The sequence below is a fragment of the Enterococcus sp. GC34 genome (genome assembly GCF_040886645.1).
GTDB lineage: Bacteria > Bacillota > Bacilli > Lactobacillales > Enterococcaceae > Enterococcus > Enterococcus faecalis.
The window spans coordinates 1-52,019 of the sequence record NZ_JBFOEF010000015.1 but is presented as its reverse complement, the minus strand read 5'-3'; the positions used below and the strand labels follow the sequence as shown (position 1 = coordinate 52,019).

Below are 52,019 nucleotides of genomic sequence, written 5' to 3'. Positions count from 1 at the left end.
TAGCATACGGAAAGAAGTTCTGCACCTTATAAAATTTGTCAAAAAAACTGTTGCCATTCCAATCTACGACATTTCTATTATAGGCACCACCACTTTAATTTTTTTATCCTCAAAAAGAATACCCGAAATTTAAACAGCAAAAAAAGATAGCGCTTACCATTGTGTTTAAGATAAAACGTTAGCTAAGTTGGCTAGCGCTTTATTAATCTAAGCAAGCTCTAAAATTGCTTCAATACAAAATCAACTGCTCCTTTAGGATCACGTGTTAAATTGATATATTCTGCACCTTTAGTTGCAATTACTTTTATCCCTAATTTGTCTGCATCTTTACGGAGATCATCCAAATAGGAATTCACTTGAGGTGCTAGAACTATTAAATCAAAATTTTTCATCATATCATAATGAGAACCATAAGCTCCTGCTTTAGCAGAAAGATTAACACCTGTCTCTTTTGCGCCCTCTTCTAATGCATTAGCCAACATTGCACTCGTTCCGGCACCAGCACAAAGTACTAAAACGCGCTTTCCTTCACCAACCGATGCTTTTGCTTCATCAACTATAACTGCCGCAGTTGCACCAACTTCTTGGATTTCTTCGACCAATTCTTCTTTTACTTCTTCTGCAGCAATGTTTTTTAACTCTTGTTCTACTAATTCAGAATCATAGGCCTTAACAAAAGGTAAATAAATAATCGCATCGACAACAATCAATACTACCGCTAATACAATCGCCAACACACTAAACCCGGTTCCTAAAACCAAGCCAATCGGTGCGGGCGTCGCCCAAGGCAATACGGATATAAAGCTATTCATCCCCAAGACATCGACAAAAAGTTTGAATATCCATACGTTAGCGATTGGTGCTAATAAAAATGGAATTAGAAAGTACGGATTCAAAATAATAGGAGTAGCAAATAGTAACGGTTCATTTACCGCAAACGAAACTGGAATAAATGAAGCTTTACCAACTGCTTTCAATTGTTTTGATTTAGCGAACAACATGAACAGAAAAGGAACAACTAGTGTCGCTCCAGTACCACCCATCGTTCCAACAAAGTTTCCTAGACCAACTGTTAATACTTTTGAGGCTTGTGCACCGTTTTTAAATAATTCAAAGTTAGTTTCTACGTTCGCATAAATAATTGCAGCAATCGCTGGTTCAACAATCGATGGTCCATGAACACCAACAAACCAGAACATTGCCATGGCTCCCCAAATGATTGCAATACCGACATATCCATCAGCAGCACCAAATAATGGCTGCAATAATTGAATTACACCTGCTGCAAATGATGTTCCAAAAAATTGACGAACTCCCGTATCAATCAAAACGGCAATAAATACTGCAATTGAAAAGGGGATAATATCTCTAAACATCTGTGTGATTGTTCCGGGAACTTCTTTTGGCATACGGATCGTCAAATCTCTTTTAACACAGAATTTATACACATTTACAGTAACAAACGCAGAAACGAAAGCTGCTAATAATCCCTTTGTCCCTAAATAATCAGTAGCTATCCCACCATCAATTTGATCAGCTGCCATCATTACAAAACCACAAATTGACGCTAACATAACAGAAACTTCATTAATCTGCTTACCTGAATCAGATAATTGACGGTTCATTGAATTAGCTAAACATCGAGCTGTTGTAGCAGCAACCAAAAGACCAACTAATCCCATTGAATAACCATAAACTTTCCAAAGCCACGTCGAGAATGCCTCTGGTAACGTCACGTTAAATACTTCTGGAACAGCCGCAATCATAATAAAAATACTTGAAAATAGAATAGCTGGCATAGCAGTTAAAAAGCCATCGCGAATTGCCCCTAAATAAATATTACGTGAGATTTTTTCAAAAAACGGTTTTCCCTTCTCAATTTGCTTAATAATCGTATTCATTTTTCTTCTCCTCTGCTTTAGCAAATTTTTCTTTGTACAATTCAACAAAATCATTGATAAGTTCTCTTAATAGAATCGTTGTCATTAAATGGTCTTGCCCATGAATAAAAATTACGCCTACTTCCATTTCGTTCCCTGACGCTTCTTCAGCTAAACATTTCGTTTGTGAGTTATGCGCTAAGGTTAAATTTTCATCAGCATCCGCTAATAATCGTTCAACATTATCAAAATTACCTTTTCTCACTTCCTTCAACACTGTTAATAATGAACTTCTGGCATCTCCTGCATAAGCAACAATTTCAAATCCTAATAATTGCAATTCTTTCCTATCCATTTCCTTGCCCTCCTAACTATTTTTATATTATCGTTTTTGTTTCGCTAACAAATTTATACCAATATGCAGACTCTTTCGGATATCTTTTTTGTGTATCGAAATCTACATAGAATAGTCCATAACGCTTAGTGTATCCATTAACCCAAGAGAAAACATCCATTAATGACCAAATGAAATACCCCTTTACATTAACTCCCATTTTGATAGCATCGGAAATCGCATTAAAATGCTGGCGTAAATAATCGATTCGATCATCATCTAGAATAATCCCATCTTCAAAATTATCCTTATACCCTAGCCCGTTTTCAGTAATGTATATTTTATTATAATTTGGATATTCGTCTTGGATTCGTACAAGTAAATCATATAACCCTTTTGGATAAATGATCCAATCCCAATCGGTTTTCGGAAGATCCTCACGCACGATTCTCTCGCCAATCCCTTTAATGCAATAGACTTGGCTACCTTTTTCTCCGGTAGTGTTGTAGTGAAGTGTGCTTTCTCCTTTGTACTCTTTAACCCAATGGCTACCATAGTTATTGATACCAAGAAAATCATTTCGATTTGCTGCTTTTTTCATCTCTCTAAAATCATTAGAATCAATATCTGCAGATTGCCCATTTGCTGCTAAAATCTCATTAATATGTGCCATTGTTTCATCTGAGTAATACCCTAAATAAGTAGCATCTAATAAGAACTTAATTGATAACGCATCATCTAATTTCGCAGCATGCTTATCTTCTTCTTTGTCACTTGCTGGATATTTTGTCTCTAGCGAGTGAACAACACCAATTTCCCCTTTATATCCACCATCTTTAAAAATGTTTACTGTCTTTGCGTGCGCATACATCATGTTGTGTAAACAAGTTACAGTCTTCTCTATATCAAATTGAACTTCTGGAGGAAACGATCCGATCAAATATTGATTTGAAGCAACTGGATAAATCTCATTAAATGTACTCCAATAATGAACCTCAGAAAATTCATCGAAACAGAACTGTGCATAGTTTACGAAATGTTCAACATTTTCTCGATTTAAAAAATCTCCATTATCAAATAGTTCTTTAGGGGTATCAAAATGATGAAGAGTTACAAAAGGAATAATACCATGCTTATTCAATTCAGCAAATACCTTATGATAATATTCCACTCCTGTTTGGTTCACTTCCCCATAGCCTTTTGGAAAAATACGGCTCCATGCAATAGACATCCTAATACTATCAATTTTAAATTTTTTGCATAATTCAGCATCAACTGGATATTGATTATAAAAATCACTAGCTGGATCAGCAGTATAGCGTCCCTTTTCTACAAGGAAAGTATCCCACGCTACTTGCCCTTTTCCACCTTCTTTTGTAGAGCCTTCTGCTTGATAAGCTGCCGTAGCTCCTCCCATAATAAAGTCTTCTGGTAAAGTTTTATAATTCATTTTAATCTCTCCTTGAAAATTAGTTTGATCAATATGCCAATAATCCATAAATCACCTCAGCATAATTTTAACATGTATAAGTAAATTTTTTTACACAACGAAAAACCGACCTCGAATATCTATTTTATTGCGATATACAAGCACTTATATCCCTTGATGTAAAATAAATATACCATTCAAAAACCGTTTTGTAAACGTTTTTTCGTAAAATAAATTTATCTTTTTTACTAATTTAATTTACACGAAACAAGAAAACGGACTGATTCCCACTAAAATCAATCCCACCTACTAATCATTCTCCAAGTGGCTATCCATTATCGATTCAATCTTCTCTGTTAATGGATTAGGCTCTCTGCTGATATCAGAGTTTCGTTTCCTGCTAGAAAAAGTAATTTAAGTTACTAAAAGAGCAGTTTCGATTTACTTTAACAAAGAAAAGGATTATTATATCCCTAGGAGGATGAACAATGGTTACTATTAGAGATATTGCAAAAAAATCTGGTTACTCAACGTCTACTATATCAAGACTTTTTAAAGGTGATGAGTCACTCTCTATTACATCTGATACTAAAAACAAAATAATCGTTACAGCCAAATCTTTAGGATATGATCTGACAAAAATTAAGACTACTCTGTACAAGATTGCCATTCTTTTTTGGATCTCAGAGGAACAGTTAAAAAAGGATGTCTACTATCAACATGTCAAAGATGATTTGAAAAATTATAGTAAAAAAGCTAATCTAGATTTGATTTTCATCTCTAAAAACGATGGTGTAAAAAGCATTCCTGACGATATTACTGGATTTATCGCAATAGGACAATTGACAAAAAAGGAATTGTACTACTTAAATCAAAAAGGGTATAAGGGGGTAATCCGAGGAATAAACCCATTACCTGAACACTTTGATACTGTAGAACCTGATTTCCACGAAATGGCCAGACAAGCAATTAACTACTTTATTAATGAAGGTTTCACAAAAATTGGATTTATTGGAGGAAATTTCTTTAACCTAGAAACGGGTAAAGAAGAGATTGATAGCCGTGAATATGCCTTCCGATATCATTTAGAAAAGAGCGGACTACTCAATGAAAAGTATATTTTCTCCCAAGGATCATTTACTGTTGACGAAGGGTATCAATTAACTCTTAAAATGAAAGCTGAGTTAAATGAAGATATGCCCGAGGCATGTTTCATATCATCTGACACTATAGCTGCCGGCGTTCTTCAGGGCTGCCATGAATTGGGTATTAACATCCCTAAAGATATGGCAGTAATAAGTATTAATGATGACGACATCGCAAAATTCGTTGCACCACCACTTACAACTTTTAAGATAGATATCGAAGAGATAGCTAAAACCTGTGTAGATTTATTAAGTGATCAACTGGTATATTCGCGGGACATATCAAAGAAAACATTAATCGGCGCAAAATTGACCGTTAGGAAAAGTTTTATCCCTAAAGAAGAGGTGTAAAATAAGTAATTGAAACTTATCTTTAAAACTATAATTGTGTCCACATAGTAGCCGAGCAATCGGGTTTATGCCTATTATGTTTTCCATAAATAATTTGATGGTGATATTTTGACGTAAATACAATATGATTTTTTCATCGCCAAATTGTGCGCGCTAATTTTTGTTTATCATTCAGAACATTTCCTCCTTTTTATCTAAGTATGAGGTTGGATAAACGCTTCATCTTAGTATCTTGGGGGATTTTTTATCTCGTTGGGAATATATCAAGCATCAGAGCGCGCAAAAAGAACTGGTCGAAAAATCAATCTACCAGTTCAATCTCATTCACTGTGATACTATGTTTTATACAGATAACGCCATATTATAAAACAAGTTGTATTCCGCAAATGGGTTCTATTCAACTCTTAAACTATCTATAAAAGATTCAGCCAACTCCATTAGCCTCTCGTAATTTAGTTGGTGAACAGCACTTTTTTCAAAAAATTTTGAACCAATTCCTACATAAGAGGCTCCATTGTTCAAATAGTTTTGTGCATTAGTCTGATCTACCCCTCCTACAGCCATCAAAGGTAAACTTCCTAAAGGGGCTTGCACTTGATTGAAATATTCCGGTCCAAGACAGTTGGCGGGGAACACCTTAACAATATCAGCACCCATCTCAAACATTTTGAATATCTCTGTGGGCGACATGGCCCCAGGAATTGTTAGAACACCCTTTCTTTTAGCTAGTTTAAAAATTTTGTCATTAAATTTTTGCGGGCCTAACATAAACTCAGCACCCGCTTCTATTGCTTCCTCTGCTTGTTCGACAGTTACGACTGTTCCAACACCAATCGAAATTTTATCCCCAAATCTATTTTTTCCATCATGGATAATTTTTAAGTGGTCACTATTATTTGTTGTAACTTCGACTCCTATAAAATGCTTAAACTCACTTAGAACACGAATAACTAGCATTGCCTCTTCATAAGTATATCCACGCAGGATAGCGGTCGCTTTTGGGTAATTTTCCAATTCCATTAATTTATCCCTCTTTTCTTAACAATCCCCTTTTTTTCCAGCCAATAATGCACCTCGACCAGCTAAATCGTTAGCTTCAATGATTATGATAGGATGGCTAAAATTATCTAAGTCATTGAGAATGACATGTATCGCCTCTCTAAGCTCCTTTTTGCCAGTCAGTACTACTGTTTCATTGGGTTCTAAAAAATTTTCTAATAGTTGGATATCCGAAGAAAGTACGGCCCCCAACAAATAATTTGCTCGCTGATTCCGCGAAGCATTATGAGTTTGCCCCAATATGCGTACATCAAATACAGCACTGCCAATACCGTTACTCCTAGCAGAATGAAATTCTGATAACAAATATGACTCATCTAATTCATCATAGAAACGATGATGAACATCTGTAGCTATCAACGATTTCTTGGTCAATAATGAAAGTATCTCCCCTGTGGTAGCAGTTTTTGATTTAACAATCCTACCGTTCTTATCCAGTTTGATAAACTTGGTATGTGTTCCAGGCATTACAAAGATATGCTCATCAGAAATCGTCGGTTTCAGCAATGAAAATACTGCCATCGCCTCTGTTTCTTCTCCCCGCATCACATCATATTGAATCGAAGAAAGCCGTGACTTGTCTTGACATTGAGTTTTTACACCAGGAATGAACCAGATAGGCTGCGGGCAAACCTCGGGAAATGAAAATTGCTTCATCGATATTGCTAATTCTTGAATTCCTACTGGTGCATTCAAATGAGGAATCTCAACAAGTCCAAAAGCAGAAGTTATCATTCCTGAAGCGATAATCACTGTTTTCTCCGCCAAAATATTATATTTTTTGAACAATTTTTTGATTGAACACTCCAAAATTTTTTTCACCGTATCATTATTCCCCGCCAATGATGCTTTCTGAACACCTTGTGAATAGACAAAAACTTCCTGTAATTCTTCATCTCGCCACAAGCTAACTCTAGTATTTGTTGTTCCTACATCAATAGTAATAATATCTTTTATCATATATTCATCTACCACTCCGCGATACTTCCGTCTTCATGTCGCCAAACGGGGTTATGCCAATTATTAGGGATTTTTGATTTTTCAATCACCAACTCCTCATCCACGATAACACCCAATCCTGGTAACTGTGGGATTTTTACATAACCGTCTTCATACTCGAAAATTTCTGGATTCTTAATGTAGTCCATCAGATCATTGCCATCATTGTAATGGATTCCAAGACTTTGTTCTTGAATAAATGCATTTTGAACAACAGCATCTAGCTGCAGACACGCAGCTAAAGCGATCGGGCCTAGCGGACAATGGAAGGCTACAGCAACATCATACGCTTCTGCCATGTTTGCGATCTTTTTACACTCAGTAATCCCTCCAGCATGTGATAAATCCGGTTGAATAATATCAACATTGTTGCTCTCTAAAATATTTTTAAAATCCCAGCGGCTAAACATCCGTTCGCCAGTCGCAATTGGGGTCTCCACCAGTTGTGTAATCGCACTTAGTGCTTTATTGTTTTCTGACAATACCGGTTCTTCAATGAACAACAGATTAAAGCGTGCTATAGCTTTCGCTAACACTTTTGCCATCGGTTTGTGGATTCGACCATGAAAGTCAACTGCTATACCGAAATACGGACCACAAGCATCCCGGACCGCCTCAATGCGATGCACTACTTCATCGATTTTTTCATAGCTGTCTATAATCTGCATTTCTTCTGTTGCATTCATTTTAATTGCTTTGAATCCTGAATTTTTTCTTTCTAGTGCCGCTGCCCCTACATCGTGAGGACGATCACCTCCTACCCAAGAATACACTTTGATTTTATTTCGGACTGCACCACCCAGTAATTGAAAGACCGGCTGTCCCATTGTTTTCCCTTTGATATCCCAAAGCGCTTGGTCAATACCCGCAATAGCACTCATCAATATGGGACCACCTCGGTAAAAACTGCTGCGGTACATTTTTGACCAACAGCCTTCAATAGCAGATGGATCATCACCTAGCAACTGATCCATAAACTCATGAACTGCTGTTTCGACACTTGCCGCTTTTCCTTCAATAACGGGTTCGCCCCAACCGGCAATACCTTCATCCGTTTCGATTTTTAAGAATAGCCATCTAGGAGGCACCATATACGTTTTATATCCTCTGATTTGTCAAATTAAGCTAGACAATATGTCTTTATCTATGCAGCTCAAAAATACTTCCAATGGTGTTCGATAATTTAATGATTTTCTTGGAATATGGTTTCTTTTCGAGGCAACGGATTGAATAAAGGTTTCATCCGTGTCCCTAAAGTCCATTGTTTTAGGTAAGCCATCCTGCTTGAGCCCATGCACTCGGTACTGATGAGAAAAAATTGATGCCTGTTTCTCCTGAGGAATGCCAATTCCCTGATCTTTTACTTCAATAATCACGCTACCCTTTTGGTTTGAAATGGTGACAATTACCAGTTTTCCTTCACCATATTTGATTGCATTGTCAACTAAATTCGAAACCGCCCGATAAATCCAACGATCTCGTCCATGAATCAGGGTTGGTTGATCTTCAGTAAACGCAAACAAAAGATTCGGATAATTCATTTTGTAGGCATCACAAACTTCCGCACAGATCAGTGAAACGTCTACGACTTCCGTGCTAAGATCCTCTGAGTTATTGGATAATGTCAAAATATCGTCAATACTGTCGGTCATCCGATCTAAAAGCATTAAATTTCCTTGATCGGCATGTTGCCGTTCTATTTCCAGATTCGTACGCAAAATAGCGATGGCATTTTTCTGCTCGTGGGTCAGATAACTATTTAATCGTCGATAATCCTCCAAATGACCATCGAACTTATCCTTTAGCTTATTAAAAGCCGCATTTAATGCCTCGTCCTTCACAGTATTTTTAGGAACTTGATCAATAAACGTTAAATCACGCGTAATCGCTAAGATTTGATTACTGTAAATTTTGCGTAAAACCAACCAAAGAATAAACGTTAATAACATGACGGCAGAACAAATAACCAGCACCATCGCTGGTAAATATTTAAATAGTTCGTCCTGGTAAGCTTTATCTATCATCGAAATAGTCATAAATTGATTGTTGGAAGATTTCGAAGCTTCCATCTGCGTCTCTGCTTGAACCGTCTTACCCTCTTCCATAAAATAAACATCTTCACCTAAGGTAGATGCGATACTGATTCCCTCCAAATTATTTCTCAGAAAGAAGAAACTCACTAAAATCACGCCTGTCACCAACAGTGAAAAAGCCAGCATCGTTAACGTCATTTTAAAATTTAATCGCATAGCTGGTACCCCTTTGCTCGAATGGTTTTTAAGACCTCTTTTTCAGCTGCTTCAGCCAGTTTCTTTTTTAGACGAGCCAGATGCACTCGCAGAACCGACGAAAAAGGATCAAAATCTTCATCGTAGACATGTTCAGAAATTTCCTCAGACGAAACAACCGCTGGATGACGCTGAGCGATGCACAGTAAGATATCAAATTCCTTGGGTTTCAGGACCACCTCTGTCTTTTGATAGCTGACCCTTCGACCTAATGGATCAATCTTCAAAGCACCAATTGAAATCTGCGGCAGCGCACGTCCATGATAACGACGAATAACCGCGCGTATTCGTGCTTTTAATTCTAGTAACTCAAAGGGTTTGACTAAATAATCATCTGCTCCAAAATCCAAGCCTTTTGCTCGTTCTTCAATCTCATCACGTGCAGTAATAATGATAACTGGACTTTCGACTTCTTCAGCACGGAGACTTTGTAAAACAGATAATCCATCTTTTTTAGGCAGATTTAAATCTAGTAGTATCCCATCGTATGAATTGATGAAGGCCTTCTCTTCTCCTGACTCGCCATCATAAGCTACATCTACAGAAATATTCTCCTGCTCTAGCCCCTTTTTTACGGATAAAACCAGCTCACGATTGTCCTCAACCACCAGTACACGCATGTATATTCACTCCTCATACGGATTTAGTAATTACACTTATGCTTTTTAGCATAGTACACGCTCTTCTTCAAAGTCCACGTTCTTTTTGTGAAGATTTGAAGAAATTCATACATTCTGTTAAAAAACACATAATTAAGAATGATTTTACTGTTTGAAAATACCTAGAATAGAAAAAGACTGGAACCTTTCCTCCAGTCTCACTACTTTCTATTTGCTTGGTTTTCTTGTATATACTTTTCAAAGTTCGTTGGTTTATGACCAATAAGCCTCGTTAGAATACTGAAAATTGCCATCAAGTCATTAAGTACCACATGTAAGAAAATCTCTCTAAAGAAAAACCCCTTCGTTTTAACTCACTTACTATTTTAGAATTCGTTCCCCTAATAATGCAGCATGATTTTACGCTTTATGTATAAAAAAAGACTGCAAGCAATTGTGCTTCACAGTCTGATTTCTTATGATAGTGAGCTTGTTAACACTTCCACCGGTGTAGCAGTTTCTTTCAATACGGCATTTAATTCTTCAATATTTTTACGCCCTTGCGTATTCATCCACTCCATCGCTGCTTCTTTTCCATCAACGATATAGCTTTCTACACCATCTGCCCAAGTCGCACGGCCGCAAAGTACACCATTGAAGGTTGAGCCGGCATTTTTCGCGAAGCGCAGTGTTTCTTGGAACAACTCTGCTTTTACACCGGCGCTTAGGAAAATAAATGGCAGGTTAGTGGCTTCAGCCTGTTCCTTGAAGAAGTTAGCCGCTTGTGCCTTTGTGTACACGACTTCGTCTGTCCCATAGCCTTCCACATAATTCATATTGACGGGTACTTCCACCTTTAACACATCTACGCCATAACGTGGATCAGAAAATTCCTTCATCATATCGTTGACTTTATGAGGTTTCTTAATGGCGTATTCTTTCGAAGTCGCATCAGAGATGTTCGCGTCATAAGAAACAAGCTCCAAGAAGAAGGGTAAGTTTTCAGCCTGACATTCTGAGCCGATTCGTTCAATAAAGGCATGTTTTTGATTATTGATTTCTTCTGCTTCATCGACATCATAGTAAAGTAGGAACTTACAAGCATCGGCGCCTGCTTCTTTTAAACGTTTAACTGACCAGATCGATAATAAATCTGGTAAACGGCCGGGAGTTGACGCATCGTAACCAGTTTTTTCATAAGCTAACAGCAAGCCGGCATTTTTTGCTCTAACGTCAGCTGCTGGCAAGCCATATTCGGGATCTAATAAAATCGATGAGGCATATTTCGTTAATTGTGAAGAAACAATTTCTTTAAATTCAACGATTTCTGATTCTTCTGCTTCGCTGCCCTTGAATTTTGTGATCATCTTCTTCAAAGCCCCGCGTTGATCAATTGCTAAGGCCCCAATCACTCCATCTTCATTGCATAGTTGCTTGATATATTGACGTTTTTCTTCGTTCATTTCCGTATCCTCCTACACTTTCTCCACTAAGATTTGATCATATAGTTTTTGATAATTGGCTAATTGGACATAGCCAGTCGTCGCTTCCTGAGCATTCAGCATTCCTAAAACATTACCCTGTTTTAACACGGCTTCATCCGAAAGACCTTGTTGAATCGCAGCGGTCAATCCGGCAACGGTCGCATCACCAGAGCCAACTGGATTGACGACATCAATCTTTGGAATTGTCACGCAATAAAAAGTCTCGTGATGTTTGGCAAAGGCTCCGTCGCCCCCCATTGAAACCACTATCCATTCAATTTCATCAAACCTCGAATCTGACAAGGCGGCTTTTAAATCTGATAATTCTGTTGAGATTTCTCGTCCTAGCAGACCAGCCAGCTCTTCGGTATTGGGTTTTATTAGCTTAGGCTTTACACTGCCTCGCAACACTTCCCTTAATGCTGTACCTGAACAATCTAAAACGACAGGCTTTGGCTGACAAACTTGCAGCATTTGTCGATAAAAATCAGCAGGCAATCCTTCTGGCAAGCTTCCTGAAAAAGAAATGATTTCGGCTTTAACAGCTAATTTTTCGAAATGTTGCAAGAACGCCCTTGCTTCTTGTTCAGTAATAACAGGTCCGTTTTCTAGGATTTCCGTCTGTTTTCCGTCATGTAAAACAGCGATGCAATTACGTGTCTCTCCGCTGATAGGTAAAAAGTCATGAGCAATCTCATTTTGAGTCAGGTCCTTTTTAATCTCTTCACCTAAAAAACCGCCGATTAAACCACTAGCAATCACCTCCGTATCTAATTGTTTCAAGATACGTGTCACATTTAGGCCCTTACCGCCAGCTGTTTTGCGAACATTTCTTACTCGATTGACTGTGTCGAGCTTGAAGGTTTCTAATGGATAAGAAATATCAATCGATGGATTCATCGTTATTGTTAAAATCATTTGTCCACCCGCTTAATCGTGGTATTCGCCACGATCCCATTTCTCGATAAATTCATCGAAGAAATGCGGATCAGACTGCTTGTCACTGGCTTTTTCGACGTGATCGATTTTGGCGATCAATTTTTTGTTTTCTTCAGTTTCTTGATAATCGGCATTGATGAAGGCCTCTAATATGTCACAGATCAAAAATTCTCCCGTAATCCGAGCGCCAAAGCCGATCACATTGGCATTTAGTTGTTCCTTCGCATAGATAGCAGTCGTCATATCGCGAACCAGCGCACTGCGGATACCAGGTACTTTATTGACAGCGTTGTTAATCCCAACACCTGTTCCACACAAACAAACTCCTAGATCTGCTTCTCCGCTAGTCACGGCCTCTCCGACTTTTTTTCCGTAGATCGGATAATGGGTTCTGGTAAAGTCATAGGTCCCCATATCCAACACTTCATGTCCTTTTGATTTTAAGAAATCTGATACTGCCATTTTTGTATCTGTGACGATGTGGTCACAGCCAATTGCGATTTTCATTTCATTCATCCTTCCTAATTACGCCATTTTATTTAACATGTCGACACGTACTTGATGACGACCGCCATCATAATTTGCTTGTAGAAATTCCTTAACAATATTCAATGCCAACTCATCGCCAACAATTTTTGATCCAAGTGTGATCATCCGAGAATTATTATGTTCACGGGTCATATACGCACTGCGCTCATCCGAAACTTCTGCTGCTACCATTCCTTTAACCTTTGTTGCCGTGATAAAGCTGCCAGCGCCGTAGCCATCAACCGCGATTCCTAAACTACCTTCGTTTTCATTCAGATCATTTGCGATCGCCAAAGTTGATTCCACAAAATCTTCTGAAGCCGTTTCACTCTTATCTACTACTGTAATACCTTCTTTGATCAATTTTTTCTTGATTAATTCCTTTAATTCCATGCCGTCACTGTCTGAACCAATTACTACACGCATTTTTGTTTCCTCCTATTTTTTACTGAATGATTTTAGTGAATTGCTGATAATAACTCTTCAGCTCGGCTGAAAGAGTAGAATCCGTAAATAATTTGTCGATCTTGCGCAAATCATAGAAATTATAAAAATCGCTATGGTCGAATTTGTTTGCATCTGAAACCAAACATTTTTCTGCCGCATTATCTAAAACAATTTTTTGCAAGGTACCTTCTTCAATACTGAAATTCGAAACCTCCGAACCCTTCAATCCATTCACTCCGACAAAAGCCTTCTTAATACCGATTTTTTGAACAGCTTCATTGGCAATTGAACCGACAAAGGCTCCAGTCTTTTCCCGATATAGCCCACCGATCAAATACAGTTCAAATCTTTTTATTTCACTTAATAGATTGAAAACCGGCAGACTATTGGTAACGATTCGGAGAGATGACGGCTTGATGTATCGTGTCATTAATTCGATCGTTGTACCCGATCCAAGAAAAATCGTGTCGTCTTCTTGATTGATATGAGCTGCCGCATTTTTAGCGATGTATTCCTTCTCTTTTGTATGCAGCTTCTTTTTTTCAGTATGAGAAAGCTCATTTGCTTCTATAGAAGTCGACATTTCCAGATAATCGATTTTTTGTACACCGCCATGAACGCGTAAAAGCTTTTTCTTCTGCGCGAGTTCCTTTAGATCTCGGCGGATCGTCATATCTGAAACATTCAGTACTTCCTGAATAAATTTGACTGTGATCGTCCCATAGCGATCACACATCGCTAAGATCGAACGCTGTCGTTCTGTTTTCAGCATATTCTGTACCTCCACGACCTTATAATAAAACATTTACGAACATTTTTCAACACATATCGTTTGTTTATTTTCGTTTATGCGTTGACAATGATTTTGTAAGCGATTATACTCAACTTGTAAACAGATAAATAAACATAAACGAACTAATAAAGGAGCTGTTTTGTGTGAATGAATTCTTTTTCAAAGACACTGTCTATGTTTCTGACAAGCAATCGCAGGAAGAAGTGTTCGAGGAAGTCTATCAAGATCTGTTAAAGAAAGAATTGGTAACCGAAGATTTTTTGAAGAACCTTTTAGAACGGGAGCGTAATTATCCGACGGGATTAGATCTCTCACCTGTCTCTAAAATATTGCCAGATATCGCTATCCCTCATACCGAAAGTGAGTTTGTGCGAACCACCCGTATCATTCCAATCAAAGTAAAAAATGAAATCCCTTTCTACAACATGATCTCGCCAAGCGATCAGATTTCCGCTTCATTTCTTTTCATGATCTTGAACGAAAATGGTGAAGCACAGGCTGGCATGTTGGCTAATATCATGGATTTCATTAATTCTGTTGACGAAGAAAAACTGTTTTCGTTTTTCAAATTAGAGGACACAGAAGCGATTTATCATTTTTTAGAAGAACATTTTTATATATAGAAGTCTCTGCCTAACCGCAGGATAAAAAATAAACTTATTTTAAGGGGAGAATTATTATGATCAAAATTTTAGCAGCATGTGGAGCAGGCGTTAATTCAAGCCATCAAATCAAAAGCGCTTTGGAAACTGAATTGAAAAATCGTGGCTATCAAGTCACCTGTGACGCCGTTATGATCAAAGATATCAATGAAGAAATGCTGTCTCATTATGACATTTTCGCACAAATTGCCAACACCGATTTGGGTTTTGACATTAACATCCCTGTCGTTGATGCAGGTGCTATTCTTTATCGTATTCCTGCTATGGCTGAGCCTGTTTACCAAAGTATGGAAAGCGCAATCCAATCATTAAACAAATAGGACTAAAGAAAGGAAAAGCATATGAATACAATTATTGATATTGCCAATAAAGTATTTACCCCCCTAATTAATTTAGGGGCGGCACCGTTAATGACCATCGTATTAACTGTTATTGCTTTATTTTTTAAAGTAAAACCGTCACGCGCTCTTGAAGGCGGGATCAAATTAGGGATCGCCCTGACTGGGATCGGAGCTATTATTGGAATTTTAACTACTGCTTTTTCAGACGCTATGACAGCTTTTGTTGAACGCACAGGTATTTCATTAAACATTACAGATGTCGGTTGGGCCCCACTAGCAACCATCACATGGGGGTCGCCATACACGCTTTATTTTTTACTAATTATGGTGATCGTCAATATTGTCATGTTAGCAATGAAAAAAACCAACACATTAGATGTGGATATTTTCGATATTTGGCATTTAGCAATTGTTGGTTTGTTCGCGATCTTCTGCGGTGCTAATCTGTTTATTGCTTCTGCATTAGTTATTTTCATTGGTGTATTAAAAATTTGGAACTCCGACTTAATGAAACCAACCTTCAATGACTTGTTAAATGCGCCAGACAGCAACCCGATGACCACGACTCATATGAACTACATGATGAATCCGATTATTATGGTTTTCGATAAAATTTTCGACAAAATCTTCCCTTGGTTGGATAAATATGATTTCGATGCTGCCAAATTGAATAGTAAAATTGGCTTCTGGGGATCAAAATTCGCGATTGGAATTTATTTGGGGATTTTTGTTGGATTACTAGCAGGACAAACACCAACGCAAATTTTCTCGCTAGCCTTTACCGCTGCCGTCTGTTTGGAATTGTTCTCTTTGATAGGCGCTTGGTTCATCGCAGCCGTAGAACCGTTATCACAAGGGATTACCGATTTTGCCAATAAACGACTAAAAGGACGTACCATCAACATAGGTTTAGACTGGCCTTTCTTAGCAGGCCGCGCTGAAATCTGGGCTGCCGCTAACGTATTAGCACCAATCATGTTGCTAGAAGCCATAATCTTACCAGGAAATAAATTATTGCCACTAGGCGGAATCATCGCAATGGGTGTTACCCCAGCACTATTGGTCGTAACTCGTGGAAAATTAATCCGTATGATCGTAATCGGCGCGATCGAATTACCATTATTCTTATGGTCCGGCACCTTGATCGCCCCGTTCGTTACTCAAACAGCTAAAGCAGTCGGAGCCTTTCCAGCCGGCTTGAACGGGTCCGCCATGATCTCTCATACAACGATGGAAGGCCCGATTGAAAAATTCCTAGGTTATTTAGTCGGTAATGCTTCTCAAGGACAAATCGAATTTGTGATATACGCTGCCTTAGCATTAGGTGCATACCTTTTAATCTTCATTTGGTACGCTCGTCAAATGAAAAAACGCAATGCTGCATACGCAGCTGAAAAAGAAGAGAATGCATCTCCGGCAACGGCGCATAATATGACTTATGCAGCCGAAGCTAAATAAGCTAAAAACACCCCGAATGTCTTTAGACTTCGGGGTATTATTTTACCTATAAAAAATAAATAGATGTAAAATCCATTTCAAAAAGCATAGCCCATCTCTTGCCACACCCAATAAAGAAATTATCAACGTTTATGCTTTTTTTAACTCCTTTAAGCTTGCCTTTGTTGGTATTCCTCAACGATTCTTTTTGTGTTCTTGTTTGTTTTGTGCTTTTTGACTTTTTGTTGTTTAATTGCGAATTCCTTGATTTCTTTTTTCCTGAATCGCTTCGCATCCCGCGGTTATGCGTGCGATTTCATCATTGCTTTTTCTGATCTAACTCGTTTCATGTCAAAGAGCTTCAGCTGACTTAGTGCCCATGGTTGTTTTGATATCCCTTTTCCTCCTTAATAAAGCGGTGATTGATACTGCTATTTTTTCCTTCACATAAACATAACATCCCAAAAAAATCGACTATCTTTTTTCAAATGGTGTATTCAAGTATTCGGAGGAATTAGTAATGATGCACCCTAAAAATAACATAATTCGCTTAAATTCAAGGCTACCAAAAAACTACCAAGTTCTAATTATCTAGAGTTTGGCAGTTTCTCATTTACACAACATATTTTTCTTCTTTTTCGATTTTTTCATAGTGCTTTTGTTCATCATCATCCGTTATAACTACTGTTACATCATTCAGATTATAATATACTGAAAAATCTCTTTTCCCAATTTTCGAATGATCAATCAATAAAAAGCGTTCAACAGAATTATTCAGAGCGATCTGTTGAGTTTGGCCCTCTTCAAAAGTCGAAGTCATAATTTTCTGTTCATTTAAAGCATTACAGCTGAAAAATGCTTTATGAAAATTCATATCCTGTAGCGATTTATTCGTGATTTCACCAACAAAGCATTGAGTCGTTTCCCGCATCTCGCCACCTAATAGATAGATTTTTCGATTCCCTTTTCGCTTATTTAATTCTTCAAAAACAGGCAAACAGTTTGTAACAATCCGCAGTGAATCCCCTTGAATGATTTTTGACATGAGCTCGATTGTAGTTCCTGGTCCAAGAAATATCGTATCACCATCATTGATCATTTCATTCGCCTTTTCCACAATCCGCTGCTTTTCTTCTTGCAGCATAATCTGTTTTTCTCTATGAGAAAGCTCCACATGCCGATAAAAATCTTTCAATTTCGCTCCGCCATGGACGCGTTCTAATAATCCTTGTTTCTCCATTTCGTCCAAATCACGTCGGACTGTCATATCCGAAACCGAAAACTTCTCCATAATATCGCTGACTCGTACTGTACCGTTAACCTCTAATAACGACATGATCGCTTGGAATCGATCCGTTTTTAACATTTCATCGCCTCTTTTCTTTTTAAGACTATCAAATTCTTAAGAAAAGTGCTAGAACAAGTTTTCTTAAGAAGCCTTCTGCAGGAAGGAAAGCAAAATTTTTCAGAATTTGCAAGCTGCTATTCTAAAAAATAAAACCGAACGAGCATGACTGTCATAGTGACAGCCTTGTTCATTCGACTTTTATCTTTAATAAATCATTTTATTTAATCTGAAGTTATTGTGCAAGTTCAAAAACAAAGTAGTTAATGTCTCCTCGATATTTCGAAATCGAATACTCAACGGGCAGACGTTCTAGCGAAAAACCCTGTGTATGGAAATAGAACATTGGATCTCCTTCTTCCACATCTAACAAATCGCTGATCGTATCATCCGCTTTGATTACTTCTAGTTTTCTGGTGACCGTTTTAATTGGATAACCCATTTCTTCAAAAACTTGATACATTTTTTCTTTTCTGATTTGTCAAATTAAGCTAGACAATATGTCTTTATCTATGCAGCTCAAAAATACTTCCAATGGTGTTCGATAATTTAATGATTTTCTTGGAATATGGTTTCTTTTCGAGGCAACGGATTGAATAAAGGTTTCATCCGTGTCCCTAAAGTCCATTGTTTTAGGTAAGCCATCTCGTCTAAGCAAGCCGTTTGAGTGCTCATTTAGCCCTCTTTGCGAAGGTGTTCCTGGATCTGCGAAAAAGATGGCAATATCGTTCGAGTTACTTATAGATCGCCAGTTGGAAAATTCTTTTCCACAATCAAATGTCATGGATTTAAACAAGTGTTTAGGCATGGATTTGAACCAATCATTTAACCTGTTTTCGATATCTTCGGCTCGTCTGCCTGTCGGTTTCAAAGTAATAATAACCTTGGATAAACACTCAACCAATGTAATAACAGCGCTCTTGTGTTTAACTCCCATAATGGTGTCGCCTTCGAGATGACCAAATTCTTTAGTCAGGTGTGGATAGAGACTGTTCCGTTCATGAATCGTTCTGCGAAAGGCCTGTTTTCCACGCTTTTCTTGATGATTATTCGGTTTACGTTTCCCCTTCATAGGTAACGACTGTGTGTCAAAAAGGCCTTTTTTAAACATCCGATAGAGTGTACGAACAGAACAATCAATTCCGATAATCACATCGGGTGACCATCCTTGAGCTACCTTTTCTTGAACATATGTTGATTGTTCATCAGATAAAACGGTTGAACGTCGTCCACAACGAGATTTATTTTGTTTGTATTGACGGTAATAATCTAGCACTTTTTTTCCTTGTTTGAGAAACGAATAAACATTATAAATGGTTTGTCTAGAGCGATTTAAACTTTGTGCGACAAGAGCGACAGGTTTCTCGATATTGAAATAAGACTCTATGATTACTAGTTCGTCTGTTGTAAGATGGGTGTAGGTTATTTGTACTCACTCCTTATTAATTCTTTGGTCGGAACTATTTTGAGTGTAGCACAAATGATCTTTTTAGTTGTCTAGCTTAATTTTACAATCGACGTTTTTTAAAATATTACCTTCAAAATTTATTTTTTTTATTTTAATATCCACTTTAAAACTTCCTTTCTGATAAACTTACAAGCCTTAATTGGCTTGTAAGTATTTTTTTTCTTCTTTATCTTCCTTCACCTTTTGACTTCCATACATTCCCCTTATTGTGTCCATATCATAATTTTTTCGACTACGTTTTTTATAATCGCTTGGTGCTTTATACCATGCGTATTTTTTTGGTGAATAACGAAATTCTAGGGTTTTTATGTCGTCCTTATAAGGTTTTGTGTTGCCTGTTAACCATATAAAAGTTCCCACGATTTCAATTGATACACCGTCCATTTTCAGATTGAAAAGTTGATTTATAATGTCCTTAAATTGTTCGGGCGTTTCAGTCGTTTCTTTTGTATAGGTTTCGCCGTCTTTGTTCTTGTGAGTGTTTTTAAGTTTGCTAAACAGTTCGTCATATTCATTGTTCAAAATTTTCATTTCTTCTTCATTCCCGCCACAATCGGGGTGTAACTTCAAAGCTAACTTTTTGTAGGCTTTTTTCAATTCTTCCAATGTTTCAACGTTTTTAATGTATTTCATTTTTATCATTCCTTTTCTTTTTTATTTTTGGCTTTTTGACAACCATTTTTGTTAGGCGTTTGAGGAAGTGAAGCTGTTTTCCTCATGTTTTAAAAGCTAGAAATAAATTACAGTGTACGCTCCTTTCTTTTTTCGTTTTGTTGGTTCATTTTCGCCAGTGTGTTCGTGTCGTTTGCTGTGACGAGAACGCAACATAGACACAAAGAAAACACAAGGGCGAGCTTGCTCGTTTATATACCCTTGTGTTTTCGACTGGATATGTTAAGGTAACAAACAGTAAATGACACGTTACAGAATGCAAAATGTAGCAACTAAAAAAAAGAAAGAATGCTGTTGTGTGCTTTATTTCTCGATCTGCTTTTAAAAAATGAGGAAATTTTTTTATAAAAAAAGAGTAGTTACCGTTTTTTGGTAACTACTCTTTTCTTATGATGCATGATATACCACTAGTAACTACTATTTTTTAAAAAGCATACGCTTTATCATTAGCTTCTTTCATCGAATCGACTATTTGCCCTGGTTTGTTAGCGTCTCCGACCACCATTACATGAGCAAAAGATTCTTGAATTGATTTTACAAATGATCTACGAGGAGTCACACCGAGAGCGAGGACGACTGAGTCACATGGCAACTCATGTTCAAATCCCATATCAGGCTCCTTGAGCAATACATGGTCGCCATTGATTTTATCTAACATCCGATTGGTTTGAATAGAAACATTTGCTTCTTTCAAGTGATTTAAAAGCATCATTCTATTACTTGTATACAACGCGTTACCTACACTATTTGACATTTCAACCACGGTGACGTGATTATTCATTGCCATGACTTCGGCTGTTTCTAGCCCTGTCACACCACCACCGATGATGACGACCTTTTGATTTTCTATTGTCACTTTTTTTAATAGAACATCTTCAGCAGTAACGACATGTTCTTGTTCGACACCTTCGATTCGAGGAACAATTGGGCTACCTCCACACGCAACGACAACACCAAATGGATTCATCTCTTGTAACCATTCGATTGTGACTTCCTGATTCAATATAACTGTCACTCCAGCATCTCTTATTTCTGCGGCTAGAGTCTTAATTAACTCACCAATCATTTGTTTTGCTGGTGGTTGTTCAGCTGTTTTTAATGTCCCACCTAGTGAGTCAGTTTTTTCGACTAACGTCACCCGATACCCCCGCTTAGCCAATACAATAGCTGCGTGCATTCCACCAGGCCCTGCACCGACAACAACAACCTCACGTCCATCCCCATCTTTTATCAGAGTTTGGTCGTTGTACCGTAGTTCTCTTCCAACAATCGGATTGACCGTACATTCGATTGGCTTACCATTAAAGACCGTTTTAAAACATTGCAAACAACCAATACATTTATGGATGAGTTCCTCTTGACGTGCTTTCGCCTTATTAGGCCAGTATGGATCAGCTAAAAAGGCTCTACCAAATGATGCAAAGTCGCAAATTCCTTCTTCTAAGAACAGTTCAGCTGTTTTCGGATATTTTAAATTATTTACTGCAATAACAGGAATCGATACTTCTTCACGAATAGCTTTTGCTAAATGTTTTTTCCAGCCTTCTGGTAAAAATTGTGGTTCGATGACTGCATACCCAGTTTCGTAAGTCCCTGCGCTTACATCAATGGCAGCAACGCCTTGCGCTTCTAGTATTTTTGCGATTTGAATGGTATCTTCAAGCTTTAGGCCACCTTCGATGAACTCATCGGCACTTATGCGGACTGATACAGGAAACTTAGGACCACATGCAGCTTGAATCCCTTTGACAATACTCGTTAAAAACGTTAGTCGTTTAAAGAAATCACCGCCATATTTATCCGTTCTCTTATTTGTATAAGGACTCAAAAATTCATTAATTAGATAGCCGTGTGCTCCGTGAAGCTCTACACCATCGAACCCCGCCGTTTTAGCAACCACTGCTCCTCTAATAAACTTCTCAACGAGGTCATCGCATTCTTCAGTTGTTAATGCACGAGGCATTTCTTTTACTACCCCACAAGGAATCGCGCTGGGTGCGACAGGTTGAACACCATTTAATAAACTTCTTGACACCTGGCGACCAGGATGATGCAATTGCAAAAAGATTTTACTATCATATTTGTGCACAGCCTCAGTTAATTGAACCAGTTTACGAATGTATTTACCTGATGTCACACTCAACTGTCCAGGTTCACCAATACCAGTCACATCATCAATACGAGCGATTTCAGTAATGATTAACCCGCATCCCCCTTTGGCACGTTCTTCATAATAACGAATGACTTCATCCGTCGCCTCACCGGTAAAACTTGAAAGACTTGTACCCATAGGCGGCATAACAATTCGATTTTTGATTTCTACTGATCCGATCATTCCAGTAGCAAATAGTTTTTCATACATACGATTTCCTCCTAAATAAATAGAACTTCCACAAGTTCAATTTATCACAATACAAGGGAATCTGACTATGTGCTAAAGTCTAAAATCACAGTCCTGAATTGTACATGATGCACACTTCGTACTAGAGATGCGTTCAAATGCGTGAAAAGCCAATTGTAAAAGTTGATTTTTAGCAAAATTTTTATATTCGTCCTGATAACAGACGACATAATAAGAAAATATTTGGTAGGAAATCAATAATTGCACAAGGATGACGGAATTAGAATAGGAAAATTCACCTATTTCGCTCGCTCGTTTCAACTTATAACGGACAGTATTTCTATGGATGGACAGACAAATAGCTGTATGATTGACATTTTCATGTTGCAATAAATACGTATACAACGTCTCAAATAAGTCTGTATGATGTGCCAAATCATAGTGGATTAACTTTTGAAGTACTGGATGGAAATATTTTTGCTTCACTTGTTCAATTGGCATACTTGGCAACAGTGCATAAAGATTGACCTCATAGTACTCTGTAAGGGGCTTAACCGGTAGTGAAAATCGTGCCAGTCGATCGCATTCCAATGCCTCTATATACGCTTGGTTTGTCTGTAATAAATCCGAAAAATCCGCACTGACACTAATTTTGAGTCCGTGCTTTGTTGCAAAGGCAGATAGGCTTTCTTTGTTGGTCTGAAAGCTTATACTATCAAAAAGAATCACTACTTTCTCTTGATAGACAGCCGCTGTTTTCATTTGAAGTAACTCCTGAAATCTAGCCTGAATCTCTCTCAACGTCATACGTGAACGGCTTGTTGAATGCGACTGTTGCCAAAAATCAATGATTAGTAGTCGCCAATTACTAATTTGTAATAGTTGCTTATTTTCTATCCGTTCAGCTAGTTCCTTTGATGAATGAATGGATTGGTCTAATAAGTCAATCACAATCATTTCAGTATTATGAGTGGATAACCGATTTCGCTCATTCTTGGATAGTAGCTCTGAGACCATCTTTCCTAAAATATCAATCAGTATTTTATCATCTGATGTCAATTCGCGTTGAGAGTCAAGCATAAGTAAAAAGCCTAGTTCTACTCCTCTATTCTTAACAACTTTCACTAATTTCGTGTCGTGACAAATCTGACATGGAAAAAAATAAGGCGATTCATCACTAACCGTCACATGAGCTAACTGCTTTGCTTTAAAAACATATTCAACTGAACAAAACCCTCTGTTCACATAGGATTGCCAATAAGGATCAGTAATGTTTTCAGCATTCGAATGAGACACGATTTTATAGGAATTATCCAGTAATACCAAGGGATTCCCCAATACATTCGCACTTTTTTCCAAAAATTCATTTATCGTCGGACTACCCAGATACACGTCTAGCATGCCAGCTTTCATTTGAATAAGATCTTCCATCAAGAACGCCTCTCTTTTGAGTTTTCTATCGTTCATTATATCACAATCACACGTCGCTTGTGAACACAGAAAGGAGTTAGTTTAGCAGTAAAGGTGAATGTCCAGATACATCTCGTAAAACCAAGTCAACTCGTTAGTATCGTAAGTTTCATAAAAAAAAGCAAGTAACATAGTAAGGAATTACGGTTCTATAATATTTGGTGTTGTTACTCACATTGAGTAACAACACCAAATATTATAGAACCCCTTTTTTAAGGTTTAAAGTCCTGGAAGTTTAGGTGTCTTGGGTATTGGTGGTGTAGGTGGCTGCAAGCTTTCCATTTTTTGTTGAATTGCTTTAAATTCAGGGGTTTCTTGGTGTTGATTTTGAACCATTTTTTGCTCTATTCTCTCTAAAGTCGGTTGAATCTCTTTCCCTGATACTTTACGATTTAATTCTCTTTCTAAGGTCTCTTTCGGACTAATGGAAGGCGTTTCTAAGCTTGAATAGAGTTTCACTCCTTCTCTATTGTAAAGCCTTATATCGCTAAATAAGCCCGTTTTATGAAGGGTTTCTAAATTGGTCGGTAAGTTTTTGACAACAATATCATGCGCTTGTTTTGGTGTTGCCCTGGCTGTCATTGGATCATCTGCATACATAGTTTCATAACGTTCAATTGTTCCTAAATATGAGTTGATTTTAGGTACTGCCATGACATACATTTTTGTTTCATAACCTTTGGCTTGAAGCATTGTTGCGGTTTGAATAGGAACGTCTGTTGTTCGTCCTGTACCTTCGATCACCAAATTATACCCTTTATCGCTCAAACGGCTTATGATCGCTTCTGTCATGCGATTAGAATAAGGGGTAACGTGTTTTACTACGTCTTTTTCATAAAGCTTCACTAGTTCATCAAAATTAGGGTGCTGTTGTTTAAAGGTATCATTATCAATGACAATAACATTCCCTTGTGTTTCTTCAAAAATTGCTGATCGCAAACTGGTTTTCCCTGACCCTGGTTGCCCACCAAGTAAAAAAGCGGTTGGCGATTCAACCGCTAGTCTATTTTTAGTTAGTCGTTCAACATTCTTTTCTAAACGATCTTCAAATTGCTTTTCGGTGAAGTCAGTAATATTCGCCATATCTCTCAATCCCACCCTATACTTATTAATAAAACTAACTGGAAGCCATTGAATATTTTTTGTATTATTTAAAACGATCTTTTCCCCTTGACGTTCATAAATTGGAACAAAAATTTTCGTATTATCGTATAGCATAACATTATCACAAAGAGGGGCTATATATTCTAGATTCTTTAATGACTGACTATACCGCTTTTTTATGAGTTCATCAGGTATGCCATGACCGCCCTTTTCAACCCTTTGTTTGACACGTTGTATTGCCAAATCAGCATTGTCTATCCCAACATAAAATAAATTTACCTCATAACCCTGTGCCTTGGCTTTTTCAATCCATTTTTTCTGTCCTTGTCCAGATAATGTGGTTTCTTGGTGAAAAGACCTTTTAGATTCAATTGCTTGATTCATTTGTTTTACAACTTCACGCATAGCCTTCATATTATCTGAGTTTTTTCGCCAGTCACCACCATTTTTAATTAGAATTTCATCAGCATTAATTCGTTGTGTATCTTGAAAGAGTTGCGGTACTGTTTGATAAAGTGTTGATTTCCCTGCTCCATTGACGCCCGCAACAATAATATATTGTGGTCTATCCTTCATATTAAATCACAAAATCTTTCTGCTTGATAATTAGTTTTTGCTTTTGTTGCAATTGATAAGTAAATAATTCCTTATAAAACTCAAATTCTTCTTGTGTTTCAGCCAACTCATACGCTTTTTTTAGTTCCATAATGTCCATTTTTGACACAGTGTGATAGATTTCTTTTAATTCCTCTTGAGTTGTCATATTAGATCACTCCTTTTAGAAAAGGCGCCATTTCAACAATTTTTTTTGAATAGCTATTCATTGACCGCCAATACTCATGAATAGCTTGTAATTCTTCAAATGGTTGTTGAAATAAATCAACTTCTTGTGCCACTTCTAATTGATTTAAAAGGTTCACTTCTAGTAAACGAGTATTTTTAGTATCTAGTTCATGATTCAAAACATAATTTAATACCCGATTATAAACACTTGCCGATAACTCATTAATGATTTCAATTTCAAATGTTTTTTCATACGTAACTGCCATTTCATGTTCACTCCTTTTAAAGTTTGTCAGGTAAATATTTCCGTATATATTCTTCTAAGGCTTGATCCATAACTTTTTTTACGTTTCCGCCATTCTTTGCTGTTTCTATTTTTATGATATGGTGCAAGTCAGCACGAACACGAACCGTCTTATCCCCCATTATATCTTTTTTTGCGCTGATTGGCGTATCATTTCGTTTGGCTTTCTGTGCGCCTAAATTTCCCACGATCTCTCACTTCTTTCTATTTCTTCTTATTCTTATTATATCATCAACAATCACAAATCACAAGTGATTTGTGATTCTATTCTTTTTCGTTTTCTAATTGAATAATTCGCTCAAGCATTTCAAAAAATACGTTCTCATACATGGATAAAACTTTTTTGTCATAGCCTTTGTGTTCTGTAATTCCGTTTTTAGACCAGGTACTTACTTTATTACTTCGCTTGATAATATTTTGGAAAACCAAGTTATCTTCTTTATGTTGCTTGTACAGTTCTTCCAGGTTTGATTTTATCGTTGCGCTGTCCGTATCAACTAAATAAGGAACAAAACCGATCATATCTAGTCCAGGGTTAAGTTGTTCTTGTAAATCAATCAAATAGGAAATATAGTTTTGAATGTTGTTTGTACTTTCTTCTTCTGCTTGTAAAGGGATCATAACGTAATCACTTGCCACGATTGCATTATTTGTATAAACGCTTGGCGTTGGTACGGTATCAATAATAATGAGATCATAGTCACTTTTTAAAGGTTCCAACAGAGTAGCTAGTAATTTACTTTCATTTTCAAACGTCCATGAGCGAGTTAATTTTGGCAGTAACATCAAATCAAACGTGCCAGGGATCAAGTCTAAATTATCAGTCCTTCATAAAAATTGATACGTGGTATCCTTTATGTATTCCTATTTATCGCTCTTTTTCTTTTATCCTTGGCACTTACCAGTATTCATTTAAACCAATTTCTTAGCAGAAAAGTCTTGGCGTAGGTCATAATTCTGCACAAATGGATAACGTCCCACCTTGGTCTATTCAGTTGTCAAAGATCAATTAGCTTTCTGCTATGTAGGATTCTTTGCTTAATAACGGAATAGATTTTCTCTTCTACCTCAAAAGCAAAAAGGATAAATTTTCCCCTACACTTTAATAGTGAAAATTTATCCTTCTTGGTAACTAGATTTATGAAATTTTTAAAAATTATATATGAAAAGTAATTGCTGTAATTATAGCAATGGTAATTCTAGCTTTACTCTTGCACTAGGTTTATCTAAATTGTTTTCTAATATAATGCGTCCATTATGTAATAACATTATTTTCGAAGAATTATATAAGCCTAATCCATAGTTTGTAGCCGAGTGTCTACTCTTATCTCCACGGTAAAATTGCTCAGTTCCTCGTATCAAATCCTCATTTGAAAATCCTGGTCCCTCATCTATCACAGATATTGAAAGTGTCTTATCTGTAGTCATTATTAGTAAATCAATGTTAGATTTATCTGGTGAATATTGAATAGCATTACTAAATATATTTTGAATGACTCTTTCAAATAATTTCATATCTATCATTATATCTCCATCTTCACAATTGATGAATTTAGATATGCTACGGTTATGAATTAATGTAATCTCTCTCGCTATCGTACTAACTCTTTCGATAATCTCTGACACCTTTACTTTTTTTAAATTCAACCCGTCTAATTTATTTGACTTATTCATCTCCATCAGAGCTTTTGTATAATCTGATATACGTTGTGAATTTTTTATAATGTATGATACATATTCTTTTTGTTCATTAGTTAATTCTGTTTCCTTTAACAATTCAGCATTACCTTGGACAATAGAAACAGGAGTTTTTAAATCATGTGTTAATGCTGATATCTGACTTCTCTTATTCTCCTCTTGAATCCAATTTTCTCTTAATGAATCACTTAAAGCTATTTTCATTTTATCAAGGCTATTTAAGACATCATTAAATTCTCTGATATTTGAACTTCCTATATCAAAATCTAATTCTTGATTTGCAATTTTGTCTGATACCTCTAGCATTGGTGATAATTGCCTTGTTATTCGTTTTGCCCAAATTAGAGTTGCCACAAATGCACTAATGAAGCAGAAAATTATTAATAAAAATGATAATAGTAAATTTATGCTAGGGAAATGTTTTTCCATCCAATCATTATTATAATGTGGTTCTACTGAGTAATTGATTACCACATAGCCATCACTCCTCTTAAATTCTATAAATGAAGAAGATGGAGTTGAAATTCCCTTACGATTATGAAAATTCTTAGCTTTCAACTGAATCGTGGCATCCATGTTAGTTTTAATCATCTCACCATTTGGTGATAAAAACATATATCTTGCTCCATTAGGGATCAAAGCTTCATTAAACTCTTTTGCATTTGAAATTTCTTGCTTTCTTTTGAGTATTAAATTTTCTGTATGATCAGCAGGGATAATTAATCCAACATTATAAAAGGCAGTAAAGGTTAAGATAGCTAAAATAATAGCACACGCCAAACCAATACCAACCGTAATTAAATATTTTAGAAATACTATTTTAAGTGACTGACCTTTTCTAATTAATCCCATTTATAACCAATCCCCCAGACTGTAGCAATTGGATTTTCACCGAATTTTTGAAACTTTGCTCTTATATTTTTGACATGTTCTGAGATGGCGGAAGAATCACCAATTCCATCAAATCCAAAAATCATTTCATATATCTGTTCTCTTGAAAATACTTGTCCTTTTCTCTTTGCTAAAAGTTCCGAAATTTGATACTCAGACTTTGTCAGATGAACTTCTTCTTCCTTCACAAATACTTGATTTGATGATAAATCAAATTTTATATTTCCAAGGTTTAAACTCGAATGTTTTTCTCTTTGTTCTCTTCTCAGATGAGCTTCTACCCTTGCTAACAATTCACCAACACCAAATGGTTTAGTAATATAGTCGTCTCCTCCACTTAATAAACCATCAACTATATCAGATTCCATTGTTTTTGCAGTTAAAAAGATAATTGGACAGTCCACTTTACTACGGATTTTTTTACAATAGCTAATTCCATCAACCTCTGGCATCATTACATCAAGCAATATTAAATCATATTTTCCCAAACTATTTTCATCAATATCTGCAGTAGTTTGGTAAATATCAACAATATAATCCTCTTTTATTAAAATATTCTTGATTAGAATAAGCATATCTATTTCATCATCTATTGCAAGAATTTTTGCCATACCAAACCACCTCCAAATTTATAAATAATTTATTATTATACTATATACCTTTTACATTAGAGCCATTATTCACTAATTGGCTTTCCATCCCACCTATTAAACCATAATAATGAACCAATAAAAATGACTACTGTAATTGGTAATGCTACATACGCCCACATGGCAAGCTCTTTAATTAAATATAAACTACCAGTTAACTTGCTTCCGACAATATATGTTGCAGATAATCTCGATGACCAAGTACAAGGTAAAAAATACCAGATATTTTCACCTAAATTGGTTATTGAAAGTAAGGCAATCAACGTTTCCACAAATCCCAATCCAATAGATGCACCACCACCTAACATAATTGATACCCATAAGTGAATCATATATGTAGATAAACATCCTATAAAAACTAATAATAATTCAATTAGCCAAGCCATAGTACCTTGATTACCAAATAGCATTGCAAATATAAAAACTGCTAAACTTATAGAAAATAGGAAACTCAGTAAGAGCATTATAAGTTTTCCGCCATAAGCCTTGCTTCTGGATTTTGTAGTTGATAGAATCGCTTGAAATCGTCCAGCACTTGCTTCCATGTCAACAACCTTAGATGTGATAGCACCAAATATTATTGGTAAGATAGCTCCTAAAAGCACAAAATAATTCTGTATGATATCCATATCAAAAAAATTTTTTAGACCTGTAAATGTTGCTGCCCCATAGAACAATAGGGCATATAAAACAGGTAAGATAAAGTGAGCCCACGGAATCCATGTATGCTTCAATTTATAAAACTCTGATTTTAATATATTCATCATTACTTCACCTCTTGCTTAGAAAACCATTTTGCAGTAATGAAAGTCAATAATGTAAACAAACATATTGACAAAATACAAGGAACAAGTAAGGATGTGTTTAAAATCAATGGATTTGATACTTCTGTTGGCACACCGCTCGGTAAAATACGCATAACGGGTACCATCAATCTAATCCCCCAAGAATAAGGGCAATAAATCCACATAGAACCGTCAGCTAACAAAATTCCTGCCACCAAACCTAATACAGCATTTACTACAATGCTTGCTATAAACCCAAACTTTTTAGCCAGGAAAAGACAAAATGGAACTTGCCATATGTTAGTTATAACCAATAATACACTTGCAAATAATAATGTCGTGAATGCATAGTTTCCTGTTAATTGTTCTCCAAGGAAAAATTGAAAAACAAATACTCCTAGCATATGCAAAATAGCAGTTATACTTAGATAAATTGAAGCTGTTAATATTTTTGATATCCATATCTTTTTTAAATCAATATTGAGTGGAAGAATTGCTCGGTATTTTAATTTTCTCTCTTCTTTTCTATGCATCATTGCAGGTATTAAAGCGAAAGTTGCCGGCATTAAAATCACATACCACCAATTGTATGCGTTTATGCTAAAATATGATGGCATTAATACGAATGCATTTAGTAAAGCTATAATCGGGGCAATGAGTAATATCTTCAACAAAAAGCTATGTTTGTGTTTCAAATTTTCTGCAAAAATATAATTTTTCATTAAGCTACACCCTCTTTCCATTCTTTACAACATTCATAAAAAGTTCTTCTAAATTTTCATTATGATTAATTGTGTTTTGATATTTTAATTCTCCATCATGAATAATTCCTATATGATCAGCAGTTTGTTCCACTTCTGCTAAAATATGACTAGACAGAATTACTGTTATTCCTTTTTTTGGAAAGCTTCGTATTAAATCTCGTAATTCTTGTATTCCTAATGGATCTAATCCGTTTGTCGGTTCATCTAGTATCAATAGTTTAGGATTATTTAATAAAGCAATTGCAATACCTAATCTTTGTTTCATCCCCAAAGAAAATTGACCGCTTTTCTTTTTTCCGGTATTTTTTAAATCTACAATTTCTAAAACTTCATCAATTCTTGCTTCAGGCAATCCAAGTAATAATGTTCTAACTTTAAGATTTTCTCTTGCGCTTAAATTTTCGTATAAGGGTGGCATCTCGATTAAAGCACCAATATCTGATAAATCATTTCTACTCCATTCATGTCCTTCAAACATAATTTCACCTGACGTCTTGTGTAACATACCTGTAATCATCTTTAATGTCGTAGATTTACCTGCACCATTAGGTCCTAGTAATCCATATACTGAATTTTCCTCGATTTTTAATGACACATTATTTACAGCTTTTTGTTTTCCAAAAACCTTTGTTAGCTCATTTGTTTCCAAAATATATTTACTCATATTTTGTTCCTCCTTTTTCTTCTGATAACAGTATAAAAAACAAGCTTAAGGATTCTATAAGGAAAAATATTTTTCAGAAATAAGCAGGCAAATTCCAATCTGTCTGCTTATTTTCAATACTATTTAAGGTCCTTCAGCAATTCTCTTAACTTGTCCAATATCTTATTTCTTCTCTTTATGAGGGCTGGATGAGATATTTTTTTAGTTTCAGCTACTGACCGAATGGTTTCATCATTGAAATAAAGTCTATCAATGATTTCTCTTTCTTCATCATTTAATTTTGATAGTGCATCTCGTACTGCCTCTATCATCATTTGCGTCTGAACAATCTTATCTACATCAAATCCCTCGTCAACGATGCTATCTTCAAAATATCCATCATGGTCAAAAGAAGAAAATAAAAGCAGATGATTTTTTCGATCTATCTGCTTCAAGTAATTCTCATGATTTTTCTCTTGCCAATAGATTTTATAGATCTCCTCGCTAACTTTGATCTTCTTTCCGTTTACAAACAAGAAATATTCTTTATTCATTTTTTGTCCTCCTTTTCGTTTCAAAATCTTGTTTGAAAACAAAAAAGGAGGACTACGGCATGATGGCACACCGAGTCCTCGCAAATGAACAAAAACAGTCCTACTATTTAATTTATTAAGTTTGGAATTAGGTAAAGGATAAATGCAATAAGGAAAATTTTCCGCACAAAAAATGGTGAATTCCTTTTTATTAAATCGTGCGTAACCAATCCCATGAAATCATCCTCTGATGTTAGGATGATTTCATGGACACGATTTGGTAGAATCTAACTACTAAGAAAAGGACGTGTCCAAGATGGCAAAAGCCAAGAAAAAATTTGATGAAGACTTTAAGAAGATAATCTTAGATTTAAACCAGTCTGGCCAATCGGTCGAGGAACTGGCTGAGCAATATGGTATCGCTACACAAACGATTTTATGCTTATTTTGAAAAAGAGATAAAATCAATATATCCCTTTTCTCCGATTTTTACAACGGCATTGTAGGGCTTTTTCTCTTTGTTTTTGATTCCTTTTACCAGAGTTTCTTTTCCCTCCAGTAATTCTTTTACATTCGTTTTGGTGAGTTTTTTCTTTCTAAAATGTTCAGCTAAAGTAAACTTACATTCAGGATAATTTGAACAACCATAAAACGATTTTTTTAACACAATATTGTTGCCACACTTAGGACATTTTCCTACAATACTTTTTTCAGCTTCTTTTTCTTTCTGTACCTGGTAATCAGCAAAACTTAATTTCTCTATATCGGTAGGTACAGCTTCCAATAAATGAACGATAAACTTCTTGATATTATCTGTTGCGACAATGATTGTATTTGCTTGTTTTAAAAGTTTGGCAACGATCTTAAACTGTTTGCCCTTGTCTTTTGCAACTTCAAAATCGTATCGATCAGGAAAAATCGGTAAAGATTCAAGTTTCCAATTTTGCCACTTTTCGTCATAATGACCTGGTTCTGCTAATTCCACTAAATGCCCAAAACCAAAGGTGATAAACGTTTCATCTGTAAATAGTGGGTCTTTGATCTCAAAATATCCGTCTTTCTTATCACTCTGATTAAATGCCTGGGCATAGGCTAACGCCTGGCTTGGTTTTTCAGCTAAAATAACTGTACTCATTAACTATCCCTCTTTCCCTTGTTTTTTCTTTGATCGACTGTCACGTTATATCTTGTACGATACCTTCTAAACGTTCGGCGATTAATTCCAGTTTGTTCCTCAACTTCTTTATCGGAACAACCGTTCAAAAATAAATCAAAAGCATGTTTTAAACGTGGATCATTTTCTTTAAATTTATGCTGACGACCTTTGAATTTTCCTTTTGACTTAGCTATTTCAATCCCTTGGGCTTGCCGTTCTTTAATACGTTTACGTTCAGATTCAGCTTGATACTTATATAATTCAATCACTAGATTATTAATCAAACGCCGTAAATTTTCATCTTCAATCCCATTCATTGAGGGTAAATTTAAGACTTCCAAGGTTGCCCCCTTAATTTGAATTTGATTCATCAATTCTGTTAATTCTTTATTATTTCGTCCTAATCGATCTAATTCAGTAACAACAACAATATCCCCTTCACGAATATAGTTAAGCATAGCTTGTAATTGTGGACGTTCGACCGATTGACCGCTTAATTTGTCTGAAAAGACCTTAGAAACGCCCTGTAACGCTTGTAATTGCCGATCTAAGTTCTGTTCTTTGCTACTAACACGAGCATACCCTATTTTAGTCATGTTAAAAAACAGCTCCCTTGTTAAAAAAAATAAATTGGAAGTGAGTTCTATTTAATCACTTTGACTAGCAAATACTAACAATAAGACACACACACCAAAAATCAAAAATTCACTACTTTTAGTTAAAAACCATGTAAACACAAGAGCCAACCCAATCCATGTAATCGGGTTCTTCAAATATTTTTCCAAGATTTCCCTCCTTTAATATGCCCAACTTAAATGACCTACTATATAAAGCTATTATACTGATAAATGAGTTATAGGACAAATAAGTATACTCTATTGGCCATTAAAAATAAGCAAATTAAAATTCTAAACCTAATACATGTTCTAGAGATTCAAGCTCTCTTTCATTTAATGTACTTAGTTTTTGATAAATATGATCTGGTTTAAATTCATATAAATATTTTTCGCCGTCTTTAGAAATGCTTTTTATTTTAGGGATAATTTGAACTACTTTTTTGGTTCTGTTGCAAAGTTTTCCAAAAAATCTATTTTAGTGTAAAATTGAGAAAAAAGACAGAGAGGACAGAGTAATGAATCATTTTAAAGGCAAACAATTCAAAAAAGACGTCATTATTGTCGCTGTTGGTTACTACCTGCGTTACAATCTAAGCTATCGTGAAGTTCAGGAATTGTTATATGATCGTGGAATAAATGTTTGTCATACTACGATTTATCGTTGGGTGCAAGAGTACAGCAAAGTCCTCTATTATCTTTGGAAGAAGAAAAATAGACAATCCTTCTATTCATGGAAAATGGACGAAACCTATATCAAAATTAAGGGACGTTGGCATTATCTTTATCGTGCAATTGATGCGGACGGCTTAACCTTAGATATCTGGTTACGAAAGAAACGGGATACGCAAGCAGCCTATGCTTTCTTAAAACGACTCCATAAACAGTTTGGTGAGCCGAAAGCAATTGTGACCGATAAAGCACCTTCTCTTGGCTCCGCCTTTAGAAAGTTACAGAGTGTGGGTTTATATACTAAGACAGAGCACCGAACTGTGAAGTATCTTAACAATTTAATAGAACAAGACCATCGACCTATTAAACGACGAAATAAATTTTATCAAAGTCTCCGTACAGCCTCTTCCACGATTAAGGGCATGGAGACCATTCGAGGAATATATAAAAAGAACCGAAGAAATGGAACGCTCTTCGGCTTTTCGGTGTCTACTGAAATCAAGGTATTAATGGGAATAACAGCCTAAGATATTTGGAGTTCAGAGAGGGCGCGTTTGATTTTCAAACTTCGCAACAGAACCGCAGAAAGGGGTTCTTTTTTCATCACTTAACGGGTGAAGATGAAAAAGTAATTGTAAGCTGCCGTGAGGCAGTTTCACATGGTTTTAATTAAAAGTATGAATTATTCAGGTACTTATTATATTTTCGCAGAATCATACAAAAAAAGGCATCGTTCATATCTATGGAGGACAGTATCTGGGGACAAGCTTTCTCGTTGCCGTCAGTCTCTTCGCTGCTTATGTCCTGAATCTCATTCCTCAAGACTGGATCATTGGGCTCTTGGGACTGATACCTCTATACTTAGGTATCCAAGTCGCCCTTTACGGTGAAGAGGAAGAAGAAGAGGAGGAAGTCGTCGAAAAAATCAGTTCCGGCGGATCGAGTCGCTTGTTCTGGACCGTGACTCTCATCACTGTCGCGTCGGGCGCTGACAACTTGGGTATCTATATCCCTTACTTTACCTCACTTGATCCGATCGACATCATTTTTGCCATACTCGTCTTTGCCGTTTCCGTAGCCATACTTTGCTATATCAGCTTCCGCCTGGCTAAGTTCTCCTTCATCTCAGAAACCTTGGAGAAATACGAGCGAGTCATTGTTCCTATCGTTTTCATTGGTCTGGGTATCTACATTTTGCTAGAAAACGGTACGATACAGACACTCTTTTCAATGCTCAGCTAAATATGAACACTAGAAAGCCCCCAAGTCTGTTTGATCAGTCTCAGGGGCTTTCTTTCATAAAATGTTCAGTTTAAACCTTTACAGACTTTAAAGATGGATCCGAGACTCTCTCTTCTTGCTTCAGACCTTTAGATCCAAGTAGACGGAGACCATTAAGAATAACGAGTATTGTTGACCCTTCATGGAATAATACCGCTAGTGGAAGTTCTAATACGCCAAAGAGGTTCAAGACGATCAAGGTCACGATCACGCTGATCGAGAAAATCACATTCTGCAAAATGATTTTGTTCAGTTTCTTACTCAACTTGTAACTGTAGAACAGTTTCGACAAGTCATTTTTAACGACAACGACATCGGATGATTCCACCGCCACAGAGGAACCGCTGCCCATCGCGATCCCGATATCTGCATTTGCCAGAGCTGGCGCATCATTGATCCCGTCACCGATCATGCCGACCACTTCTTCCTTATCCTGACTCTCCCTGACATAGGCGATCTTGTCTTCCGGCAACATGGACGCTTTATAGTCATCGACACCGACGACCTCTGCTACCGTCTCTGTCACTTCTTCGTTATCACCCGTTAATAACGTGACTTTAATGCCTTCTTTCTGGAAGTTAGCCACGGCATCTGCCGACTGTCTGCGAATCTGGTCACTGAGTGAAAAGTAACCAACGACCTCCTCTTCTTTTGCTGCGAGAATGATCGTGTTGCCTTTTTGGAAGTACTGCTTGAAGCGATCGTAGTTTTTGAATGTACTGAAGGCTGAAGGTTTTCCCACCCTTACTGTGCCTTTCTTGATACCGGAACCGGCTATTTCACTAACAGGTTCATTATGATCGACTGAACTCAGATCCGTCTCTTTAAACGCCGTCACGATAGCTCGAGCGATCGGATGACTCGACTGCTGTTCCATATAGATCACTTCTTTCAATACATCATCGGGAGCACTGTATTCATCGACCTTGAATTCACCATAAGTCAGCGTGCCTGTCTTGTCTGTGTATAAGATATCCATCGTGCTCAAAGCTTCCATTGCAGCCCCCCCTTTGAATAAAATCCCGTTTTTTGCTCCATTACTGATCGCACTCAACGTTGCTGGCGTGGCCGAAGCGACTAAGGCACAGGGACTGGCGACTGTTAGAAAGACCATACCGCGATAAAAGGCTTCTTCGAATGGCAGATCCATCAATGCATACATCACAACGATGAAAATCGGCACGATAACTAGTACAGAAATAACATACTTGCTCTCTATCCGGTCAATGAATTTAGAGATGCGTGAAGGACGGCTCTGCGCTTCTTCGACCATCCGAATGATATTGGAGAAGACTGTTTCATCGCTGGATTTGGTTACATCGATATAAAAAACGTCGCCTTCATTGATCGTTCCTGCGAACACTTCATCTTCGGCCTCTTTCACGACAGGAACCGATTCGCCAGTGAGAGCTGATTCATTGACGATCGATTTGCGGTCAATGATTCCGTCGATCGGGATCTTTTCCCCTTTAGAAACGACGACCCTTTCCCCTACATTCAGGTCTTCAGTAGGAACGGTTACCACTTCACCATTTTCTTTCAAGACTTGAGCTGTTTCAGGTACCTGAGCCATCAATTCCGAGATCGCTGAGGTCGATTTGTTGTTCGCATAATCTTCTAGTACTTCAGCTGCGGCAAAAATTAGTAGTAAGGCTGCTCCTTCTGATTCAAAATCAATGATCACAGCACCAAGTGCAGCGAGGATCATAAGTAGATCCACGTTGGGCGACTTGTCGCGCACTGTTTCTACGATCGCATTTTTGGACGCATAAAAGCCTAAGAAAAATATAGCAGCATAGAAAAGCCAGCGACTGTACTCACTATTCATCGTTCCAAATATAAAGCCAGCTGCGGCAAACAAAATACCGATAGCTAAAAACTGGCCCTGCCTACTCTTTATTAAATAACTGATCATGTTATTCCCTTCTTTCATCATTATTTTTATTCTATCACATATCACAGACAACTGGCTTAAAGAGCGGTCTCCCTTCTTTTCCACTTATTTTTCTGTATTAAAAAAGGGCATACCCGTAGAACAGAATTAACTGTCCCACAGATATGCCCTTAGAATACATAGTCTGCTGCCGCAAATAATTGCAGCCCGGCTGCATGAACCTCGTGTTACGTTCACCGCCTGTTCAGATCACAATGATTAGCTCAAACGCCCCTAATCAAAGCTTTCATATTAAGTTGTCGTCTTTTACCAACTTGTCTTGTGAAGTTAGTTTCATAATAGCACATCAAATTTAATCGGTCAAGCCTTTACTTACATTTGTATGCATCAAGTTTTCCTCGGTAACCTTTATTCTAAATGACCCTTAAAATAAATGCGGTTTTTTGTTTCTATTCATTTAACTAAATGAAAGGGCTAGTTGGCCTATAAAGCTGCTTTTCGGACCATAATTGACGATAGAACCCGTTTGGATTGTTTGGCCGTAGAATCTATTTTCTTTAACGCTTGACGGACAGCTCCTTTAATCTCTTCACCTAGTGATTCGACTTTATCTGTTATTTCAGCTGTTAAAGCTGTCTGTAAAAGCCCATTTTTCTCTGCAGTGAGAATTGCCACAACGTGGCTAGCTCCTTTTTTTGTCCAGCTTCGGCCTTGTCTCTTCATGCGATATGTATACAGACGATGACCCGTCTCTCCAGCCCCTGTGCCTCTATCAATCGATAATTCACGCTTCTTAAACGGTTTGATATAAACCCAGTTCCGAGATAAGTAATTTTTGAGCTTTCTAATCTGTTCCAATCGATCTTCTATAATGACTTCGGGAAGATCAATCAGACGACTTTCAATGGTGGCACAAAGTGTTTCAATTCTATCCCAATCATATTGATAGATAGCTTTCTCCACCTGCTTGGCCATTGGCTTATCAAAGGATAAACGTTCTTTTATCTTTTTGTGCACATGAAATAAGTCTCTAAAATGCTCGTGCTGCTTACTATAACCATCCATGGATTCAAATTTATCTGCTTCATAGCCACTGCCGCCATCACTGTTCGTAACCACAATGGTATCTTTTAAATTGTATACCTGATTTAAATAATGCGCGGCTTGCTTAAAGGCATCCTGACTAGATTCTACACTGGAAAAAACCATAGGGTTAATCAGTGTATGCCGCTTTTTCTCCCTATTCACGCCTTCATGTATAACGATTCTATGAATAACCGGAGATTAAAATAACAAGTACATATAAATTACAATATGTTAGACCTGAATAATTCATAGCTTAAATTATAGAGGTATGAATTATTCAGGATAATTATTCAGGATAATTATTTCCAGCCTAATATATAATCAGATTAATAGAATACCCTCTAAAATGATTTCATTTTAGAGGGTATTTATTATGCTTTTTGAAGAACTTGGATATCTTGGTCAGTGACACTATTTTTTCCTTTAACAACTCAATTGTAATCTCTTCAACCTCTTCAAAAGAAAGTATTTCTAAGATTCTGACACCTCCCATTAAATTAAAATACATTATTGAAGTTCGAAATTGCTCTCTATGGTAAGGAATTAAATCAGCATCATATAGTTTCTTTATTCCAGAAATAATTCCAAGCCGAATGTTTTTATTGTTTGTCATTACGCTAGAAAAGAAACTAATCATCTTCCCAAATATATCTTTTTTCCCAAAAAACTCCATTAACTCATAAGGATTTTCGCGACTATCATCCGTTGTATAATATCTAACCACCACAGACGAGATAAAATATGAACGATTAATGATCTCGGTTCTCCTTGTGTGAACAGCGTACCACTCTTTATACTTTTAATCTTTTTTATTTCAATTTCGGAAATTAATCTGTAGAATAGGAAATCTTGATGCACTGTATTTATAAGTGTAAACCAAATAGTCTCTTGAGAGGCTTCAACAGTATTCAAATGTTTTAAGTTATGAAACCATTTAAAAAATAGACGGAATAAAAAATGGCTCCATACCGTTTCTTAGCTTCCCTCCTTTATCAAAAAAAACTGCACCCATCTAGAGTAACCAGACGGGTGCAAGGTTTGTCGTTTCTTCCTTTTAATTTACTTTAGTGTTCATTCGGATCATTTTCTGCGTCTTCATGGGTTGGGTGAACCGTTCCTTCCACATGATCTGGACCAGCATAAATAGTATACAATTTGAGCGGTTTATCTCCTGTGTTTTCTATATTATGCCACATATCCGCCGGCACAAATACTGCATCATCATCTGTGACTTTCTCTTGCACGTTTAAATTGTCTTCAGAAGGCCCCATTTTGCACAAGCCTTCTCCTTCTTCAATACGGATGAATTGGTCAATACCTTCGTGCACCTCCAAACCGATATCGTCACCCGGTTGAATGGACATCACGGTTACCTGTAATTTTTTTCCTGTCCAAATCGTTGTACGATAATTGTCATTACCTGTAGTTGCATCCTCAATATTAATTACATAAGGTTTCTTTCCATGGTCTTTGTAATCTATTTCCATATTAATTCCTCCTGTATATATATTAGATACATATGTTGTGTACGTATCTTGTGTATATAGATTATCTTGTTAAAGGGTAATTGTCAACCGTTATACTTTTTTTAATGATTGACATTAACAAAATACATATATAGTATATGTATATAGTATATGTATTTACAATATAGAAACGGAGTTTGAATATGGATAATATAAATAAAGGGAATACAGAGTTAGGAACAGAAAAAATCTCTCGATTGATTATCAAATATGCGATACCTTCTGTTGTGGGGTTGCTGACTAATGCGATTTACGCAGTTGAAGACAAAATATTTATCGGCAACTCGCCAGAAATCGGAGCAGAAGGACTGGCAGCTATAACAGTAGCTTTTCCCGTCACGAATATTATGACGGCTGTGGCGACTCTTCTCGGAGTTGGGGGCGCAATTCTCTTTTCAAGAGAACAAGGAAAAGAAGGTTCCAATAAAACAGCTGGCGAAGTACTAGGAACGACAATCAGTTCGTTGATCTTTGCTGGTATTCTCACAACAGTATTTGGTCTTTTGTTCCTGACGCCATTATTGAAAGTGTTTGGTGCTGGACTTGATGTATTACCTTATGCCAAACCGTATATGGCAATCTTATTGATTGGATCTAGCTTCAATTACCTAAGTTTAGGACTGAATGGTTTTGTAGTAGCGGATGGAAAACCGAAACTTGCTATGTACACCTCTATCATTGGTTCTGTCGGGAATATCATTTTAGACTATGTATTGATTGTTCAATTGAATGCAGGTCTGATTGGTGCTGGCTTAACAAATGTCATAGGCCAGGCATTCGTCACCATGGTGTATTTTGCTTACTTTATAAGCAAAAAGTCAAAAACCCGTCTGATTCTTAAAAATATGCGCATTCGGCTCGACTATATAAAAAATATTGTTAAATTTGGATTTTCTTCTTCCATTATTTATGTGTTAAATGCCTTTACTGGAATGGTCATGAATCAAGCGTTTATTAATTATGGAGATGATTTGGCACTCTCAGGTTATGGAATCGTCAACTCGGTCCAATACTTGTTGATTCTGCCTCTATATGGAATTGTTCAAGGAGTACAACCAATTTTTGCTTATAATATGGGAGCAGAGCTGTGGTCTAGAGTAAAAGATGCCTTAAAAATTGCCCTTTCATGGAGTTTATTTATTGGTGTTCTTGTTTTTGCAGCTACACGCCTCTGGCCTGAAAGTTTAGTAGCAGTGTTTACAGATAGTCAAGAGTTAAGAGACGTGGCGGCCTATATGATGGCTATTTGGATGATCGGAGTTCCTGTAATAGGTATTCAAACCGTTGGTGCTTCTTTTTATCAAACGCTGGGACAACCAATAAAAGCAACTCTTCTGTCTTCTACGCGTCAGTTCATCGTTCTTGTTCCTATGTTGTTTGTGCTGCCACAGTTTTTTGGATTCAATGGTGTCTTGTCTGCCATGCCCATTACGGACTACATCTCTTCCTCTATTACACTTATCTTTTTGGTGCTTTCTTATAGACGGTTGAATGAAAGACAAGAAGAAAAAACAGTAGTAAAGCTAAAAAGTCAAAACACAAGATAGATATGTGATATATTTATAGTGGATAATGATATGGAGGAACCGCTATGGAAGAGAAAGCGTTTGATGAGTTGATGGATAGTCTGTACGTTGCCAAAGAAATCACTAATATATTTCCAAAAATACCAGAGGGAATAAAATGGAGCTATTTGTATGTGTTATATGCCATACATGAACTTGGAGAAGAAGCCAGAATCACAGATATTTCAAAAAAAATGTTGATTTCTTCACCTAATATCACAGCTCTCGTCAATGAAATGGAGAAAAAAAGATTCGTCATTCGAGAACGCTCGAAAACAGATAAACGAGTTTCTTACATTACAAGTACAAACGAGGGTAAAGAATTATTGGACAAGTATTATTTCCAATATAAAAAAGAAGTAGCTCATTCCATTAACATCTCTGAAGACGATCTTATGACTACAATCCATACTCTTAATCAGTTGAAAAAGTATTTTGTAACTGCAGCAGATAAAATAGACAAGGATAATTATCTGACTTGAATTCGTAACAGCAAAAAACGAATGCCCATATGGGTTATTACTAACCATAGAACCTCTCCTGAGTCATAAAGTCAAGAGAGGTTCTATGGTTTTTAGTTATTTCTTTATATATTTTTTATTCAAAAAATAATAGTGTAGAATAGCGCTTAAAAGAAGGACAAAATATAGTGAATACCAATAATCTTTTTTTATAGCATTTTAAAAGTCCCAAAACTGTTAACTTATGGATACGATTTTTTATGGCTTAAATTGTCAAATTAAGTGCAACACAGTTTTATAAAAGATTTCATAAGGTGTTTTCCAATTCAAACATTTTTTGGGACGTGTAAAAATGTTTAAGAAAATGAGTTTATTAGTAGCAACAGTTATAGGGCTATTATTTACCTTTGGCAGTGAAGATTCGTATAAAACGACTGTAGGTGCTGATTCTGGTGGCCAAACAGTGACTCTAGCAACTGTGAATTGGGAGTCTGAAATAGCTTCAACAAATGTCCTGGCACAGGTGCTAAAAGAAGCAGGGTTCAACGTACAAATTACAACAGTAGACCCGGCCATCATGTTTAGTTCGGTTGCAGAAGGGCAGTTGGATGCTATGGTCGGCGGTTGGGTGCCTACAACGCACCAGGCCTATGCAGAGAAATATGGTGACTCGATGGTTGATTTAGGGGCTAACCTAGAAGGTGCTATTTCAGCATTAACTGTTCCAACATATATGGAAGATATCAATTCGATTACCGACCTCACGGATGAAAATGATTCAACTATTACAGCAATTGAACCAGGGGCAGGTGTTACCAACAGTGCCCAAAATGCTGTTAAGGAGTATGACAATCTATCCGATTGGGAGGTTTCTGTGAGTTCAACAGGTGCTATGATTGCTGAATTAGATCAGGCTATCAATAATGAAGAGGATATAGTTGTGGTTGGTTGGAAGCCGCATTGGATGTTCATGGATTATGATCTTAAGATGCTTGACGATCCAGAAAATGTCTTTGGTGGCTACGAGGAAATTCATTCATACGCAAGAGAAGGGCTAAAGGAAGATAATCCAGAAGCCTATAAGATTATTGATAACTTCTACTGGGAAGTTGAAGATATGTCTTCTGTTATGGAAGAATTAGCGACAGATGTAGAACCAGAAGAAGCAGCAGATAATTGGATTGAAGCCAATCGTGAAACAGTTGATGGTTGGTTAGAGTAAAAATTAGAGGTGTGACAAAAGTCGCTAAGACTCGGCGCGCTGGAGCAAAAGCCGAACAAGTACTGCTAAGTAATTGGCGTATTTTGGGAAGTGTTGGAAGAGTTTGACCTTTGGAACCGGATATCGTGAGCTACATAATAGAAGAAAAAGACAGGCGAGTAGATTAAATGAGAGTCTACCGCCTGTCTTTTATTTGTTATAAAGAATGTTATATATCTGTAGTGAAAAAGTGGCTTTCGTTTGGATTAGAAAAGCATTGTGTCTGCGCCGTATGGTTGACCTTGAGCTTCTTGCGCTAAGACATTTAAGAAGTTCCAAGGACGGCTGAATTCTGGTTGGAAGAAGAAATCAGCTTGCGCTAATTGGTCTACAGTCCATTCAGCTTCAATCGCAACAGATACAGCATTAATAGCTTGAAGAATGTCATAAGTTGACATTAATTGAGCACCTAATATACGACCGTTATCTGCATCGTAATGAAGCTTCATTAAAACTTTTTCTTCGTCATGCATAAATGAAGGACGGATTAAGTCTTCTTTGTAAACAGATTTCACATTTCCTTGGTAAGAGTTTGCGTTAGCATCCTTGATACCAGTAGTAGCGAATTTGTAGTCAAATACAGCAAGACCTGATGTACCGTTTACGCGACCAATTTTAGCGTCTGCATCACCACTTGCGTGACGAGCCATGATGACACCTTGGCGACGAGCGTTAGTTGCTAAAGCAATGTAAGCTTTGTCGTTTGTAGGTGCAAAAGGAATAGCAGTTGCATCACCTGCAGCGTAAACATCTTTAACTGAAGTTTCCATGTGTTCGTTGACTTCAACAAAGCCGCGACCATCAAGGGTTAAAGTGTCTTTCAACCATTGTGTGTTTGGACGAACCCCAACACTGATAATAACTGTATCTGCTTCGTAAGTGCCTTTGTCAGTGACAACAGCAGTTACTTCGTTGTTTTCGTTGACTTTAAATTCTTTCACACCTTCGCCAGTTTTAATCTTCATACCTTTTTCTTCCATATGTTTTGTTAGAAGACTAGTGAATTCACTGTCAAGGTAAGTTGGTAAGATTGAATCAACAAAGTCGACTACTGTTACGTCGATGCCAGCTTGTGCGTAAGCAATTGCTGCTTCGATACCGATGTAACCAGCACCAACAACTACAGCTTTTTTAGCTGAAGACATACGATTTTTCACTTTATCTGCCCAGTTTCTACCACGTAAGTAGAAGATGTTTTCGTGTTGGTCATCTACATTCGGGATTGTACCTGGTACACCACCTGGAGAAAGCAATAGTTTGTCGTAACTTTCTGTAGCTTCCACACCGTCAGTAGTGCGTGTTGTAATTTCTTTTGTCTCTGGGTTGATGGCAATCACACTTGTGTTCATGCGGATATCAACGCCTTGTTCTTTATATGATGCTTCATTTGCGTAGTGTAATTCATCCAAAGATTTTGAAATGTCTTCTAGATAGGACTGAATACCACATGATAAGAAAGAAGCGGTTGATCCAGCTTCAAATACAACGATTTCTGCATCTGAGTCTTTTTTCAATAGAGTTTGCACAGCTTCAAAACCAGCATGCGAAGTTCCTACTATAACGTATTTCATTCGTATTACCTCCAAAGGTCAATGTTTATCGTAAATAGAATTTATTTACCCAACTAAGTATACACTTCTTTGTCTTAAATTATCAAATTAAGTGCAACACAGTTTTATAAAAGATTTGGTTCTGTTGCAAATTTTTAAATCTACTGTCAAATAAGATAGAATAATAGAAAAAGATAGCAGGAGGAATGACGATGAATCATTTTAAAGGAAAGCAATTTCAGCAGGATGTGATTATTGTAGCCGTGGGCTACTATCTTCGTTATAACCTTAGCTATCGTGAAGTTCAAGAAATCTTATATGATCGTGGCATTAACGTTTCTCATACGACGATTTATCGTTGGGTGCAAGAATATGGCAAACTACTCTATCAAATTTGGAAGAAGAAAAATAGACAATCCTTCTATTCATGGAAAATGGACGAAACCTATATCAAAATTAAGGGACGTTGGCATTATCTTTATCGTGCAATTGATGCGGACGGCTTAACCTTAGATATCTGGTTACGAAAGAAACGGGATACGCAAGCAGCCTATGCTTTCTTAAAACGACTCCATAAACAGTTTGGTGAGCCGAAAGCAATTGTGACCGATAAAGCACCTTCTCTTGGCTCCGCCTTTAGAAAGTTACAGAGTGTGGGTTTATATACTAAGACAGAGCACCGAACTGTGAAGTATCTTAACAATTTAATAGAACAAGACCATCAACCTATTAAACGACGAAATAAATTTTATCAAAGTCTCCGTACAGCCTCTTCCACGATTAAGGGCATGGAAGCCATCCGAGGATTATATAAGAAAACCCGAAAAGAAGGCACTCTCTTCGGGTTTTCGGTCTGTACTGAAATCAAGGTATTATTGGGAATCCCAGCTTAAATCATAGATACCGTAAGGGATTTTATTCTTTATTTAAAACTTTGCAACAGAACCGTCGTTCCAAAGATTCGATGACAAAAATATCCTTCTTCCTTAAAAAATGAAGTTCTTTTTGCAATTATTCTCGTGAGGTCTTCTTTTAACTACGTAAAATTGTAACCACTGGTTTTAAGAGTAGTGTATCATCCCAAATCATATAATTAATTGACTGCGATTGTTATAAAACTCACGGTAAGCCATATAACTAGCAATAAATGAAGAAATCGCAGTAACTGAAATCAACATAAACATCACAACAATTTGGTAACGAATCGCTTGAACAGGATCAATTCCCGCAAAAATCAACCCTGACATCATACCTGGTAGGCTGACAAGTCCAACCGTTTTTGTTCGGTCAATAGAAGGAGCCATGCCCGTTTTGACGCTTTCTCTTACAATACTCATGGACGCTTGTTTTTTATTGGCTCCCAATGCCAATTTTTCCAATACCTGTTGGCGTTGGTCCGTAAATTTTGAATTCAAAGACCGATAGGTCACTCCAATCGCAGTCATGGCGTTGCTGGCAATCATGCCTGTAATTGGAACGATTTGGGAAGGGGACCAGTCAATGACTCCTGAAAAAACAAGAATGAGTAAGGACAAGGCTGTTCCTACTCCAATAGCCGTCGTTGAAATTTTAAAAGAGCGGTTGATCCCCTCACTGCGTGTATGGGCGTTATAAGAAGCGTTGAACACAATGAACAAAACCATCGCTAAAGTGAGAAAGTTGTTATCCACTCGTAATACGTAGCTCAATACATATCCAATAAGGAATAATTGAACGACAGCGCGAATTCCCGCAATAAAAATGTCGTTTCCTAATCCCAATTTCTCTTTGTAATCAATCAACAAGGCAACTATCAAGAGGACAGAGGATAAAAGCAAAGAAAGATTACTGATTTCCAAATTGTTTGTCATTTCGATTCCTCCATTTTTCCACCTTTGATAGTAATCAGACGAGAAGCTTGGTCGATTTCTTCCTGGTTGTGAGTGACGGCCAACACCGTAGTTTGTTGGTCTTTCATCATGTCTCGGACTAAATCAAGGACAATCGCTCTGTTTTCTTGGTCCAATGAACTGGTAACTTCATCCAGGAGCAACACTTTCGGTTGATACATCAAATTTCGGACCAATGCAACCCGTTGTTTTTCCCCTCCTGATAGTTCCTTGACCTCTTTCGATAAGTAAGTTTCAGGTATTTGAACTCGTTCTAACAATTTTTTTGCACGTTCCCGATCAAATCCTTCTTCTCTTATGCGGGCAGGAAAAGACAAGTTCTCTTGAACTGTCTCATCGAATAGAGAAGCGTTTTGAAAGAAATAAGAGACTTCTTTTCTATACTCCACAGGATCGATTTTTTGCAGATCCGTACCTCGATAATAAATTTTTCCGGAAGTTGGGGAAAGCAGCGTACCAATTAATTTCAAAAGGGTACTTTTTCCACTTCCAGAAGGACCAGAAAAAACAATCACTTCCCCTTTGTTTACTGTAAAAGAGATATCTTGAAGGATTTGGTTTCCGTTTGCCTGAAAACCAACCTTCTCTAATTGAAACAATGAATCACTCATACCACTTCTCTCCTTTATAAAAAAGCCCTGCACCAGTGGACCATCCATACGGGTGCAGGGCTTTTGTTTCATCCTAGTGTACCTCAGTGTTCGTTTGGATCGTTTTTGGCGTCTTCATGAGTAGGGTGAACCGTTCCTTCAAGGTGATCTGGACCAGCATAAATGGTATACAGTCTGAGCGGCTTATCACCGGTGTTTTCGATGTTGTGCCACATGTCCGCCGGAACAAATACGGCGTCATCATCCATCACTTTTTGTTGAACATGTAAGTTATCTTTAGAAGGCCCCATTTTACACACGCCTTCTCCTTCTTCAATACGGATAAATTGGTCAATGCCTTCGTGCACTTCCAAACCGATGTCATCGCCCGGTTGAATGGACATTACGGTGACTTGCAATTTACTGCCTGTCCAAATGGTCGTCCGGTAATTATCATTTCCTGTGGTGGCGTCTTCAATATTAATGATATACGGCTTCTTCCCATGATCCTTGTAGTCTATTTCCATCTTCCATTCCTCCTAGTCTTTGTACTGAAACAATGATACCTACTTCTTATTTATAATAATTCTAATTAATGATACCACATCTAAAATTCTATGCAAAAAAATTAGCTTTTTGGAGAGCGATTCTAAACAAAGACCATATAACGCGCAATTACAATTGGTACCCCTTAATCCTCAGCACATAAAGGAAAAAATATGGAATCAAAAAATAACCGATATGTACTCTGGTTATGACTTGGATCAGGGAGAATTTCAGAGACGACACATCATACTTTTTTAGTTTGCACTTGTAAAATAACTAGCGTACATTAAGTTTATGCTCACTATCAAGCGTTGTCAATCCTTTAGACTCTTATCAATTTCGAAAGAAAGTAGCAAGGTTATTGATTGTGACTGTAAAAGTGGGGTGTTCCTATAAGCACATTAAACTATCTTCTCTAATTTATCATGCTATTTAAATTCTGTTTTTTCATGAGAATTTTTGTCCAAAACTTGTTAAAATGATTTTAAAAAATACTTACATACACAATCCCCAAAAGACACTAATGTCATTTCAGTCAAAAAAGATACCGCAGAAAATTTCCACCTGAGATTCAATACGATATTACTCTCTTGACAGCCAGCTTAATTCCTTAGTTGAATAGATTATTAAAGTGCACAAAAAAACAATGCGGCGTTTGTTATATTTTCTGGTATAAGCGACGGTGCTATAAACTTTTTTGCAGATTAAAAATCATATGAATTTAACTCCAGTAATAAGAGTTTAAGTGCCAATGCATGCATGATTCTTTCAATTTCCGTTTTATGAGTAGACAGAGCGATTCCTTCATTGCATTGGAAAATGAGTTTGTTTCTCGTAATATGTATGCTCTCATTTTTGGTTGCATAGTATTCTCTCCATTCGTCTTCATACATAAGAACGCCTAATGGACTTAGGGTACTTTGAAGAATCAACACTCATATTGGAAAAACTAGCTTTCGTAGTAGACCATGTGGACTCTATCGAATTAAAAATGTGGGCACAATACCTAACAAACGTACTAAATATTTACATGGATGATCAACTTAATGAAAAACAGAATCGATTAAATAAATTAAATCAAATCGTAACAAATTGGCACAATTTATTGCCATCCAGTCATTTGGTAGAAGGTCTACACGGCGCTTTCCAACGTTTATCTGACAGAAACGTTGATCGTCCAAACAACATTCATATTCCACCTGTATACATTTTAAAGCCATAGGAAAAAGCCTAGTATCTATTGCTAGGCTCTTTTGTATACCTCTACACATTCATTTCCTTCTTCCAGCATTCATAAGACTCAACAGTTGCACTTTTTTTCATTCTCCTACAAATTCCACTAAACAACGACCACTTATAGTCATCCAAAATAGCAGTACCTACTCCCCCTAATCCTAAGAAAAACAGTAAAAGTAAAGACAAAAATAGCATCATATTCGTCCATAACGATAAAAGAACCAATAAAAGAGAAACTAATCAGGCCGTAATAAAAGAAAGAATCAGAATACCATAATAGATTTTCAAAATAACAGCCCATTCTTTGATCCTATTAAGCTCAGCTATTTCCTCCTCCGTCATCAATCAATCCACCTGTTCTTTCTTCTTTTTTGGATCAATACTCTTTAAAAACCTCTCCTCCAATACCAATAAATGACGATAAACATCATCCATCGACCAGCCTGAAGAAAGACTAAGACAATACAAAAAATCACAAGGCAACGTCTTTACGGTACGGTTTCTTGTTACCCAGCTTGCTACTGTACTCTGCTTATAGCCATGCAACTCACAAAATTGCTCTACTGTCATACCTAACCGCGAAATAATAAATACATTGATCGGGTAGGGATATACAAAGGTATTGATACTCATAGTCAGAAAGACCTCCCACCACATTATTACGTTTGCGATAATAGTACTACTCTTTCTTAAGACCAGCAAGCAAGGCGAAGAAAAAAGAAGGAACGTATCATAGATATAATGTAATAGGCAATTTGCACCTTTTAATTTCAACCAGTATCAATCATGAACAGATCTGTTTGCACGCCGATCTTATTTGGTTCTATCAAGCGTTTCAGTGCTGTCTGGATAAACGTGTATTCTCTTCCAAAAGCTTCTGAGATCGCAGCGAAATAAGCCCCCTGGCTTTCTTTTTTTAGCCGGATAACAGAGCGCATCAATCCATGTATCGAAGCTAGCATAATACCTCCTTTACGACCAGCACGAACACGAAAATGAATTTTGTTCTCTTCTCTCAACTGCTTCAGCACTTTGTCCAGGGAACGTTTTGGGATCTTTAAACGTTCAGTTAACTCTTTTTTTGTAGAAATAATGTATGGTTGTTCTTCATAGGATTGCTCATTCAAATAGGACAGTAGATCTTCTGCCCATTCATAACTATGTGAATACTTGCGAACAGCTCTTTCTTTCTTGAATTTCCACCAACCCCGTTTTTTGTTGAATAGCTGCTCTTCAGAAAGATTGGCATCGACCCACTCTTGGCATAATAGGACAATTTTTTCTCTGTGCGCTGCTTGATATTTTCCAGAGTAAGCGGATCGAATGATTCTGGTTAATTCTCGATCAGATAAAGGGTTAGCCAAGCGGTCATTGAATTCTAACATCGTCAATTCACATGCTTCTACTTCGTATCCTGACGAAAAGTATGCCAAAGACAAGGTGAATATGACATTATTTCGACCATATACGCCCTTTTCACCTTGTATTTTTTGACTTTTTAGCAACAGCTGGAACCAAGGTTCATCAACTTGACGAAATTCTTGAGTAGATGGCAATACAAAAACGTTCTTGATCTCCGCTTTTTTGTCCGCATCTTCTCTCATTGACCAGTCGATCCATTCTTCGAAACTATAACGATACTGTGGTTCAAAGAATAAAACATTCTCTTCAGAAGGCATTCGTGTGATCCCAAAGTGATTGGCATTTACATCAACAGGAAACCGATAATCATTTGAAAATTTGTTTCTTAGATTTTTTGAGATCATTTTGGCCACATTGATCACTTTAAAATTTGATTTCTTCGTCACGTATGCAGGCTTGTCTAGTACATAGAAAGCTTGAAATCCATGCGGTGTACGTAGAATCATTGTCGGCATAAAGCCGATCTCGTGACTGGCCAAGATAATTTCTCCATAGTCAAAGTTTGGATCCAATGTGTCAAAATCAACAAAGAAAGTATTGATTTGACGCAAATTGTCCTCAGAATGACCTTTTGTAAACATTCTGGCTTCATCAGCATACGTTCCATAGCGAAATACATTTGGTGTCCAATGAGTGAATCGATTATTGTTTTCGATCACCCCTTCTTCTGAAGTGATCACTAGTCCAATCCCCTCGATCATGTGTTCCTTTGAACGGTACGCAAAAATAGCCCCCTTCCCCGACTGATCACTAAAAGAGACCGGTTTTAGGTGGCTGTTTTTATATTTAAACTTACGGATACCATTTTGTAAGATTGCTGAATAAACTACGTCTAAAGTAGCTGCCATTGCTGCTTATCCTTTCTAAACAAAAAGAGAACACAAATAATCTTTCGATTTGTGCTCTCTCAATGGCCTAAAAAGTCAAAAATTCATTAAACTACATAACAAAATAAGCGTATATATATTGAGTTGCTCGTCTAAAAATGGTAAGATAAGTCTACAAGTTCAGATTGCAGTCTGAACAGATTATCCAATTACATAAGTGGTCTCCAGCCGCTTACATAATCCCTGAGACGAGCGAGAACACATAGTTTTGTATGTG

54 protein-coding genes, 4 pseudogenes and 1 riboswitch are annotated in these 52,019 nt (G+C 37.0%); of the genes and pseudogenes, 12 read left to right on the top strand and 46 right to left on the bottom strand.

Going from position 1 to position 52,019, the window contains the following annotated elements; all coding sequences use genetic code 11:
* Positions 1 to 218: 218 nt before the first annotated feature.
* From AB3I72_RS12910 to lacG, 3 genes are read right to left on the bottom strand one after another with little or no spacing between them, the layout of a single operon-like run.
* Positions 219 to 1,901, bottom strand: a complete 1,683-nt coding sequence (locus AB3I72_RS12910; RefSeq protein ID WP_010780435.1) for a PTS lactose transporter subunit IIBC — start codon at positions 1,899 to 1,901, stop codon at positions 219 to 221.
* Positions 1,885 to 2,235 carry a PTS lactose/cellobiose transporter subunit IIA gene (locus tag AB3I72_RS12905; RefSeq protein ID WP_049142560.1) on the bottom strand — a complete coding sequence of 117 codons (351 nt, stop codon included), beginning with the start codon at positions 2,233 to 2,235 and terminating at the stop codon, positions 1,885 to 1,887. Before AB3I72_RS12905 ends, AB3I72_RS12910 begins: the two co-directional genes overlap by 17 nt.
* Positions 2,236 to 2,257: 22 nt before the next feature.
* Positions 2,258 to 3,664 carry a 6-phospho-beta-galactosidase gene (gene lacG, locus AB3I72_RS12900; RefSeq protein WP_016922317.1) on the bottom strand — a complete coding sequence of 469 codons (1,407 nt, stop codon included), beginning with the start codon at positions 3,662 to 3,664 and terminating at the stop codon, positions 2,258 to 2,260.
* 467 nt (positions 3,665 to 4,131) lie between these two features.
* On the opposite strand from lacG, the gene AB3I72_RS12895 reads away from it, so the two are divergent.
* Positions 4,132 to 5,139, top strand: coding sequence for a LacI family DNA-binding transcriptional regulator (locus AB3I72_RS12895; protein ID WP_368023988.1), 1,008 nt, complete (start codon positions 4,132 to 4,134; stop codon positions 5,137 to 5,139).
* Positions 5,140 to 5,532: 393 nt separating this feature from the next.
* Here AB3I72_RS12895 and AB3I72_RS12890 read toward each other — a convergent pair whose 3' ends face one another.
* From AB3I72_RS12890 to AB3I72_RS12845, 10 genes are all read right to left on the bottom strand, one after another.
* Positions 5,533 to 6,159 (bottom strand): bifunctional 4-hydroxy-2-oxoglutarate aldolase/2-dehydro-3-deoxy-phosphogluconate aldolase, encoded by a 627-nt coding sequence (locus AB3I72_RS12890; RefSeq protein WP_049142559.1) that lies wholly within the window; start codon positions 6,157 to 6,159, stop codon positions 5,533 to 5,535.
* An 18-nt stretch (positions 6,160 to 6,177) separates the two neighbouring features.
* Positions 6,178 to 7,173, bottom strand: a complete 996-nt coding sequence (locus tag AB3I72_RS12885; protein WP_226816347.1) for a 2-dehydro-3-deoxygalactonokinase — start codon at positions 7,171 to 7,173, stop codon at positions 6,178 to 6,180.
* Entirely contained in the window at positions 7,167 to 8,288 is a 1,122-nt protein-coding gene (gene dgoD / locus AB3I72_RS12880; RefSeq protein WP_049142558.1) for a galactonate dehydratase, read from the bottom strand. Before dgoD ends, AB3I72_RS12885 begins: the two co-directional genes overlap by 7 nt.
* Before the next feature lie 24 nt (positions 8,289 to 8,312).
* Positions 8,313 to 9,446, bottom strand: a complete 1,134-nt coding sequence (locus AB3I72_RS12875; protein WP_368023987.1) for an ATP-binding protein — start codon at positions 9,444 to 9,446, stop codon at positions 8,313 to 8,315.
* Positions 9,437 to 10,105: a response regulator transcription factor gene (locus AB3I72_RS12870; protein ID WP_368023986.1), complete on the bottom strand. Its 669-nt coding sequence runs from the start codon at positions 10,103 to 10,105 to the stop codon at positions 9,437 to 9,439. Before AB3I72_RS12870 ends, AB3I72_RS12875 begins: the two co-directional genes overlap by 10 nt.
* A gap of 455 nt (positions 10,106 to 10,560) precedes the next feature.
* Positions 10,561 to 11,547, bottom strand: coding sequence for a tagatose-bisphosphate aldolase (lacD, locus tag AB3I72_RS12865; RefSeq protein WP_002350432.1), 987 nt, complete (start codon positions 11,545 to 11,547; stop codon positions 10,561 to 10,563).
* Between the two features lie 12 nt (positions 11,548 to 11,559).
* Positions 11,560 to 12,486, bottom strand: a complete 927-nt coding sequence (gene lacC / locus AB3I72_RS12860; protein ID WP_368023985.1) for a tagatose-6-phosphate kinase — start codon at positions 12,484 to 12,486, stop codon at positions 11,560 to 11,562.
* Positions 12,487 to 12,498: 12 nt separating this feature from the next.
* Positions 12,499 to 13,014 carry a galactose-6-phosphate isomerase subunit LacB gene (gene lacB / locus AB3I72_RS12855; RefSeq protein ID WP_010731482.1) on the bottom strand — a complete coding sequence of 172 codons (516 nt, stop codon included), beginning with the start codon at positions 13,012 to 13,014 and terminating at the stop codon, positions 12,499 to 12,501.
* A gap of 18 nt (positions 13,015 to 13,032) precedes the next feature.
* Positions 13,033 to 13,461, bottom strand: coding sequence for a galactose-6-phosphate isomerase subunit LacA (lacA, locus tag AB3I72_RS12850; RefSeq protein WP_049142584.1), 429 nt, complete (start codon positions 13,459 to 13,461; stop codon positions 13,033 to 13,035).
* 19 nt (positions 13,462 to 13,480) lie between these two features.
* Complete coding sequence (locus AB3I72_RS12845) at positions 13,481 to 14,254, bottom strand: DeoR/GlpR family DNA-binding transcription regulator (RefSeq protein WP_368023984.1); 774 nt, start codon at positions 14,252 to 14,254, stop codon at positions 13,481 to 13,483.
* Positions 14,255 to 14,418: 164 nt separating this feature from the next.
* Between AB3I72_RS12845 and AB3I72_RS12840 the strand changes: the two genes are divergently transcribed.
* The 3 genes from AB3I72_RS12840 to AB3I72_RS12830 are packed head-to-tail and all read left to right on the top strand — an operon-like array spanning position 14,419 to position 16,736.
* Positions 14,419 to 14,898, top strand: a complete 480-nt coding sequence (locus AB3I72_RS12840; protein WP_368023983.1) for a PTS sugar transporter subunit IIA — start codon at positions 14,419 to 14,421, stop codon at positions 14,896 to 14,898.
* 56 nt (positions 14,899 to 14,954) lie between these two features.
* Positions 14,955 to 15,257 carry a PTS fructose transporter subunit IIB gene (locus AB3I72_RS12835; RefSeq protein WP_002350439.1) on the top strand — a complete coding sequence of 101 codons (303 nt, stop codon included), beginning with the start codon at positions 14,955 to 14,957 and terminating at the stop codon, positions 15,255 to 15,257.
* Between the two features lie 21 nt (positions 15,258 to 15,278).
* Positions 15,279 to 16,736, top strand: a complete 1,458-nt coding sequence (locus tag AB3I72_RS12830) for a PTS galactitol transporter subunit IIC (RefSeq protein WP_123874682.1) — start codon at positions 15,279 to 15,281, stop codon at positions 16,734 to 16,736.
* A 592-nt stretch (positions 16,737 to 17,328) separates the two neighbouring features.
* Here the strand turns inward: AB3I72_RS12830 and AB3I72_RS12825 are convergent.
* The 18 genes and pseudogenes from AB3I72_RS12825 to AB3I72_RS12740 all read right to left on the bottom strand — a co-directional run bounded on the left by AB3I72_RS12825 (position 17,329) and on the right by AB3I72_RS12740 (position 32,187).
* A complete protein-coding gene (locus AB3I72_RS12825) occupies positions 17,329 to 18,081 on the bottom strand; it encodes a DeoR/GlpR family DNA-binding transcription regulator (RefSeq protein ID WP_002350442.1) in 753 nt (250 codons plus the stop codon).
* A 214-nt stretch (positions 18,082 to 18,295) separates the two neighbouring features.
* Complete coding sequence (locus AB3I72_RS12820; protein WP_002350443.1) at positions 18,296 to 18,523, bottom strand: UTRA domain-containing protein; 228 nt, start codon at positions 18,521 to 18,523, stop codon at positions 18,296 to 18,298.
* An 18-nt stretch (positions 18,524 to 18,541) separates the two neighbouring features.
* Positions 18,542 to 19,486 (bottom strand): IS30 family transposase, encoded by a 945-nt coding sequence (locus tag AB3I72_RS12815; protein WP_368023990.1) that lies wholly within the window; start codon positions 19,484 to 19,486, stop codon positions 18,542 to 18,544.
* Between the two features lie 177 nt (positions 19,487 to 19,663).
* Positions 19,664 to 20,161, bottom strand: coding sequence for a DnaJ domain-containing protein (locus AB3I72_RS12810; RefSeq protein WP_368023982.1), 498 nt, complete (start codon positions 20,159 to 20,161; stop codon positions 19,664 to 19,666).
* 463 nt (positions 20,162 to 20,624) lie between these two features.
* Positions 20,625 to 22,562: an FAD-dependent oxidoreductase gene (locus AB3I72_RS12805; RefSeq protein ID WP_368023981.1), complete on the bottom strand. Its 1,938-nt coding sequence runs from the start codon at positions 22,560 to 22,562 to the stop codon at positions 20,625 to 20,627.
* Between the two features lie 72 nt (positions 22,563 to 22,634).
* A complete protein-coding gene (locus tag AB3I72_RS12800) occupies positions 22,635 to 23,942 on the bottom strand; it encodes a PucR family transcriptional regulator (RefSeq protein WP_368023980.1) in 1,308 nt (435 codons plus the stop codon).
* A 288-nt stretch (positions 23,943 to 24,230) separates the two neighbouring features.
* Positions 24,231 to 25,094 carry a zeta toxin family protein gene (locus AB3I72_RS12795; RefSeq protein WP_368023989.1) on the bottom strand — a complete coding sequence of 288 codons (864 nt, stop codon included), beginning with the start codon at positions 25,092 to 25,094 and terminating at the stop codon, positions 24,231 to 24,233.
* 135 nt (positions 25,095 to 25,229) lie between these two features.
* Positions 25,230 to 25,691 (bottom strand): annotated as a pseudogene (locus AB3I72_RS12790) (zeta toxin family protein); the annotation flags it as partial.
* Between the two features lies 1 nt (position 25,692).
* The gene (locus AB3I72_RS12785) at positions 25,693 to 25,878 is read right to left on the bottom strand and encodes a hypothetical protein (protein WP_007209310.1); all 186 of its coding nucleotides are present in this window, start codon (positions 25,876 to 25,878) and stop codon (positions 25,693 to 25,695) included.
* A 1-nt stretch (position 25,879) separates the two neighbouring features.
* Positions 25,880 to 26,164 carry an antitoxin gene (locus AB3I72_RS12780; protein WP_070629332.1) on the bottom strand — a complete coding sequence of 95 codons (285 nt, stop codon included), beginning with the start codon at positions 26,162 to 26,164 and terminating at the stop codon, positions 25,880 to 25,882.
* Positions 26,165 to 26,180: 16 nt separating this feature from the next.
* On the bottom strand, positions 26,181 to 26,390 hold the full coding sequence (locus AB3I72_RS12775) for a peptide-binding protein (RefSeq protein WP_070629334.1): 210 nt from the start codon (positions 26,388 to 26,390) through the stop codon (positions 26,181 to 26,183).
* A 76-nt stretch (positions 26,391 to 26,466) separates the two neighbouring features.
* Positions 26,467 to 27,024: pseudogene (locus AB3I72_RS12770) on the bottom strand (ParA family protein); the annotation flags it as partial.
* A gap of 360 nt (positions 27,025 to 27,384) precedes the next feature.
* Positions 27,385 to 28,752, bottom strand: coding sequence for a sensor histidine kinase KdpD (locus tag AB3I72_RS12765; protein WP_070629336.1), 1,368 nt, complete (start codon positions 28,750 to 28,752; stop codon positions 27,385 to 27,387).
* On the bottom strand, positions 28,743 to 29,402 hold the full coding sequence (locus tag AB3I72_RS12760; RefSeq protein WP_070629337.1) for a response regulator transcription factor: 660 nt from the start codon (positions 29,400 to 29,402) through the stop codon (positions 28,743 to 28,745). Before AB3I72_RS12760 ends, AB3I72_RS12765 begins: the two co-directional genes overlap by 10 nt.
* 65 nt (positions 29,403 to 29,467) lie before the next feature.
* Positions 29,468 to 30,208, bottom strand: a complete 741-nt coding sequence (locus AB3I72_RS12755) for a lantibiotic immunity ABC transporter MutG family permease subunit (protein ID WP_070629340.1) — start codon at positions 30,206 to 30,208, stop codon at positions 29,468 to 29,470.
* Positions 30,208 to 30,948, bottom strand: coding sequence for a lantibiotic protection ABC transporter permease PcfE (pcfE, locus tag AB3I72_RS12750; protein ID WP_070629342.1), 741 nt, complete (start codon positions 30,946 to 30,948; stop codon positions 30,208 to 30,210). The genes AB3I72_RS12755 and pcfE overlap by 1 nt, the downstream gene beginning before the upstream one ends.
* Before the next feature lie 4 nt (positions 30,949 to 30,952).
* A complete protein-coding gene (gene pcfF / locus AB3I72_RS12745; protein WP_070629344.1) occupies positions 30,953 to 31,654 on the bottom strand; it encodes a lantibiotic protection ABC transporter ATP-binding protein PcfF in 702 nt (233 codons plus the stop codon).
* A gap of 119 nt (positions 31,655 to 31,773) precedes the next feature.
* Positions 31,774 to 32,187 (bottom strand): RNA polymerase sigma factor, encoded by a 414-nt coding sequence (locus AB3I72_RS12740; protein WP_070629347.1) that lies wholly within the window; start codon positions 32,185 to 32,187, stop codon positions 31,774 to 31,776.
* Positions 32,188 to 32,482: 295 nt separating this feature from the next.
* Here AB3I72_RS12740 and AB3I72_RS12735 point away from each other — a divergent pair, with 295 nt between their 5' ends.
* Positions 32,483 to 32,617, top strand: coding sequence for a hypothetical protein (locus AB3I72_RS12735; RefSeq protein ID WP_256277696.1), 135 nt, complete (start codon positions 32,483 to 32,485; stop codon positions 32,615 to 32,617).
* On the opposite strand, the gene AB3I72_RS12730 is transcribed toward AB3I72_RS12735, so the two are convergent.
* Genes AB3I72_RS12730 through AB3I72_RS12720 form a run of 3 tightly spaced genes read right to left on the bottom strand, consistent with a single transcriptional unit; the run spans position 32,609 to position 34,107 of the window.
* Positions 32,609 to 33,301: a topoisomerase DNA-binding C4 zinc finger domain-containing protein gene (locus AB3I72_RS12730; protein ID WP_368023979.1), complete on the bottom strand. Its 693-nt coding sequence runs from the start codon at positions 33,299 to 33,301 to the stop codon at positions 32,609 to 32,611. The genes AB3I72_RS12735 and AB3I72_RS12730 overlap by 9 nt on opposite strands.
* Entirely contained in the window at positions 33,301 to 33,918 is a 618-nt protein-coding gene (locus AB3I72_RS12725) for a recombinase family protein (RefSeq protein WP_368023978.1), read from the bottom strand. Before AB3I72_RS12725 ends, AB3I72_RS12730 begins: the two co-directional genes overlap by 1 nt.
* A 51-nt stretch (positions 33,919 to 33,969) precedes the next feature.
* Positions 33,970 to 34,107 carry a hypothetical protein gene (locus AB3I72_RS12720; RefSeq protein WP_368023977.1) on the bottom strand — a complete coding sequence of 46 codons (138 nt, stop codon included), beginning with the start codon at positions 34,105 to 34,107 and terminating at the stop codon, positions 33,970 to 33,972.
* Between the two features lie 347 nt (positions 34,108 to 34,454).
* Here AB3I72_RS12720 and AB3I72_RS12715 point away from each other — a divergent pair, with 347 nt between their 5' ends.
* Together AB3I72_RS12715 and AB3I72_RS12710 are read left to right on the top strand one after the other, a co-directional pair.
* The gene (locus tag AB3I72_RS12715; RefSeq protein WP_002319817.1) at positions 34,455 to 35,135 is read left to right on the top strand and encodes an IS6-like element ISS1N family transposase; all 681 of its coding nucleotides are present in this window, start codon (positions 34,455 to 34,457) and stop codon (positions 35,133 to 35,135) included.
* A 163-nt stretch (positions 35,136 to 35,298) separates the two neighbouring features.
* A pseudogene (locus AB3I72_RS12710) lies at positions 35,299 to 35,850 on the top strand (CadD family cadmium resistance transporter); the annotation flags it as partial.
* A 70-nt stretch (positions 35,851 to 35,920) separates the two neighbouring features.
* On the opposite strand, the gene AB3I72_RS12705 reads toward AB3I72_RS12710, so the two are convergent.
* From AB3I72_RS12705 to AB3I72_RS12685, 5 genes and pseudogenes are all read right to left on the bottom strand, one after another.
* Positions 35,921 to 37,804, bottom strand: coding sequence for a cation-translocating P-type ATPase (locus AB3I72_RS12705; protein ID WP_119364685.1), 1,884 nt, complete (start codon positions 37,802 to 37,804; stop codon positions 35,921 to 35,923).
* A 128-nt stretch (positions 37,805 to 37,932) separates the two neighbouring features.
* Positions 37,933 to 38,041, bottom strand: a riboswitch (NiCo riboswitch).
* Positions 38,042 to 38,266: 225 nt separating this feature from the next.
* Positions 38,267 to 39,043, bottom strand: coding sequence for a UPF0236 family transposase-like protein (locus AB3I72_RS12700; RefSeq protein WP_072219162.1), 777 nt, complete (start codon positions 39,041 to 39,043; stop codon positions 38,267 to 38,269).
* Positions 39,044 to 39,221: 178 nt separating this feature from the next.
* Positions 39,222 to 39,593, bottom strand: a complete 372-nt coding sequence (locus AB3I72_RS12695; protein ID WP_025480449.1) for a DUF6339 family protein — start codon at positions 39,591 to 39,593, stop codon at positions 39,222 to 39,224.
* Positions 39,542 to 39,787: pseudogene (locus AB3I72_RS12690) on the bottom strand (DUF6339 family protein); the annotation flags it as partial. The gene AB3I72_RS12695 and the pseudogene AB3I72_RS12690, both read right to left, overlap by 52 nt.
* Positions 39,788 to 39,933: 146 nt before the next feature.
* Complete coding sequence (locus AB3I72_RS12685; RefSeq protein ID WP_010731420.1) at positions 39,934 to 40,356, bottom strand: cupin domain-containing protein; 423 nt, start codon at positions 40,354 to 40,356, stop codon at positions 39,934 to 39,936.
* Positions 40,357 to 40,538: 182 nt separating this feature from the next.
* Between AB3I72_RS12685 and AB3I72_RS12680 the strand changes: the two genes are divergently transcribed.
* From AB3I72_RS12680 to AB3I72_RS12670, 3 genes are all read left to right on the top strand, one after another.
* Entirely contained in the window at positions 40,539 to 41,942 is a 1,404-nt protein-coding gene (locus AB3I72_RS12680) for an MATE family efflux transporter (protein ID WP_119364686.1), read from the top strand.
* Between the two features lie 44 nt (positions 41,943 to 41,986).
* Complete coding sequence (locus AB3I72_RS12675; RefSeq protein WP_010731418.1) at positions 41,987 to 42,442, top strand: MarR family winged helix-turn-helix transcriptional regulator; 456 nt, start codon at positions 41,987 to 41,989, stop codon at positions 42,440 to 42,442.
* A gap of 331 nt (positions 42,443 to 42,773) precedes the next feature.
* The gene (locus tag AB3I72_RS12670) at positions 42,774 to 43,643 is read left to right on the top strand and encodes a glycine betaine ABC transporter substrate-binding protein (protein WP_003728480.1); all 870 of its coding nucleotides are present in this window, start codon (positions 42,774 to 42,776) and stop codon (positions 43,641 to 43,643) included.
* A gap of 245 nt (positions 43,644 to 43,888) precedes the next feature.
* Here AB3I72_RS12670 and AB3I72_RS12665 read toward each other — a convergent pair whose 3' ends face one another.
* Positions 43,889 to 45,253 (bottom strand): FAD-dependent oxidoreductase, encoded by a 1,365-nt coding sequence (locus AB3I72_RS12665; protein ID WP_003728481.1) that lies wholly within the window; start codon positions 45,251 to 45,253, stop codon positions 43,889 to 43,891.
* A 191-nt stretch (positions 45,254 to 45,444) separates the two neighbouring features.
* Here AB3I72_RS12665 and AB3I72_RS12660 point away from each other — a divergent pair, with 191 nt between their 5' ends.
* Entirely contained in the window at positions 45,445 to 46,125 is a 681-nt protein-coding gene (locus AB3I72_RS12660) for an IS6 family transposase (RefSeq protein WP_368023976.1), read from the top strand.
* A gap of 192 nt (positions 46,126 to 46,317) precedes the next feature.
* Here AB3I72_RS12660 and fetB read toward each other — a convergent pair whose 3' ends face one another.
* The 4 genes from fetB to AB3I72_RS12640 form a co-directional block, all read right to left on the bottom strand.
* Positions 46,318 to 47,082 (bottom strand): iron export ABC transporter permease subunit FetB, encoded by a 765-nt coding sequence (gene fetB / locus AB3I72_RS12655; protein WP_002318452.1) that lies wholly within the window; start codon positions 47,080 to 47,082, stop codon positions 46,318 to 46,320.
* Complete coding sequence (locus AB3I72_RS12650) at positions 47,079 to 47,732, bottom strand: ATP-binding cassette domain-containing protein (protein ID WP_002307505.1); 654 nt, start codon at positions 47,730 to 47,732, stop codon at positions 47,079 to 47,081. The genes fetB and AB3I72_RS12650 overlap by 4 nt, the downstream gene beginning before the upstream one ends.
* Before the next feature lie 83 nt (positions 47,733 to 47,815).
* A complete protein-coding gene (locus AB3I72_RS12645) occupies positions 47,816 to 48,238 on the bottom strand; it encodes a cupin domain-containing protein (protein WP_002307506.1) in 423 nt (140 codons plus the stop codon).
* A gap of 723 nt (positions 48,239 to 48,961) precedes the next feature.
* Positions 48,962 to 49,150 carry a hypothetical protein gene (locus tag AB3I72_RS12640; RefSeq protein ID WP_002311028.1) on the bottom strand — a complete coding sequence of 63 codons (189 nt, stop codon included), beginning with the start codon at positions 49,148 to 49,150 and terminating at the stop codon, positions 48,962 to 48,964.
* Between the two features lie 11 nt (positions 49,151 to 49,161).
* Between AB3I72_RS12640 and AB3I72_RS12635 the strand changes: the two genes are divergently transcribed.
* The gene (locus AB3I72_RS12635; RefSeq protein ID WP_368023975.1) at positions 49,162 to 49,479 is read left to right on the top strand and encodes a hypothetical protein; all 318 of its coding nucleotides are present in this window, start codon (positions 49,162 to 49,164) and stop codon (positions 49,477 to 49,479) included.
* Between the two features lie 359 nt (positions 49,480 to 49,838).
* Here AB3I72_RS12635 and AB3I72_RS12630 read toward each other — a convergent pair whose 3' ends face one another.
* On the bottom strand, positions 49,839 to 50,126 hold the full coding sequence (locus AB3I72_RS12630; RefSeq protein ID WP_012481689.1) for a PrgN protein: 288 nt from the start codon (positions 50,124 to 50,126) through the stop codon (positions 49,839 to 49,841).
* 137 nt (positions 50,127 to 50,263) lie between these two features.
* A complete protein-coding gene (locus AB3I72_RS12625; protein ID WP_368023974.1) occupies positions 50,264 to 51,763 on the bottom strand; it encodes a primase C-terminal domain-containing protein in 1,500 nt (499 codons plus the stop codon).
* Positions 51,764 to 52,019 lie beyond the last annotated feature (256 nt).

What these genes read in the sequence shown, in the direction of transcription:
- AB3I72_RS12910 (WP_010780435.1), bottom strand. Translation starts at nt 1,901, where the DNA reads ATGAATACGATTATTAAGCAAATTGAGAAGGGAAAACCGTTTTTTGAA.
- AB3I72_RS12905 (WP_049142560.1), bottom strand. Translation starts at nt 2,235, where the DNA reads ATGGATAGGAAAGAATTGCAATTATTAGGATTTGAAATTGTTGCTTAT.
- lacG (WP_016922317.1), bottom strand. Translation starts at nt 3,664, where the DNA reads ATGAATTATAAAACTTTACCAGAAGACTTTATTATGGGAGGAGCTACG.
- AB3I72_RS12895 (WP_368023988.1), top strand. Translation starts at nt 4,132, where the DNA reads ATGGTTACTATTAGAGATATTGCAAAAAAATCTGGTTACTCAACGTCT.
- AB3I72_RS12890 (WP_049142559.1), bottom strand. Translation starts at nt 6,159, where the DNA reads ATGGAATTGGAAAATTACCCAAAAGCGACCGCTATCCTGCGTGGATAT.
- dgoD (WP_049142558.1), bottom strand. Translation starts at nt 8,288, where the DNA reads ATGGTGCCTCCTAGATGGCTATTCTTAAAAATCGAAACGGATGAAGGT.
- AB3I72_RS12875 (WP_368023987.1), bottom strand. Translation starts at nt 9,446, where the DNA reads ATGCGATTAAATTTTAAAATGACGTTAACGATGCTGGCTTTTTCACTG.
- AB3I72_RS12870 (WP_368023986.1), bottom strand. Translation starts at nt 10,105, where the DNA reads ATGCGTGTACTGGTGGTTGAGGACAATCGTGAGCTGGTTTTATCCGTA.
- lacD (WP_002350432.1), bottom strand. Translation starts at nt 11,547, where the DNA reads ATGAACGAAGAAAAACGTCAATATATCAAGCAACTATGCAATGAAGAT.
- lacC (WP_368023985.1), bottom strand. Translation starts at nt 12,486, where the DNA reads ATGATTTTAACAATAACGATGAATCCATCGATTGATATTTCTTATCCA.
- lacB (WP_010731482.1), bottom strand. Translation starts at nt 13,014, where the DNA reads ATGAAAATCGCAATTGGCTGTGACCACATCGTCACAGATACAAAAATG.
- lacA (WP_049142584.1), bottom strand. Translation starts at nt 13,461, where the DNA reads ATGCGTGTAGTAATTGGTTCAGACAGTGACGGCATGGAATTAAAGGAA.
- AB3I72_RS12845 (WP_368023984.1), bottom strand. Translation starts at nt 14,254, where the DNA reads ATGCTGAAAACAGAACGACAGCGTTCGATCTTAGCGATGTGTGATCGC.
- AB3I72_RS12835 (WP_002350439.1), top strand. Translation starts at nt 14,955, where the DNA reads ATGATCAAAATTTTAGCAGCATGTGGAGCAGGCGTTAATTCAAGCCAT.
- AB3I72_RS12830 (WP_123874682.1), top strand. Translation starts at nt 15,279, where the DNA reads ATGAATACAATTATTGATATTGCCAATAAAGTATTTACCCCCCTAATT.
- AB3I72_RS12825 (WP_002350442.1), bottom strand. Translation starts at nt 18,081, where the DNA reads ATGTTAAAAACGGATCGATTCCAAGCGATCATGTCGTTATTAGAGGTT.
- AB3I72_RS12820 (WP_002350443.1), bottom strand. Translation starts at nt 18,523, where the DNA reads ATGTATCAAGTTTTTGAAGAAATGGGTTATCCAATTAAAACGGTCACC.
- AB3I72_RS12810 (WP_368023982.1), bottom strand. Translation starts at nt 20,161, where the DNA reads ATGAAATACATTAAAAACGTTGAAACATTGGAAGAATTGAAAAAAGCC.
- AB3I72_RS12805 (WP_368023981.1), bottom strand. Translation starts at nt 22,562, where the DNA reads ATGTATGAAAAACTATTTGCTACTGGAATGATCGGATCAGTAGAAATC.
- AB3I72_RS12800 (WP_368023980.1), bottom strand. Translation starts at nt 23,942, where the DNA reads ATGCTAGACGTGTATCTGGGTAGTCCGACGATAAATGAATTTTTGGAA.
- AB3I72_RS12795 (WP_368023989.1), bottom strand. Translation starts at nt 25,094, where the DNA reads ATGGCGAATATTACTGACTTCACCGAAAAGCAATTTGAAGATCGTTTA.
- AB3I72_RS12785 (WP_007209310.1), bottom strand. Translation starts at nt 25,878, where the DNA reads ATGACAACTCAAGAGGAATTAAAAGAAATCTATCACACTGTGTCAAAA.
- AB3I72_RS12780 (WP_070629332.1), bottom strand. Translation starts at nt 26,164, where the DNA reads ATGGCAGTTACGTATGAAAAAACATTTGAAATTGAAATCATTAATGAG.
- AB3I72_RS12765 (WP_070629336.1), bottom strand. Translation starts at nt 28,752, where the DNA reads ATGGGATTAATTAGAAAAGGTCAGTCACTTAAAATAGTATTTCTAAAA.
- AB3I72_RS12760 (WP_070629337.1), bottom strand. Translation starts at nt 29,402, where the DNA reads ATGGCAAAAATTCTTGCAATAGATGATGAAATAGATATGCTTATTCTA.
- AB3I72_RS12755 (WP_070629340.1), bottom strand. Translation starts at nt 30,208, where the DNA reads ATGATGAATATATTAAAATCAGAGTTTTATAAATTGAAGCATACATGG.
- pcfE (WP_070629342.1), bottom strand. Translation starts at nt 30,948, where the DNA reads ATGAAAAATTATATTTTTGCAGAAAATTTGAAACACAAACATAGCTTT.
- pcfF (WP_070629344.1), bottom strand. Translation starts at nt 31,654, where the DNA reads ATGAGTAAATATATTTTGGAAACAAATGAGCTAACAAAGGTTTTTGGA.
- AB3I72_RS12740 (WP_070629347.1), bottom strand. Translation starts at nt 32,187, where the DNA reads ATGAATAAAGAATATTTCTTGTTTGTAAACGGAAAGAAGATCAAAGTT.
- AB3I72_RS12735 (WP_256277696.1), top strand. Translation starts at nt 32,483, where the DNA reads ATGGCAAAAGCCAAGAAAAAATTTGATGAAGACTTTAAGAAGATAATC.
- AB3I72_RS12730 (WP_368023979.1), bottom strand. Translation starts at nt 33,301, where the DNA reads ATGAGTACAGTTATTTTAGCTGAAAAACCAAGCCAGGCGTTAGCCTAT.
- AB3I72_RS12725 (WP_368023978.1), bottom strand. Translation starts at nt 33,918, where the DNA reads ATGACTAAAATAGGGTATGCTCGTGTTAGTAGCAAAGAACAGAACTTA.
- AB3I72_RS12715 (WP_002319817.1), top strand. Translation starts at nt 34,455, where the DNA reads ATGAATCATTTTAAAGGCAAACAATTCAAAAAAGACGTCATTATTGTC.
- AB3I72_RS12705 (WP_119364685.1), bottom strand. Translation starts at nt 37,804, where the DNA reads ATGATCAGTTATTTAATAAAGAGTAGGCAGGGCCAGTTTTTAGCTATC.
- AB3I72_RS12685 (WP_010731420.1), bottom strand. Translation starts at nt 40,356, where the DNA reads ATGGAAATAGATTACAAAGACCATGGAAAGAAACCTTATGTAATTAAT.
- AB3I72_RS12680 (WP_119364686.1), top strand. Translation starts at nt 40,539, where the DNA reads ATGGATAATATAAATAAAGGGAATACAGAGTTAGGAACAGAAAAAATC.
- AB3I72_RS12675 (WP_010731418.1), top strand. Translation starts at nt 41,987, where the DNA reads ATGGAAGAGAAAGCGTTTGATGAGTTGATGGATAGTCTGTACGTTGCC.
- AB3I72_RS12670 (WP_003728480.1), top strand. Translation starts at nt 42,774, where the DNA reads ATGTTTAAGAAAATGAGTTTATTAGTAGCAACAGTTATAGGGCTATTA.
- AB3I72_RS12665 (WP_003728481.1), bottom strand. Translation starts at nt 45,253, where the DNA reads ATGAAATACGTTATAGTAGGAACTTCGCATGCTGGTTTTGAAGCTGTG.
- AB3I72_RS12660 (WP_368023976.1), top strand. Translation starts at nt 45,445, where the DNA reads ATGAATCATTTTAAAGGAAAGCAATTTCAGCAGGATGTGATTATTGTA.
- fetB (WP_002318452.1), bottom strand. Translation starts at nt 47,082, where the DNA reads ATGACAAACAATTTGGAAATCAGTAATCTTTCTTTGCTTTTATCCTCT.
- AB3I72_RS12650 (WP_002307505.1), bottom strand. Translation starts at nt 47,732, where the DNA reads ATGAGTGATTCATTGTTTCAATTAGAGAAGGTTGGTTTTCAGGCAAAC.
- AB3I72_RS12645 (WP_002307506.1), bottom strand. Translation starts at nt 48,238, where the DNA reads ATGGAAATAGACTACAAGGATCATGGGAAGAAGCCGTATATCATTAAT.
- AB3I72_RS12640 (WP_002311028.1), bottom strand. Translation starts at nt 49,150, where the DNA reads ATGTATGAAGACGAATGGAGAGAATACTATGCAACCAAAAATGAGAGC.
- AB3I72_RS12635 (WP_368023975.1), top strand. Translation starts at nt 49,162, where the DNA reads ATGGACTTAGGGTACTTTGAAGAATCAACACTCATATTGGAAAAACTA.
- AB3I72_RS12630 (WP_012481689.1), bottom strand. Translation starts at nt 50,126, where the DNA reads ATGAGTATCAATACCTTTGTATATCCCTACCCGATCAATGTATTTATT.
- AB3I72_RS12625 (WP_368023974.1), bottom strand. Translation starts at nt 51,763, where the DNA reads ATGGCAGCTACTTTAGACGTAGTTTATTCAGCAATCTTACAAAATGGT.